At 72.0% G+C, this 54252-nt stretch carries 55 protein-coding genes (1 of these 55 only partly in view); 24 read left to right on the plus strand and 31 right to left on the minus strand.

Going from position 1 to position 54252, the window contains the following annotated elements; all coding sequences use genetic code 11:
• Positions 1–140: 140 nt before the first annotated feature.
• From ACFVGW_RS26595 to afsQ1, 5 genes are all read right to left on the minus strand, one after another.
• A complete protein-coding gene (locus tag ACFVGW_RS26595; RefSeq protein ID WP_352190172.1) occupies positions 141–341 on the minus strand; it encodes a PspC domain-containing protein in 201 nt (66 codons plus the stop codon).
• A 93-nt stretch (positions 342–434) separates the two neighbouring features.
• Positions 435–1016, minus strand: a complete 582-nt coding sequence (locus ACFVGW_RS26600) for a VanZ family protein (protein ID WP_385853713.1) — start codon at positions 1014–1016, stop codon at positions 435–437.
• 58 nt (positions 1017–1074) lie between these two features.
• Entirely contained in the window at positions 1075–1605 is a 531-nt protein-coding gene (locus ACFVGW_RS26605) for a hypothetical protein (protein ID WP_385853714.1), read from the minus strand.
• A 95-nt stretch (positions 1606–1700) separates the two neighbouring features.
• A complete protein-coding gene (locus ACFVGW_RS26610) occupies positions 1701–3173 on the minus strand; it encodes an ATP-binding protein (RefSeq protein ID WP_385853836.1) in 1473 nt (490 codons plus the stop codon).
• A gap of 8 nt (positions 3174–3181) precedes the next feature.
• A complete protein-coding gene (afsQ1, locus tag ACFVGW_RS26615; RefSeq protein ID WP_181019089.1) occupies positions 3182–3859 on the minus strand; it encodes a two-component system response regulator AfsQ1 in 678 nt (225 codons plus the stop codon).
• A 160-nt stretch (positions 3860–4019) separates the two neighbouring features.
• On the opposite strand from afsQ1, the gene ACFVGW_RS26620 reads away from it, so the two are divergent.
• On the plus strand, positions 4020–4745 hold the full coding sequence (locus tag ACFVGW_RS26620) for a SigE family RNA polymerase sigma factor (protein WP_385853715.1): 726 nt from the start codon (positions 4020–4022) through the stop codon (positions 4743–4745).
• A gap of 152 nt (positions 4746–4897) precedes the next feature.
• On the opposite strand, the gene ACFVGW_RS26625 is transcribed toward ACFVGW_RS26620, so the two are convergent.
• Positions 4898–5593, minus strand: a complete 696-nt coding sequence (locus ACFVGW_RS26625; protein ID WP_385853716.1) for a uridine kinase — start codon at positions 5591–5593, stop codon at positions 4898–4900.
• A gap of 54 nt (positions 5594–5647) precedes the next feature.
• On the opposite strand from ACFVGW_RS26625, the gene ACFVGW_RS26630 reads away from it, so the two are divergent.
• Entirely contained in the window at positions 5648–6037 is a 390-nt protein-coding gene (locus tag ACFVGW_RS26630; RefSeq protein WP_385853717.1) for a hypothetical protein, read from the plus strand.
• On the opposite strand, the gene ACFVGW_RS26635 is transcribed toward ACFVGW_RS26630, so the two are convergent.
• Both ACFVGW_RS26635 and ACFVGW_RS26640 read right to left on the minus strand, forming a co-directional pair.
• The gene (locus tag ACFVGW_RS26635) at positions 5967–7517 is read right to left on the minus strand and encodes an MDR family MFS transporter (RefSeq protein WP_385853718.1); all 1551 of its coding nucleotides are present in this window, start codon (positions 7515–7517) and stop codon (positions 5967–5969) included. The genes ACFVGW_RS26630 and ACFVGW_RS26635 overlap by 71 nt on opposite strands.
• Before the next feature lie 3 nt (positions 7518–7520).
• Positions 7521–8108 (minus strand): NADPH-dependent FMN reductase, encoded by a 588-nt coding sequence (locus ACFVGW_RS26640; RefSeq protein WP_385853719.1) that lies wholly within the window; start codon positions 8106–8108, stop codon positions 7521–7523.
• Between the two features lie 111 nt (positions 8109–8219).
• Between ACFVGW_RS26640 and ACFVGW_RS26645 the strand changes: the two genes are divergently transcribed.
• Complete coding sequence (locus ACFVGW_RS26645) at positions 8220–8954, plus strand: TetR/AcrR family transcriptional regulator (RefSeq protein ID WP_385853720.1); 735 nt, start codon at positions 8220–8222, stop codon at positions 8952–8954.
• Between the two features lie 58 nt (positions 8955–9012).
• Here ACFVGW_RS26645 and ACFVGW_RS26650 read toward each other — a convergent pair whose 3' ends face one another.
• Genes ACFVGW_RS26650 through deoC form a run of 3 tightly spaced genes read right to left on the minus strand, consistent with a single transcriptional unit; the run spans position 9013 to position 12288 of the window.
• Complete coding sequence (locus ACFVGW_RS26650) at positions 9013–9897, minus strand: aldehyde dehydrogenase family protein (RefSeq protein WP_352190163.1); 885 nt, start codon at positions 9895–9897, stop codon at positions 9013–9015.
• Positions 9890–11326 carry an aldehyde dehydrogenase family protein gene (locus ACFVGW_RS26655; RefSeq protein ID WP_385853721.1) on the minus strand — a complete coding sequence of 479 codons (1437 nt, stop codon included), beginning with the start codon at positions 11324–11326 and terminating at the stop codon, positions 9890–9892. Before ACFVGW_RS26655 ends, ACFVGW_RS26650 begins: the two co-directional genes overlap by 8 nt.
• Before the next feature lie 5 nt (positions 11327–11331).
• Positions 11332–12288, minus strand: a complete 957-nt coding sequence (gene deoC, locus ACFVGW_RS26660) for a deoxyribose-phosphate aldolase (RefSeq protein ID WP_385853722.1) — start codon at positions 12286–12288, stop codon at positions 11332–11334.
• A 231-nt stretch (positions 12289–12519) separates the two neighbouring features.
• Here deoC and ACFVGW_RS26665 point away from each other — a divergent pair, with 231 nt between their 5' ends.
• The 3 genes from ACFVGW_RS26665 to ACFVGW_RS26675 all read left to right on the plus strand — a co-directional run bounded on the left by ACFVGW_RS26665 (position 12520) and on the right by ACFVGW_RS26675 (position 15048).
• Positions 12520–13632 carry a hypothetical protein gene (locus ACFVGW_RS26665; protein ID WP_385853723.1) on the plus strand — a complete coding sequence of 371 codons (1113 nt, stop codon included), beginning with the start codon at positions 12520–12522 and terminating at the stop codon, positions 13630–13632.
• A 122-nt stretch (positions 13633–13754) separates the two neighbouring features.
• Positions 13755–14381: a class F sortase gene (locus ACFVGW_RS26670; protein ID WP_385853724.1), complete on the plus strand. Its 627-nt coding sequence runs from the start codon at positions 13755–13757 to the stop codon at positions 14379–14381.
• Positions 14382–14415: 34 nt separating this feature from the next.
• Positions 14416–15048: a PH domain-containing protein gene (locus ACFVGW_RS26675; RefSeq protein ID WP_385853725.1), complete on the plus strand. Its 633-nt coding sequence runs from the start codon at positions 14416–14418 to the stop codon at positions 15046–15048.
• Between the two features lie 33 nt (positions 15049–15081).
• Here ACFVGW_RS26675 and ACFVGW_RS26680 read toward each other — a convergent pair whose 3' ends face one another.
• The 4 genes from ACFVGW_RS26680 to ACFVGW_RS26695 all read right to left on the minus strand — a co-directional run bounded on the left by ACFVGW_RS26680 (position 15082) and on the right by ACFVGW_RS26695 (position 19829).
• The gene (locus ACFVGW_RS26680) at positions 15082–16266 is read right to left on the minus strand and encodes a hypothetical protein (protein WP_385853726.1); all 1185 of its coding nucleotides are present in this window, start codon (positions 16264–16266) and stop codon (positions 15082–15084) included.
• Positions 16267–16506: 240 nt separating this feature from the next.
• Positions 16507–18174: a phospho-sugar mutase gene (locus tag ACFVGW_RS26685; RefSeq protein ID WP_385853727.1), complete on the minus strand. Its 1668-nt coding sequence runs from the start codon at positions 18172–18174 to the stop codon at positions 16507–16509.
• Positions 18175–18382: 208 nt separating this feature from the next.
• Positions 18383–19186, minus strand: a complete 804-nt coding sequence (locus ACFVGW_RS26690; protein WP_352190155.1) for a purine-nucleoside phosphorylase — start codon at positions 19184–19186, stop codon at positions 18383–18385.
• Between the two features lie 205 nt (positions 19187–19391).
• Positions 19392–19829: a gamma-glutamylcyclotransferase gene (locus ACFVGW_RS26695; RefSeq protein WP_352190175.1), complete on the minus strand. Its 438-nt coding sequence runs from the start codon at positions 19827–19829 to the stop codon at positions 19392–19394.
• Positions 19830–20036: 207 nt separating this feature from the next.
• Here ACFVGW_RS26695 and ACFVGW_RS26700 point away from each other — a divergent pair, with 207 nt between their 5' ends.
• Together ACFVGW_RS26700 and ACFVGW_RS26705 are read left to right on the plus strand one after the other, a co-directional pair.
• Complete coding sequence (locus tag ACFVGW_RS26700) at positions 20037–21476, plus strand: NAD(P)H-quinone dehydrogenase (protein WP_383228825.1); 1440 nt, start codon at positions 20037–20039, stop codon at positions 21474–21476.
• Between the two features lie 202 nt (positions 21477–21678).
• Complete coding sequence (locus ACFVGW_RS26705) at positions 21679–22596, plus strand: DeoR/GlpR family DNA-binding transcription regulator (protein WP_383228855.1); 918 nt, start codon at positions 21679–21681, stop codon at positions 22594–22596.
• A gap of 58 nt (positions 22597–22654) precedes the next feature.
• Here ACFVGW_RS26705 and ACFVGW_RS26710 read toward each other — a convergent pair whose 3' ends face one another.
• Together ACFVGW_RS26710 and ACFVGW_RS26715 are read right to left on the minus strand one after the other, a co-directional pair.
• Positions 22655–23209 carry a TetR/AcrR family transcriptional regulator gene (locus tag ACFVGW_RS26710; RefSeq protein ID WP_385853728.1) on the minus strand — a complete coding sequence of 185 codons (555 nt, stop codon included), beginning with the start codon at positions 23207–23209 and terminating at the stop codon, positions 22655–22657.
• 97 nt (positions 23210–23306) lie between these two features.
• Positions 23307–25061, minus strand: coding sequence for an acetyl/propionyl/methylcrotonyl-CoA carboxylase subunit alpha (locus ACFVGW_RS26715; RefSeq protein WP_385853729.1), 1755 nt, complete (start codon positions 25059–25061; stop codon positions 23307–23309).
• Positions 25062–25414: 353 nt separating this feature from the next.
• Here ACFVGW_RS26715 and ACFVGW_RS26720 point away from each other — a divergent pair, with 353 nt between their 5' ends.
• Complete coding sequence (locus ACFVGW_RS26720; RefSeq protein ID WP_385853730.1) at positions 25415–25849, plus strand: hypothetical protein; 435 nt, start codon at positions 25415–25417, stop codon at positions 25847–25849.
• Positions 25850–25861: 12 nt separating this feature from the next.
• Here ACFVGW_RS26720 and ACFVGW_RS26725 read toward each other — a convergent pair whose 3' ends face one another.
• From ACFVGW_RS26725 to ACFVGW_RS26735, 3 genes are all read right to left on the minus strand, one after another.
• Positions 25862–26467, minus strand: a complete 606-nt coding sequence (locus ACFVGW_RS26725; protein ID WP_383228828.1) for a nucleoside triphosphate pyrophosphatase — start codon at positions 26465–26467, stop codon at positions 25862–25864.
• Positions 26468–26608: 141 nt separating this feature from the next.
• Positions 26609–26737, minus strand: coding sequence for a morphogenic membrane protein MmpB (gene mmpB, locus ACFVGW_RS26730; protein WP_352190148.1), 129 nt, complete (start codon positions 26735–26737; stop codon positions 26609–26611).
• A gap of 75 nt (positions 26738–26812) precedes the next feature.
• Positions 26813–27448, minus strand: coding sequence for a TetR/AcrR family transcriptional regulator (locus tag ACFVGW_RS26735; protein WP_383228829.1), 636 nt, complete (start codon positions 27446–27448; stop codon positions 26813–26815).
• A gap of 120 nt (positions 27449–27568) precedes the next feature.
• On the opposite strand from ACFVGW_RS26735, the gene ACFVGW_RS26740 reads away from it, so the two are divergent.
• Positions 27569–28885 (plus strand): MFS transporter, encoded by a 1317-nt coding sequence (locus tag ACFVGW_RS26740; RefSeq protein WP_385853837.1) that lies wholly within the window; start codon positions 27569–27571, stop codon positions 28883–28885.
• A 77-nt stretch (positions 28886–28962) separates the two neighbouring features.
• Here ACFVGW_RS26740 and ACFVGW_RS26745 read toward each other — a convergent pair whose 3' ends face one another.
• Both ACFVGW_RS26745 and ACFVGW_RS26750 read right to left on the minus strand, forming a co-directional pair.
• Positions 28963–29175 (minus strand): acyl-CoA carboxylase epsilon subunit, encoded by a 213-nt coding sequence (locus ACFVGW_RS26745; RefSeq protein ID WP_352190145.1) that lies wholly within the window; start codon positions 29173–29175, stop codon positions 28963–28965.
• A 16-nt stretch (positions 29176–29191) separates the two neighbouring features.
• A complete protein-coding gene (locus ACFVGW_RS26750; RefSeq protein ID WP_385853731.1) occupies positions 29192–30793 on the minus strand; it encodes an acyl-CoA carboxylase subunit beta in 1602 nt (533 codons plus the stop codon).
• A gap of 133 nt (positions 30794–30926) precedes the next feature.
• Between ACFVGW_RS26750 and ACFVGW_RS26755 the strand changes: the two genes are divergently transcribed.
• The 7 genes from ACFVGW_RS26755 (at position 30927) to hutH (ending at position 40111) form a co-directional block, all read left to right on the plus strand.
• Positions 30927–31778, plus strand: a complete 852-nt coding sequence (locus ACFVGW_RS26755; RefSeq protein ID WP_383295908.1) for a biotin--[acetyl-CoA-carboxylase] ligase — start codon at positions 30927–30929, stop codon at positions 31776–31778.
• A gap of 202 nt (positions 31779–31980) precedes the next feature.
• The gene (locus ACFVGW_RS26760) at positions 31981–33120 is read left to right on the plus strand and encodes an adenylate/guanylate cyclase domain-containing protein (RefSeq protein ID WP_352190142.1); all 1140 of its coding nucleotides are present in this window, start codon (positions 31981–31983) and stop codon (positions 33118–33120) included.
• A gap of 46 nt (positions 33121–33166) precedes the next feature.
• Positions 33167–33964 (plus strand): enoyl-CoA hydratase/isomerase family protein, encoded by a 798-nt coding sequence (locus ACFVGW_RS26765; protein ID WP_385853732.1) that lies wholly within the window; start codon positions 33167–33169, stop codon positions 33962–33964.
• An 83-nt stretch (positions 33965–34047) separates the two neighbouring features.
• Positions 34048–35163: a diguanylate cyclase domain-containing protein gene (locus tag ACFVGW_RS26770; protein WP_385853733.1), complete on the plus strand. Its 1116-nt coding sequence runs from the start codon at positions 34048–34050 to the stop codon at positions 35161–35163.
• A 369-nt stretch (positions 35164–35532) separates the two neighbouring features.
• Positions 35533–37620 (plus strand): RICIN domain-containing protein, encoded by a 2088-nt coding sequence (locus tag ACFVGW_RS26775; protein WP_385853734.1) that lies wholly within the window; start codon positions 35533–35535, stop codon positions 37618–37620.
• A gap of 173 nt (positions 37621–37793) precedes the next feature.
• Positions 37794–38447, plus strand: a complete 654-nt coding sequence (locus ACFVGW_RS26780; RefSeq protein ID WP_385853735.1) for a hypothetical protein — start codon at positions 37794–37796, stop codon at positions 38445–38447.
• Between the two features lie 122 nt (positions 38448–38569).
• On the plus strand, positions 38570–40111 hold the full coding sequence (gene hutH, locus ACFVGW_RS26785) for a histidine ammonia-lyase (RefSeq protein ID WP_383228856.1): 1542 nt from the start codon (positions 38570–38572) through the stop codon (positions 40109–40111).
• A 75-nt stretch (positions 40112–40186) separates the two neighbouring features.
• Here the strand turns inward: hutH and ACFVGW_RS26790 are convergent, their stop codons facing one another.
• The gene (locus tag ACFVGW_RS26790) at positions 40187–40447 is read right to left on the minus strand and encodes an LAETG motif-containing sortase-dependent surface protein (RefSeq protein ID WP_383228837.1); all 261 of its coding nucleotides are present in this window, start codon (positions 40445–40447) and stop codon (positions 40187–40189) included.
• A gap of 109 nt (positions 40448–40556) precedes the next feature.
• Here ACFVGW_RS26790 and ACFVGW_RS26795 point away from each other — a divergent pair, with 109 nt between their 5' ends.
• On the plus strand, positions 40557–40913 hold the full coding sequence (locus ACFVGW_RS26795) for a hypothetical protein (protein WP_385853736.1): 357 nt from the start codon (positions 40557–40559) through the stop codon (positions 40911–40913).
• 318 nt (positions 40914–41231) lie between these two features.
• Positions 41232–42500 carry an Ig-like domain-containing protein gene (locus ACFVGW_RS26800; RefSeq protein ID WP_385853737.1) on the plus strand — a complete coding sequence of 423 codons (1269 nt, stop codon included), beginning with the start codon at positions 41232–41234 and terminating at the stop codon, positions 42498–42500.
• Between the two features lie 99 nt (positions 42501–42599).
• Here the strand turns inward: ACFVGW_RS26800 and ACFVGW_RS26805 are convergent, their stop codons facing one another.
• A complete protein-coding gene (locus ACFVGW_RS26805; protein ID WP_385853738.1) occupies positions 42600–43460 on the minus strand; it encodes a helix-turn-helix domain-containing protein in 861 nt (286 codons plus the stop codon).
• A 141-nt stretch (positions 43461–43601) separates the two neighbouring features.
• Between ACFVGW_RS26805 and ACFVGW_RS26810 the strand changes: the two genes are divergently transcribed.
• Together ACFVGW_RS26810 and ACFVGW_RS26815 are read left to right on the plus strand one after the other, a co-directional pair.
• Entirely contained in the window at positions 43602–44654 is a 1053-nt protein-coding gene (locus ACFVGW_RS26810; protein WP_385853739.1) for an NAD(P)-dependent alcohol dehydrogenase, read from the plus strand.
• A gap of 122 nt (positions 44655–44776) precedes the next feature.
• On the plus strand, positions 44777–45133 hold the full coding sequence (locus ACFVGW_RS26815; protein ID WP_385853740.1) for a DUF1330 domain-containing protein: 357 nt from the start codon (positions 44777–44779) through the stop codon (positions 45131–45133).
• On the opposite strand, the gene abc-f is transcribed toward ACFVGW_RS26815, so the two are convergent.
• From abc-f to ACFVGW_RS26830, 3 genes are all read right to left on the minus strand, one after another.
• Entirely contained in the window at positions 45116–46789 is a 1674-nt protein-coding gene (gene abc-f, locus ACFVGW_RS26820; RefSeq protein ID WP_385853741.1) for a ribosomal protection-like ABC-F family protein, read from the minus strand. The genes ACFVGW_RS26815 and abc-f overlap by 18 nt on opposite strands.
• 234 nt (positions 46790–47023) lie before the next feature.
• Positions 47024–47686, minus strand: a complete 663-nt coding sequence (gene msrA, locus ACFVGW_RS26825; RefSeq protein WP_383228844.1) for a peptide-methionine (S)-S-oxide reductase MsrA — start codon at positions 47684–47686, stop codon at positions 47024–47026.
• Positions 47687–47813: 127 nt separating this feature from the next.
• On the minus strand, positions 47814–48923 hold the full coding sequence (locus tag ACFVGW_RS26830; RefSeq protein ID WP_383228845.1) for a hypothetical protein: 1110 nt from the start codon (positions 48921–48923) through the stop codon (positions 47814–47816).
• Between the two features lie 73 nt (positions 48924–48996).
• Here ACFVGW_RS26830 and ACFVGW_RS26835 point away from each other — a divergent pair, with 73 nt between their 5' ends.
• Entirely contained in the window at positions 48997–50154 is a 1158-nt protein-coding gene (locus tag ACFVGW_RS26835; RefSeq protein WP_383228846.1) for a cystathionine gamma-synthase, read from the plus strand.
• Positions 50155–50238: 84 nt separating this feature from the next.
• Here the strand turns inward: ACFVGW_RS26835 and ACFVGW_RS26840 are convergent, their stop codons facing one another.
• Genes ACFVGW_RS26840 through ACFVGW_RS26855 form a run of 4 tightly spaced genes read right to left on the minus strand, consistent with a single transcriptional unit; the run spans position 50239 to position 51734 of the window.
• Positions 50239–50430: a DUF1059 domain-containing protein gene (locus ACFVGW_RS26840; RefSeq protein ID WP_352190127.1), complete on the minus strand. Its 192-nt coding sequence runs from the start codon at positions 50428–50430 to the stop codon at positions 50239–50241.
• A gap of 44 nt (positions 50431–50474) precedes the next feature.
• Positions 50475–50726, minus strand: a complete 252-nt coding sequence (locus tag ACFVGW_RS26845) for a hypothetical protein (RefSeq protein WP_383228847.1) — start codon at positions 50724–50726, stop codon at positions 50475–50477.
• Entirely contained in the window at positions 50723–51187 is a 465-nt protein-coding gene (locus ACFVGW_RS26850; protein WP_352190125.1) for a sigma factor-like helix-turn-helix DNA-binding protein, read from the minus strand. The genes ACFVGW_RS26845 and ACFVGW_RS26850 overlap by 4 nt, the downstream gene beginning before the upstream one ends.
• Before the next feature lie 31 nt (positions 51188–51218).
• A complete protein-coding gene (locus ACFVGW_RS26855) occupies positions 51219–51734 on the minus strand; it encodes a MarR family transcriptional regulator (RefSeq protein ID WP_352190124.1) in 516 nt (171 codons plus the stop codon).
• Between the two features lie 147 nt (positions 51735–51881).
• On the opposite strand from ACFVGW_RS26855, the gene ilvA reads away from it, so the two are divergent.
• Together ilvA and ACFVGW_RS26865 are read left to right on the plus strand one after the other, a co-directional pair.
• Positions 51882–53111: a threonine ammonia-lyase gene (gene ilvA, locus ACFVGW_RS26860; RefSeq protein ID WP_383228849.1), complete on the plus strand. Its 1230-nt coding sequence runs from the start codon at positions 51882–51884 to the stop codon at positions 53109–53111.
• Positions 53112–53232: 121 nt separating this feature from the next.
• On the plus strand, positions 53233–54252 hold the 5' portion of the coding sequence (locus ACFVGW_RS26865) for an ATP-binding cassette domain-containing protein (protein WP_383573292.1). 12 nt of this gene lie beyond the right edge of the window; the window shows 1020 of its 1032 coding nt (coding positions 1–1020); the start codon lies at positions 53233–53235; its stop codon lies beyond the right edge, outside the window.

The raw sequence follows: 54252 nt of genomic DNA on the forward strand, positions 1-54252 counted from the left end.
AACACCCCCCACCCCCACACCTCAAAACCAACTGGGGGGGGGGGTTGTTTTTTTTTTATCCCCCCCCGCCGCCCGGGCCCGGGGGGGGGCCCCCCCCCGGCCGGGGGGGGGCGCCCCATCGGCGTCCGTACGGCGTGCCCTTACCAGGCGGTGCTCGCCGGCTTCTCCTGCGGGAGCAGCAGCCAGAGCGCCAGGTACAGCAGGAACTGCGGACCGGGCAGCAGGCACGAGACGAGGAAGATGACCCGCATGGTGGTGGCCGAGGTGCCGAAGCGCCGTGCCAGCGCTGCGCACACTCCGCCGATCATGCGTCCGTCACGGGGGCGGGCAAGTGCGGCCATGGTGGGCTCCTTCGGGAAGCGTCTTCCGGAAGCCGCTCCGTCGGGCTTCCGATGGCTCCATACTCGCCCGGGGCCGGGGGACAAAGCGTCGGTCTACGGTGCGATCCCGACCCTGGGAATCGTCGGGGTAGGCCCCTGAGAACCCTCCTCCCGCAGCAGGGCCGAGCCCCGGCCCGGCCTGGTCCCCGAGGAGGACCGGCGTGCCGCCCCGTCCCTCCCGCGGCGCAGCCGCGCCCGCCCGGCGGGCACCAGCAGCACATGCGTGAGCGCCACCCCCGCCGTGTTCAGGAGCAGCGAGTCCACGTCCACGACCTGACCCGGAACGGCGGTCTGCAGCAGTTCGACGGCGAGCGACACGAGCCCGCCGGCGGCGACCGTGCGGGCCAGGGAGGACCACGGCGACACATGGAGGCGGCCGTCGGCCATCGGGAGCAGGACCCCGAGCGGCGCCAGGAGCAGCAGCCCCTCGCCGATCCGCCGGGCGGCCTCGAGGGGGCCGAGCGCGAGATCCGCCCGGATCCCCGCCAGCGGGGTCAGGTTCGGCGCGGTCACCCAGGCCACGTCACGTGGTCGGAGCGTGACCCAGGCGACGAGCAGCAGATGCGCGAGGAGGAGGACGAACCCCGCCACGCGTACGACCACGGCGGCACTGCCGCCCGAACCTTGACGCTGCACGCCCCCCAAGACGCGTCCCGTCCCGGAATCGGTTCCGCGCCGCGGCGGAACTCCCGCTTCAGGACGCGGAGGGGCTGGGCGGACCCGGCGTCGTCGGGGGCGCGGACTCCGGGCGCTCCTTCAGCCCGGTCGTGCACGCCAGCCGCCGCGGCGGATAGTGACCGGGCCCGCCGAGGACCACGCTCGCCTCGCCCGCGCCCGCCGAGCTGTTCGCGAGCGTGCAGACGATCTGCGACAGCGCGGTCGGATTCAGGTCCTCCGGCTGCCGGCTCAGCCGCAGCGTGCCGGCCGGATCGCCCTTGTACCCGCCGGTGACGAGCAGCGGTCCCTTGACGGCCGTGGAGAACCCCGCCTGCCGCTCGTTCTCCGACGGTTCGGCCAGCAACTGCGCGAGCAGCGCCGACGCGGTGGGGACCCGGTCCCCGTCCGGCTTCTCCCGCGGCAGCGGCGCGCGCCGGTCCACCGGCTCCAGCTGCGACCCGCAGAGCAGGAAGACCCGGACCGGGACCCCCGACGTCTGCGTGGCGATCTCGTCGCCCGTGACGCTGCACGGCACCCGCGAGGGGGCCGGCCCGGCGTCGACGGGCACCGACGTCGTCCTGATCCCACACCCGGAGGCGACCGCGGTCAGCACGACGGCCGCCGCCACCCCTCCCGTACGTACTCCCGCACGGCGAAGCCGGCTCAACTCTCCTCCACCTCGCCCTGCTCGTCGTCCTGCGGAAGCCGCAGGACGAACACCGCTCCGTCGCCGTCGGGCGAGTTCGCGGCCGTGATCGAACCGCCGTGGATCAGCGCGTTCTCCATGGCGATCGACAGTCCGAGACCGCTGCCTTCCGACCGCGGCCGGGACGCGCTCGCCTTGTAGAAACGGTCGAAGACGTGCGGCAGGACCTCCTCGGGGATGCCCGGGCCGTGGTCCCGCACCTCGATGACCAGCTCGCCGTCCTCCGTGCGGATCGCCACCCGCACCGGCGAACCGCCGTGCTTGAGCGCGTTTCCGATCAGGTTCGCCAGGATGACGTCGAGCCGGCGCGGGTCGAGCCGCGCCATGATCCCGCGCTCGGCGTCCAGCTCCACGGCGTCCAGCCAGGCGCGGGCGTCGATGCAGGCGGTGACCTGGTCGGCGACGTCCACGTCGTCGAGGACGAGCCGCGCGGTGCCCGCGTCGAAGCGGGTCACCTCCATCAGGTTCTCCACCAGGTCGTTCAGCCGCCGCGTCTCGCTCACCACGAGCGCCACGGCCGGCGCGATCATCGGGTCGAGCGAGTCCTGTTCGTCCTCCAGGACCTCCGTCACGGCCGTCAGCGCGGTCAGCGGCGTGCGCAGCTCGTGGGACATGTCCGCGACGAAACGCCGACTGGACTCCTCCCGCGCGCTCATGTCCGCGACCTTCTTCTGCAGAGACTCCGCCGCGCTGTTGAACGTCCGCGACAGATCGGCCAGTTCGTCCGTGCCAGAGACCCGCAGCCGGGTGTCGAGCTTGCCCTCGCCGAGCCGACGGGCCGCCTCGCCGAGCCGGTGCACGGGCCGCAGCACGGTCGTGGCCGCGGCCTGCGCGAGGAGCGCGGAGCCGACGAGCGCCAGCGCCGTCGCGATCCCCAGCGACCAGGCGAGCGAGTTCAGATCGGCCCGCTCGGCCTCCAGCGACTTGAACATGTAGCCGGTGGGCCCACCGCCCGCGATCCGCGTCCCGCCGACCAGGTACGGCGTCTTCCCGCGCTGCGTCCGCTGCCAGAACAGGTGGTACGGGCTGGTGTCGTCCTCCCCGACGGGCCGCTCGGTGTCCACCGCGACGCGCAGCGACTCCGGCACGTCGGCCAGGGTGAAGGTGTCCGGGTTCGAGGCCCCGATGATCGGCTTGCCCTTGTCCCGCTCACCGAGCAGCAGCACGCTGTACCCGGCGCTGCCGCTCGCCATCTGCTCGGCGGTACGCCGCAGATCCTCCTCGGTGGGACGCAGCGGCAGGGTCGCGGCCCGGTTCTGCATCTCCTGGCGGAAGTCGTTCAGCGCCCCGTCCTGGGTCCTGGTGAGCACCGCCTCGCGGTTGAGCCAGTACGCGATCCCGGACGCGGACACCGCGGCCGTGAGTGCCACCAGGGCGAAGACGACGACCAGCCGCAGACGCAGGCTGGTGAAGCGCAGCCCGGCGAACATCGTTCTTCTCACGCAGGGACGTCCAGCCGGTAGCCCACGCCGCGCACGGTACGGATCAGGGTCGGCGAGGACGGCACGTCCTCCACCTTGGCGCGCAGCCGCTGCACACAGGCGTCGACCAGACGCGAGTCGCCCAGGTAGTCGTGTTCCCAGACCAGGCGCAGCAACTGCTGGCGCGACAGGGCCTGTCCGGGACGCCGGCTCAGTTCGAGGAGCAGCCGCAGCTCGGTCGGCGTGAGCTGCAGGTCCTCCCCGTTCTTCGTCACCGTCATCGCGGAACGGTCGATGACCAGCGAGCCGAAGGTCGCCGAGTCGGTGGACTCCCGCTCCCCGCGCCGCAGTACGGCCCGGATGCGGGCGTCGAGCACCCGCCCCTGGACCGGCTTGACGACGTAGTCGTCCGCGCCGGACTCCAGACCGACGACCACGTCGATGTCGTCACTCCGCGCGGTGAGCAGGATGATCGGCAGCTGGTCGGTGCGCCGGATGCGCCGGCACACCTCGAAGCCGTCGATTCCGGGCAGCATGACGTCCAGCACGACCAGGTCCGGACGCTGCTCCTTGAGCAGCTTCAGGCCGTCCTCGCCCGTCGCCGCGGTGGCCACTCGGTGGCCCTGGCGTGACAGCGAGAGTTCGAGGGCCGTGCGGATGGCGTCGTCGTCCTCGATCAGCAACAGGAAAGGCACGGGCGCCATTCTGTCGCATGCGGCCACCGGAGTTCGACTGTGTGGCCGGACCGGTGCCTGTGACAGGTCTGTGACAGTCGGCGGACACCCCGATGAAAGTGCCCGGGCAAGCTTCTTGGCACACGGACAGAAACACACTCCAACCGACGGGGGGCGCACGATGAACGCACTGCACAGCACCACCTCAGGCGCAGTTGTCACGCGCCTCCACGATGTCGTCGTGCGGAGCGCGGAGAAGTCCGGCGGTGTGAACGGGCGGGGGTGCGTTCGCAGCGCCGGGCGTCAGCACAAGGCGCCGTACATGGTCGCCGTGGCTGACGGGGGAGCGGCGTACGGGGAGGTCTCGGGGGAGCGGCAGTCGGTGTCGGAGGCGGAGTTCACCGCCTACGTCCAGGAACGCCGCGCCTCCCTGTACGCCACCGCCTACCACCTGACCGGTGACCGGTTCGAGGCCGAGGACCTGCTGCAGAGCGCGCTGTTCTCGACGTACCGGGCCTGGGAGCGGATCAGTGACAAGGCGGCCGTGGGCGGCTATCTGCGCCGCACCATGACGAACCTGCACATCAGCGCGTGGCGCCGGCGGAAGCTGAACGAGTACCCCACCGAGGAGCTGCCGGAGACGGCGGGCGACACGGACGCGATGCGGGGGACCGAGCTGCGCGCGGTGCTGTGGCAGGCGCTGGCCCGACTGCCCGAGCTCCAGCGGACGATGCTGGTGCTGCGCTACTACGAGGGCCGTACGGATCCGGAGATCGCGGAGATCCTGGACATCAGTGTCGGCACGGTGAAGTCGAGCATCTGGCGCTCCCTGCGCCGGCTGCGCGAGGACGAGGTCCTGAGCTTCGGCCGTGACGAGGAGGAGTCCTTCGGCGAGCTGGTGGCCTGAAGGTCGGGGGCAACGGGGGAAAACGGGGGGACGTACGGGGGACGTACGGGGGTACGGGGGAAGCGCGGTCGGACAAGCCGGGGGGTCTTGTTCGACCGCGTCTCTTTTTGTTTCCGGCCCTGGTGAGGCGGGTGGTCGAGCCTGCGGCCGCCTCAGTGCGCCGCGGGGGTCCGGTGGCGGCCCGCAGCGGCGGCGGCGAGGCGTCCCAACGCCTCCTGCTTGGCACAGGGGTGGGCGCCCAGCGCCGTCTGGCGGGCCACGATGGAGCGCTCCGAGCGCATCAGGCGCCAGCCGCGGCGCAGCAGGAACGGGACCGATTTGCGGCCCTCCCTGAGATCGCGCAGGAGGCGGCGGCGGAATGTCGTCGAGGGGCGGCCCCGCAGGCACAGCGCGTCGGCGAGGACCCCGAGGTCCTGGCAGCGCTCCACGATCTCCGCGGCGAAGATCCCCTCCGCCACGAAGAGCGGGGTCCGGCCGATGTCCAGGGCGTCGCGGTCGACGCGCGAGCTGGTGGCGAGGTCGTAGACGGGGATGTCCGTACGGCCCGTGCGGCACAGCTCCACGATCGCCGCGACGGCGGCGTCGGCGTCCCAGGAGTACGGGGAGTCCCAGTCGATGTCGGCGCTGCCCGCGACCAGCGGGAGCGTCGGGTCGTCGCCCTCCTTGTAGAAGTCGTCGAGGCGCAGGACCGGGAGGCCGGCGACGGCGGCGAGGGACGACTTGCCGGAGCCTGAGGGGCCCGCGAGCAGGACGACGCGGGTCGGGATCGGTTGGGAACTCACGGGACACCAGTGTGAAGCATTCCCCCGGGCAGGGGACCCCCGAGGGAGGGGGTTGGTATCCAGCATCACACCTCAACTACGCTCGGTGTCTCTGTCGTTACCCGACGTCGAAGGATTCTCATGGCGCGTCACAAGCAAACCAGGACCCCCGGCCGCGGCGCCCTGCTGAAGGCCGGGCTGGCCGCGACGGCGGCGGGAGCGGCGGTGCTCGGCATGGGCGCGACGGCCCAGGCCGCCGCCCCGCTGCCGCTGCCGGTCGACGCCCTCGCCGGCAGCGACGCCGTCGCGGCCCTCGGGGCCACCGGCCACGCGGTGGGCCCGCTGACGAACCTCCAGCTCGACCCGCTGGCGAACACCGGGGTCGACCCGCTGGACAACGGCATCGGCACCCAGGTCGCCGACTTCAAGCCCGTGGGCACCCACCTGGTGACCGACCACGTCACGAAGGGCGGGGGCCTGGGCGATCTGCCGCTGGTCGGCGAGGTGACGGGGCTGCTGCCGGCGAACTGACGGCCCCCTGGTCGCCCCCTGGCGCCGCCCGCAGGGGAACCTCCCGTACGAACCAGGCCGTGGCGAAGGCGAGCGCGGCCAGCACGGCCGTTCCCAGGAGCACCCCGTGCAGCCCGCTCGTCACCGCCGCCGCGAACCCCTCCCGTACCGGCTCGGGAAGCTCCCGCAGCCGGGCCGGGGTCAGCGAGGTGTCCGCGCCGTCGAGCCGGGCCGTGAAGACCGCGCCGAGCACCGCGACGCCGAGCGAGCCGCCGATGGTGCGGACGAGGGTGACCGTGCCGCTAGCCGCGCCCATGTCGCGGGGCTCCGCGCTGTTCATGGTGATCAGCAGCGTCGACTGCATGACGAAACCCATGCCCGCCCCGATGACGAGGGTGAGCGCCGAGGCGACGGCGATCGGGGTGTCGGCGTCGAGGGTGAGCAGGACGAGCGCGCCGGCCGTCATCAGGGCGCCGCCGAGGACCGGGTAGAGCCGGTAGCGGCCGGTGCGGCCGATGATCCGGCCGGTCGCCAGCTGGACCGCGAGCATCCCGAGCATCAGCGGCAGCAGGAGCATGCCGCTCGCGGTGGAGGACTGGCCGCGGGCAAACTGGAGGTACTGCGGCAGGTAGTTCATGGCCGCGAGCATCCCCGCGCCCACGAGGAGGCTGAGGATCTGGGCGAGGGTGAAGTTGCGGCTGTGGAAGAGGCGGGGCGGGATGACCGGCTCCTCGGCCCTCCGCTCGGTCCGTACGAACAGGGCGAGGGCCGCGGCCGAGACGGCGCCCAGGCCCAGGATCTGGGGCGAGGTCCACGGGTGGGCGGCGCCTCCCCAGTTCGCGAGGAGCGTCAGGGCGAGGATCGTGACGGTGAGCAGCAGCGCGCCCGCCCAGTCGACGCGGGCGCGGATCCGCTCGGTACGCACCGTGATGCCGAACCCCACGATCAGCAGGGCGACGAGGCCGACCGGGACGTTGACGTAGAACGCCCAGCGCCAGTCGAGATGATCGGTGAGGAAGCCGCCGAGGAGCGGGCCGCCGACGAACGCGACGGGCAGCATCGCGGCGCTGATGGACTGCACGCGGGCGCTGTCGCGCGGAGCCACGAGCACCCCGATCAGGGCGAACGCGCCGACCATCAGGCCGCCCGCGCCGATGCCCTGGAGCGCCCGGAAGGCGATGAGCTGGTCCATGGTCCGGGCGAGTCCGGAGAGGACGGAGCCGGCGAGGAAGACGGTGACGGAGGCGAGATAGCTGCCCTTGCGGCCGTACAGATCGCCGATCTTGCCCCAGAGGGGGGTGGCGACGGCGGCGGTCAGGAGGTAGGAGGTGACCACCCAGGAGAGCCGGTCGAGGCCGCCGAGGTCGCCCACGACGGTGGGCAGGGCGGTGCCGATGACGGTGCCGTCGAGGGTGGCGAGGACGATGCCGAGCATGAGCCCGGAGATCCCGAGGTAGGGGATGCGGGCGGGCTCGTCGTGGGTCGTCTGCTGTGCCGTCATGGCTCAGGCCGCGTAGGGCTGCTTGGCACGGGCCTCGCGCAGGGCCTCGGCCCACCAGGCGAGCCGGTCGAGCATCGACGCGGCGGCGGCGTCGGAGGCCGGGTCGACGGCCTTGCCGTCCGCGTCGAAGCACCCCCAGACGCCCTGGAGCCCGACCGCCTCGCGGACGGTGACGGCGTGCAGTTCGGCGAAGACCCCGCGCAGATGCTCGACGGCGCGCAGGCCGGCGGAGAAGCCGCCGTAGGAGACGAAGCCGACGGGCTTGGCCTGCCACTCCCGGCCGTGCCAGTCGATGGCGTTCTTCAGGGACGCCGGGTAGCTGTGGTTGTACTCGGGGGTGACGACGACGAAGGCGTCGGCGGCGGCCAGACGGGGTGAGACGGCGGCGAGGAGCGCGCGGTCCGCCGGGTCGGCGGGGGCCCGGCCGAGTTCCGGGAAGGTCGTCGGCAGCGGGGTCTCGGCGAGGTCGATCAGGTCGACGGTCATGTCGGCGCGGGCGGTGGCGTGGGTGAACAGCCACTTCGCGACGACGGGGCCGAGGCGGCCGTCGCGGGTCGAGCCCTGGACGACGGCGAGACGGAGCGGGTTCATGGATCCCCCAGCGGATGGATGTGTACGACGTATCCCAGCGGTGTACAACGTACACGTCGATGTGTACGTCGTCTACTTCGCATACGCTGTACGCGAGAAGAGGGAGGCCGCATGGCGAAAGAGGACGAGGCGCTCAAGGCGTCGCTGTGGGAACGCCTGGACCGGCCCGCGGCCGCGCCACGGGCCTCCCTGACCCCGCAGCGCATCGCCACGGTCGCGATCGAGGTCGCCGACCGCGAGGGATTCGCCGCCGTCACCATGCGGCGGATCGCGACCGAGCTGGGCGTCGCGCCGATGGCCGCGTACCGGCACGTCTCGGGCAAGGACGACCTGTGGGCGCTGATGGTCGACCAGGTCTCGGGCGAACTGGAGCCGCCGGCGGAGGTGACGGGCTGGCGCGAGACGCTGCGCGCGTACGCCGTGTCGACGCGGGAGACGATGCTGCGGCACCCCTGGCTGGCCCAGCTGCCGGCGCCGCTGTTCGCGCTCACCCCGCAGCGGCTGGCCGCGGCGGAGCGTCAGCTGGTGTCACTGGACGGCCTCGGCCTGGACGTCGACACGATGATGGCCGCGTTCCGGACCGTCGGCGCCTATGTGCAGGGGGCTACCCAGTCGGAGGTCGCCCTGGCCCAGTACATGAGGGAACAGGGCTGGGAGAGCGGTGACGACACCCGGCGCGGGCTCGCGCCGCAGATGTCGTACCTGATGGAGACGGGCCGCTACCCGACGTACCGCGACTACACCCGGGCCGCGGCGCGCAAGGACGACGCGGCGTGGCAGTTCGAGACCGGCCTCGACTGCGTCCTGGACGGGGTGGCCGGGCTCGTGGAACGCGGCCGGGCATGAGAAACGGCCCCCGGGAACACCCGGGGGCCGTTCTCGGCAGGTACCGGTACGGCAGCTGCTAGTACGACGAGCCGCTCGCGCCCAGCGAACCCGTCGGGTGCCAGACGGTCTTCGTCTCCAGGAAGGCCGTCATCCGCTCCGTGCCCGGGGACTCCGCGAAGTCCACCGCCCGCGGGCGCAGGACGCGCTTCAGGTTGTCCGCCGCCGCGACCTCCAGCTCACGGGCCAGGTCCGCGTCCGCGCCCGTCAGGTCGATCGCGTTGACGTCCTGGTGGGCCGCCAGGTGCGGGCCCATCTCCGCCGCCTTGCCGGACAGGATGTTCACGACACCGCCCGGCAGGTCCGAGGTGGCCAGCACCTCGCCGAGCGAGAGCGCCGGCAGCGGCGCCTTCTCCGAGGCGATCACCACGACCGTGTTGCCCGTCGCGATCACCGGGGCGACGACCGAGATCAGTCCGAGGAACGACGAGTCCTGCGGGGCCACGACCGTCACGACGCCCGTCGGCTCCGGGGTCGACAGGTTGAAGTACGGGCCCGCCACCGGGTTCGCCCCGCCCACGACCTGGGCGATCTTGTCGGTCCAGCCCGCGTACCAGACCCAGCGGTCGACGGCCGCGTCGACGACGGCGCCCGCCTTGGACTTCGACAGGCCCTCCGCGTCCGCGACCTCGGCCACGAACTGGTCCCGGCGGCCCTCCAGCATCTCGGCGATGCGGTAGAGGATCTGGCCGCGGTTGTACGCCGTCGCGCCCGACCAGCCGCCGAACGCCTTGCGCGCGGCGACGACCGCGTCACGGGCGTCCTTGCGGGAGGAGAGGGGAGCGTTGGCCAGCCACTTGCCCTTGCTGTCCTGCACTTCGTACACCCGGCCGCTCTCGGAACGCGGGAACTTCCCGCCCACGTACAGCTTGTAGGTCTTGAAGACGGAAAGACGGTCAGACATCGAGGTACGCCTCCAGGCCGTGGCGACCGCCCTCGCGGCCGAAGCCCGACTCCTTGTAGCCGCCGAAGGGCGAGGTCGGGTCGAACTTGTTGAACGTGTTGGCCCAGACGACACCCGCGCGGAGCTTGTTGGCCACGGCCAGGATCCGCGAGCCCTTCTCCGTCCAGATGCCGGCCGACAGGCCGTACTGGCTGTTGTTGGCCTTGGCGACGGCCTCGTCCGGCGTACGGAAGCTCAGCACCGACAGGACCGGGCCGAAGATCTCGTCGCGGGCGATGGTGTGCGCCTGCGTGACGCCCGTGAAGAGCGTCGGGGCGAACCAGTAACCGGCGGCCGGGATCTCGCACGCGGCGGTCCAGCGCTCGGCACCCTCGGCCTCGCCGCGGTCCACCAGGGAGGTGATGCGGGCCAGCTGCTCGGACGAGTTGATGGCACCGATGTCGGTGTTCTTGTCGAGCGGGTCGCCGAGGCGGAGCGTGGAGAGCCTGCGCTTCAGGCTGTCGAGCAGCTCGTCCTGGATCGACTCCTGGACCAGCAGGCGCGAGCCCGCGCAGCAGACCTGGCCCTGGTTGAAGAAGATGCCGTTGACGATGCCCTCGACGGCCTGGTCGATCGGCGCGTCGTCGAAGACGATGTTCGCGCCCTTGCCGCCCAGCTCCAGGGTCACCTTCTTGTGGGTGCCGGCGACGGAGCGGGCGATCGACTTGCCGACCGCGGTCGAGCCGGTGAAGGCGACCTTGTTCACGTCCGGGTGCTCGACGAGTGCGGCACCCGTGTCCCCGTAACCGGGAAGGATGTTGACGACACCCTTCGGCAGTCCGGCCTGGCGGCAGATGTCCGCGAAGAACAGGGCGGAGAGCGGGGTCGTCTCGGCGGGCTTCAGGACGACCGTGTTGCCGGTCGCCAGCGCCGGGGCGATCTTCCACGCCAGCATGAGCAGCGGGAAGTTCCACGGGATGACCTGGCCGGCCACGCCGAGCGGGCGCGGGTTCGCGCCGTAGCCCGCGTGGTCGAGCTTGTCCGCCCAGCCCGCGTAGTAGAAGAAGTGCGCGGCGACCAGCGGGAGGTCCGCGTCGCGCGTCTCCTTGATCGGCTTGCCGTTGTCCAGGGTCTCCAGGACGGCCAGCTCACGGCTGCGCTCCTGGATGATCCGGGCGATCCGGAAGAGGTACTTGGCGCGCTCGGAGCCGGGCAGCGCCGACCACTTCTCGAACGCCTTCCGTGCCGCCTTCACCGCGCGGTCCACGTCCTCGGCGCCCGCCTGGGCGACCTCGGCGAGGACCTCCTCGGTGGAGGGGGAGACGGTCTTGAAGACCTTGCCGTCGGCCGCCTCGACGAACTCGCCGTCGATGAACAGGCCGTAGGAGGGGGCGATGTCGACGACGGACCGGGACTCGGGCGCCGGTGCGTACTCGAATGCAGATGCCATGATGATCAGTCCACCGTCACGTAATCGGGGCCGGAGTAGCGGCCGGTCGCCAGCTTCTGACGCTGCATGAGCAGGTCGTTGAGCAGGCTGGAGGCACCGAAGCGGAACCAGTGGTTGTCCAGCCAGTCCTCGCCGACGGTCTCGTTGACCAGGACCAGGAACTTGATGGCTTCCTTGGTGTTGCGGATGCCGCCGGCCGGCTTCACGCCGATCTGGACGCCGGTCTGCGCGCGGAAGTCGCGCACCGCCTCCAGCATCAGGAGCGTGTTGGCCGGGGTGGCGTTGACCGCGACCTTTCCGGTCGAGGTCTTGATGAAGTCGGCGCCCGCCATCATGCCGAGCCAGGAGGCGCGGCGGATGTTGTCGTACGTCGAGAGCTCGCCGGTCTCGAAGATGACCTTCAGGCGGGCCTCGCCGGAGGCCTCCTTCACGGCCCGGATCTCTTCGAGGACCTTCATGTAGTTCCCGGCGAGGAACGCGCCCCGGTCGATCACCATGTCGATCTCGTCGGCCCCGGCGGCGACGGCGTCGCGGGTGTCCGCCAGCTTCACGTCGAGCGCGGCACGGCCGGCGGGGAAGGCGGTGGCGACGGAGGCGACCTTGACCGCGGAGCCCTTCAGGGCGGCCTTGGCGGTGGCCACCATGTCGGGGTAGACGCAGACCGCGGCGGTCGGCGGGGTCGTACGGTCGGTCGGATCGGGATTGACGGCCTTGGCGGCGAGCGCCCGGACCTTGCCCGGGGTGTCCGCACCTTCGAGCGTCGTCAGGTCGATCATGGAAATGGCCAGGTCAATGGCGTAGGCCTTGGCCGTGGTCTTGATCGAGCGGGTGCCGAGGGACGCGGCGCGCGCCTCCAGGCCGACGGCGTCGACGCCGGGCAGCCCGTGGAGGAAGCGGCGCAGCGCACTGTCGGACGCGGTCACGTCGGCGAAAGCAGATGCTGCGGATGCAGTGGTGGGCATGGTCACCAGTCGAGCATATCTACGCGCGTAGCGGCCTGTACAGCCCCAGGGTTCCGGAAGGGAAATCGTGGCCGCTGTCACAGCGCCGTGACATGGAGCGGACAAGTCCTCGATACAAGATCACTAACGTTCTTTCTGCAGCCAGCCAGAACTCACCGGCCCCAACCGAACGAGATGTCAGCGGCATGCGGCTCTTCCTCACCCGACCTGTACTGATTCACAGGAGTCGTTATGCGCACCGCCCTCCGTACCGCCGTCGTCACCGCCCTCCTCGCGGGCGTCGCCGTCACCCCGGCCCTCACCGCCGGCACGGCCTTCGCCGCCGACGCGAAGCCCGCCACCGGGGCCGAGCCCACCGTGGGCGCCAAGCCCGCCATCGACGACGACGGCACCCTCGTTCGCACCGAAACCCTCACCGACGGCACCATCGCCAAGATCTACAGGTTCAACGCGAACCACCACCGGGCCGAGCTGTTCGTCGACGGCTACAAGGTCGGCGCCTTCGAGACCGCGAACCGCCCGGTGGCCGGCAACAACAACGGTGCCTTCTTCGTCCTCTACGCGGACGGCCGCACCCTCGACTGGACCGGCAACCACCTCTCCGGCGCGGACCTCGGTACGTACGAGCTGGCCGACGGCACCCGCCTCGAGCTGGGCAGGGCGAAGGACGGGCGCTACGGCCTCCAGCTGATCGAGAACGGCAAGGGCCGCGGTTTCACCTACCTCTACGCGGACCGGTCGGTCTGGATGTACGGCAAGGCCGTGGTCGTCCTGGAGAGCGACGGCGGATTCGCCGCCTACATCCCCGGCTCGAAGGTCCAGGCGGCCCCGAAGCCCGTGAAGAACGACACCCCGGCTCCGGAGCCGACGCCCACCCCGACCGAGGAGGAGTCGGAGTGGCTCGGCGACTTCTCGGGCTGGCAGGTCCTGGGGCACGGCTACAAGGGGATCGCGCACCGGAAGGGCGGTGACATCACGGCGAAGATCTTCAAGGGCGACAAGGAGGTCGGCCGGATGTCCGTCGACCAGAAGGGCAAGACCGTCGACAAGAAGGTCTTCGGTGACGAGATCGAGGTGACGCTCTCCTGGAACGGCGAGCTGCGCGCGAACTGGCTCGCCGACCGGCAGCAGGGCGGGACGCCGCAGACCACGAAGCCGTCGCAGACCGGCACGACCACGCAGACCACCGTCGTCCCGCAGGGCGGCGTCGCCGCCGGGGCCGAGACGGAGACCGGCACCGACCACACCGCGCTGCTCGCGGCCGGTGCGGGCGCCGCGTCCCTGGCCGCCGCGGGCCTCGGCTTCGTCGCCTTCCGCCGCCGTACCGCGGGCGCCCGCGGCTGACCGCCGTACCCACGCCCCCTCACACCTGCCACTGACCCGAGCAGGAGCACCACCCCACCCTGGCCGGCCGTCGCACCCACACCCCGTGCGACGGCCGGCCGCACCCCGTTCGGAGCCGCCCCGTGAACCGCCGCCGTACCGCCGCGCCCGCCCTCCTCGTCCTCGCCGCCCTGGCCGCCCTCACGGGCTGCGCCGGCGGCGGGGAGGAGACCGCGGCGCACCCGCCCGCGCGGGTGACCGCGACCAGCACGCCCGCGCCGACGGCGTCCGTCGCACCGCTGCCGCGCTCCGAGCCGGTCCGGGTCCGGGTGCCCGCGGCCGGCGTCGACACCGGGCCCACCGGCCCCGTCCTGCGCCTCGGCCTGCAGAAGGACGGCACGGTCGAGGTCCCGTCCGAGGCGGACGCGGAGCGCATCGGCTGGTACGACAAGGGCGTGACGCCCGGCGAGACCGGCCCCGCCGTTCTGATCGGCCACTTCGACACCGCCCGGGGCCCCGCCGTACTCAAGAACGTCGCCAGGGTCCGCGTCGGCGACGAGATCACCGTCGCCCGCGCCGACGGCACCGAGGCCGTCTTCCGCGTCCGCGAGCTGGAGCAGGTCGGCAAGAAGGCGTTCCCGACGCGGAAGGTCTACGGGGACACGAAGCGGCCCGAGCTGCGGCTGATCACCTGCGGCGGAGAGCTGGTCGACGGCCACCGCCCCGACAACATCATTCTCTACGCCGATCTGGTCACCCGAGCCGCCTGAGCCGGGCCGCGGGGGCTGAGGCAGAATCGGCTCCATGACGAGCCCCCAGCCGCCCGCCGAGCCGGCCTACGCCGACCGTGTCTTCCGTTCGACCCTCGGGATCGCGGGCGGTGTCCTGCTGCTCGGTCTCACGGTCTGGTTCTGCGTCGACGCGATGGTCAGGGGCGCGGGGCGCACCCCGTGGCTGGCGCTCGCGAGCCTGCTGCTCGTCGTGCCGCTCGTCGTCGCGTTCACGATCCGCCCCGCCGTGTACGCCAACGAGGACCGGCTCCGGATCCGCAACCCCTTCCGGTACATCACGCTGCCCTGGGCCTCCGTCGCGGACGTCCGGGCCGGGTACTCCAGCGAGGCGTTCACCCAGGACGGCGGCAGGTACCAGCTCTGGGCCGTGCCCGTCTCGCTCCGGCAGCGCAAGCGTGCCGCCCGGCAGCAGGCGCGGGCCGCGCACGACGGTCCGCAGGGCCGCGGGGCGGCCGGCGCGCACGGGGGCGACGCGGGGCGGCTGGCGCCGGCCGACCGGACGATCGCCGACCTGCGGGAGCTCGCCGAGCGGTGTGCCGGCCGTCCGGAGGCGCAGGGGGAGCCGCGCGTGCGCTGGGCGTACGAGATCATCGCGCCGGCGGTGGCGGGGCTGGTCCTGCTCGTCATCCTGCTCGCCATCGGCTGAACCCCGGGTTCCGGGGCCCGTACGCACGCGAATTCACGGCGCGCCCGCCCACACCAGCAGCATGTACGCGCCGAGCCACGCCGAGGAGAGCGCCGCCGCGCCGAGCATCAGGGCGGCGACGTGGCGGCGGGCGCGGCCGACCGCCAGGGCGAGCGGGAGCAGCAGCGGGAAGCCGGGCAGCAGGAACCGGGCGCGGGGGAAGTACACGCCCCCGCTGCCCAGGACCACGAGGAGCAGCACCCCGGTGAAGACCAGCAGCGGCAGCGGCTGCCGGTCCGCGACGCAGAGCGGGAACAGCACGGCGGCGGCGATCAGCACCAGCGAGACCACGACGAGGAAGAGCTGCGGGTCCTGGGCGTAGACGAACTGCCTGCGCAGCTGACGCAGCGTGAACGAACCGCCGTCCCAGGTGTTGCTCCAGGACCTCTGCACCGCGAAGTAGCCGTCCCAGCGCCCGAGGCGGAGCCCCACCCAGCCGACGTAGCCCAGCCAGCCCAGGGGGGCGACGAGGGTGGCGACGAGCGCGGGCCGGCTCCCGCGCCGCGCCGCGAGCAGGGCGGCCACCGTCACCGCCGCGCCGACCGCGACCCCCGTCGGCCGGGTCAGCCCCGCCGCGACGGAGAACCCCGCCGCCCAGGCCCAGCGCCCGCCCAGGGCCGCGTACAGAGCCCAGGCCGCCAGCGCCGTGAAGAGCGACTCCGTGTACCCCATCCACTGGACGACGGCGACCGGCAGCGCGCCCCACAGGACCGCGAGGACCGTGCCCACCCGGCGTCCGTACAGCCGGTCGCCGACCGCGAAGATCCCCCAGGCGGCGGCCACCGAGCAGAGCACCGCGAGGACCAGGCCGACGGAGGCGCGCGAGCCGGGGACGACCGCCGCGACCGCCCTGATCAGGGCCGGGTAGAGCGGGAAGAAGGCCATCGTGCGGTGGCCCGGGGGCTCCCCCGGCCCCGGGTCGTAGCCGTGGTCCGCGATCGCGAGGTACCAGCGCGAGTCCCAGGACGTCGCCAGCGCCGGCCAGATCCCGTGCCCCCGCATGTGCGCCCAGCGGCCCAGGACGAGCAGGCCCAGGAGCCGTACGGCCAGATAGCCGAGGAGTGCGGGAGCGGCGTGCCGCAGAGTGCCGCGCACCCGCTCCGGCAGACCCTCGCCAGGCGCGGCCGGAGGCTTCCGGGAGGCGGGGACGGTCGGTCGGACGGACAGGACCGGGGGCACGGGGGCGGCTCCAGGGAGGCTCGGCGGGACACCGGGTCACCCTGGCCGGAGCCACCTGATCGCGGGACGCGCGTTGGGCCGACCGCCGTACCGATTTCACCCGTACGGGAGGGCCGGGAGGGGGAACGCGGCGAGGCCCGTACGGAAGCGTTTCCGTACGGGCCTCCCTCGGTGCGCCCCAGGCCTGGGGCCGTCGGCGACCTCGGGCCGCCGACTGGGCCGTTGGCGACCTGTTTGCCGTTACAGGCCGGCCGCCTGCGACAGGTCGCGCTTGATCGAGGCGAGGATCTCGGCGCCCGTCGCGCGCGCCGTCGCCAGCTCGCTCGCGTCGGCGACCGGGACCACGACCTCCAGGTAGCACTTGAGCTTGGGCTCGGTGCCGGACGGGCGGACGATCACCCGGGCCTTGTAGTCGCCCTCCAGGTAGTACCGCAGGCCGTCCGTCGGGGGCAGCGACTCCGTGCCCTTCGTCAGGTCCTCGGCCGTCGTGACCGTCAGACCCGCGAGGTGGACGGGCGGCCGCGAGCGCAGCGCGCTCATCGCGTTCGCGATGATGCTCAGGTCCTCGACCCGCACCGACAGCTGGTCCGTGGCGTGCAGCCCGTGGGCCACCGCCAGGTCGTCCAGCAGATCGGTCAGCGTGCGGTCCTGCTCCTTGAGCTCCGAGGCCAGCTCGGCGACGAGCAGCGCCGCCGTGATGCCGTCCTTGTCACGGACGCCCTCGGGGTCGACGCAGTAGCCCAGCGCCTCCTCGTAGCCGTACCGCAGACCCTCCACGCGAGCGATCCACTTGAAGCCGGTCAGCGTCTCCTCGTAGCCGACGCCCGCCGCCTCGGCGATCCGGCCGAGCAGCGAGGACGACACGATCGACTCCGCGAAGACGCTCTTCTTCCCGTTGCGGGAGACGCCCTTGTGGACCAGGTGCGCCGCGAGCAGCGCGCCGACCTCGTCGCCGCGCAGCATCCGCCAGCCGCCCTGGACCGTCGGGTCCGGCACGGCCACGGCGCAGCGGTCGGCGTCCGGGTCGTTGGCGATCACGATGTCGGGGTCCACGGCGCGGGCCGCCTCGAAGGCGAGGTCCATCGCGCCCGGCTCCTCCGGGTTGGGGAAGGCGACCGTCGGGAAGGCCGGGTCCGGCTCGGCCTGTTCGGCGACGAGCGCGGGCGGCGGGAAGCCGGCGCGGGCGAAGGCCGCCGTGAGGACGTCCTTGCCGACGCCGTGCATGGCGGTGTAGACGGTGCGGACGCCCCGCGGGGAGCCCGGGGTCAGGACGGCGTCGGTACGGGCCAGGTAGGCCTCCAGGACCTCGTCCCCGAGGGTCTCCCAGCCGTCGGTCGCACGGGGGACGTCGTCGAGCGAGCGCACCGCGTCGATCTCGGCGGCGATCTCGGCGTCGGCGGGCGGCACGATCTGCGAGCCGTCACCGAGGTAGACCTTGTAGCCGTTGTCACGCGGCGGGTTGTGGCTCGCGGTGACCTCGACACCGGCCACGGCGCCCAGATGCCTTATGGCGTACGCGAGGACGGGCGTCGGCAGCGGGCGGGGGAGGAGGGCCGCACGCAGACCGGCACCGGTCATCACGGCGGCGGTGTCGCGCGCGAAGTCGGCCGACTTGTAGCGGGCGTCGTAGCCGATGACGACGAGCCCCCCGGTGTGGCCCTTGGCCTTCAGGTACGCGGCGAGACCGGCGGCGGCCCTGATGACGACCGCGCGGTTCATCCGCATCGGACCGGCGCCCAGCTCGCCGCGGAGGCCCGCGGTGCCGAACTGGAGCGTGCCGCCGAACCGGGCGGCGAGCTCGTCGGTCCCACCGGCCTCGATGAGCTTGGCCAGCTCGTCGCGGGTCTCCGGGTCGGGGTCCTCCGCGAGCCATGCCTGGGCTCGGGCGAGGAGGTCGTCCTGCGTCACGGTGTGCCTTTCGGGGGTACGGGAGGGAGGGGGCGGGGTGGGACTTCGGGCGCGGGGCGGGCCGCTGCGCGGAGCCTTTCCCCGCCCCGCCCCTTCCCGAACGGGGGGCGAGCCCCCGGCCCCCGGCCACGGGAAGCGGCGGGGCGGGAAGGCGCCCCGCGCAGCGGCACCCGCCCCCGCGCTCGCGTCCGCCCCCGCCCCGGCGTCGTCAGATGCGGTCGAGGACCCGCGTCAGGAGCTCGCCCATGCGGGCGGCCGAGTCACGGCCCGCCTGGAGGACCTCTTCGTGGTTCAGCGGCTCACCCGAGAGGCCCGCCGCCAGATTGGTGACGAGGGAGATGCCCAGGACCTCGGCGCCCGCCTCGCGGGCCGCGATGGCCTCCAGGACGGTGGACATGCCGACCAGGTCGCCGCCCATGACGCGGACCATGTTGATCTCGGCCGGGGTCTCGTAGTGCGGCCCGGGGAACTGGACGTAGACGCCCTCTTCGAGGGTCTCGTCGACCTCCTTGCACAGGGCGCGCAGCCGCGGCGAGTACAGGTCGGTGAGGTCCACGAAGTTCGCGCCGACGATCGGGGAGGCGGCCGTCAGGTTGATGTGGTCGCTGATCAGCACCGGCTGGCCGGGGCGCATGCCCTCGCGCAGACCGCCGCAGCCGTTGGTCAGGACGACGGTCTTGCAGCCGGCGGCGACGGCGGTGCGCACCCCGTGGGCGACGGAGGCGACGCCCCGGCCCTCGTAGAAGTGGGTGCGGCCCAGGAAGACCAGGACGTGCTTGGCGCCGATCTTGTACGAGCGGACCTTGCCGCCGTGTCCCTCGACGGCCGGCGGCGGGAAGCCGGGCAGCTCGGTCACGGGGAACTCGGCCTCCGGAGCGCCGAGCGCGTCGACGGCCGGTGCCCAGCCGGAGCCCATGACGAGCGCCACGTCGTGGTTCTCGATTCCGGTCAGCTCGCGAAGTCGCGTGGCTGCGGCCTCGGCGGCCTCGTACGGGGTGGCAGTTGCGTTCACTGACTCTCTCGCCTCGGGGAGGGGGGTCCGAGGGGAGCCCCGGACGGGATTTCGTACCCGCAGAAGCGTAGCCCGAGAATTCCTACGCGCGTAGATGACAGTGCGGACGGACATGCGATCGTTGTCTTGTCGTTTCCGACAAACGGCGGCCGGGTCCGGGGCCTCCCCGGCCTTCCGGCCGGGCCCGGGGCGCGCCGGCGACGTGTCAGCACGGCCGCTTGCGCAGCTCCATCACGTAGTCGTGGGGGGCGCCCGCGGACTCCGCGGCGTCGGCGACCTCGCCCAGGTAGCGGGCCGAGGGCAGCCCGCCCTCGTAGGCGTTCAGGACGTAGACCCAGGCGGACTCGTCACCGTCCAGGGTGTGCACGCGCACCCGCATCCGCCGGTAGATGTCGAGGCCGACGCCCTCCCAGCGGTCCATCGACTCCTCGTCCATCGGGGCGATGTCGTACAGCGCGACGAAGACCTGGGACCGCGGGGCCTCGACGATCGTGGCCAGCGCCCCCTCCCAGCCCATCTGCTCGCCGCCGAAGGTGAGCCGCCAGCCGTTCAGCCAGCCGGTGCCGCGCAGCGGGGAGTGCGGGGCGCGGCGGGTCATGAGCCGCGCGTCGAGGTTGCCGGCGTACGCGGCGTAGAGCGACATGGGGTCGAGGGTACGGGAGGGGAGCGGGTGTCCGTGGAAGCCGGTGACCGGGGCAGCGGCGGCGACCGTACGGAGGCCCCGGGGAGAGACCACCGCCGGCGTACGGGACAATGGGGTACGCACTTGAAGCGTGCGGGACAATGGCGTACGCACTGCAGCCCAGCGGGGGACCCCCCGGCAGAACGAGAGCGCGAGGCGTAGATCCCAGTGACCCGGATCGTGATCATCGGCGGCGGACCCGGCGGATACGAGGCTGCCCTGGTGGGCGCCCAACTCGGCGCGGAGGTGACGGTCGTCGACTGCGACGGCCTGGGCGGCGCGTCCGTCCTGACCGACTGCGTCCCCTCCAAGACGCTCATCGCGACGGCCGAGGTGATGACCACCTTCGACTCCTCCTACGAGGAGCTGGGCATCATCGTCGCCGACGACACCCCCCACGTGGAGCAGGCCGCCCGCGTCGTGGGCGTCGACCTCGGCAAGGTCAACCGCCGGGTGAAGCGCCTCGCGCTCGCCCAGTCCCACGACATCACCGCCTCCGTCACCCGGGCCGGCGCCCGGGTGCTGCGCGGACGCGGCCGGCTCTCCGGCCGCCAGGCGACGGACGGCTCGCGCCAGGTGATCGTCACCGCCGCCGACGGTTCCGAGGAGACGCTGACCGCCGACGCCGTGCTGATCGCGACCGGCGGCCACCCGCGCGAGGTGCCGGACGCCCAGCCCGACGGCGAGCGGATCCTCAACTGGACCCAGGTCTACGACCTCAAGGAGCTCCCCGAGGAGCTCATCGTGGTCGGCTCCGGTGTCACCGGCGCCGAGTTCGCCGGCGCCTACCAGGCGCTGGGCTCGCGGGTCACCCTGGTCTCCTCCCGCGACCGCGTGCTGCCCGGCGAGGACCCGGACGCCGCCGCCGTCCTGGAGGACGTCTTCCGCCGCCGCGGCATGAACGTCATGGCCCGCTCGCGCGCCGAGTCCGCCAAGCGCGTCGGCGACCGGGTCGAGGTCACCCTGTCCGACGGCCGGGTCATCTCGGGCACCCACTGCCTGATGGCCGTCGGCGCCATCCCGAACTCGGCCGGAATGGGTCTGGAGGAGGCGGGGGTCCGGCTGAAGGACTCCGGGCACATCTGGACCGACAAGGTCTCCCGCACCTCGGCCCCCGGTGTCTACGCGGCCGGTGACGTCACCGGCGTGTTCGCCCTCGCCTCGGTGGCGGCCATGCAGGGCCGGATCGCGATGTACCACTTCCTCGGCGACGCGGTGACCCCGCTGAACCTGAAGACGGTCTCGTCGAACGTCTTCACCGACCCGGAGATCGCCACCGTCGGTTACACGCAGGCAGACGTGGACGCGGGCAAGATCGACGCCCGGGTCGTGAAGCTGCCGCTGCTGCGCAACCCGCGCGCGAAGATGCAGGGAATCCGGGACGGCTTCGTCAAGATCTTCTGCCGTCCGGGCACTGGGATCGTGGTCGGCGGCTGTGTCGTCGCCCCCCGGGCGAGCGAGCTGATCCATCCCATCTCGATCGCGGTCGACAACAATCTGACGGTCGAACAGATCGCAAACGCTTTCACGGTGTACCCCTCCCTGTCGGGCTCGATCGCGGAAGTGGCACGGCAGTTGCACACCCGAAAGGCGACGGGCGAGGGCTGATCAGCCCTCCCGCCTGGGGCGATCTGGACAACCCCCGGCAAGGCGGGGCACGGAGCGATCAACGGCGGGGCCTCCCATACCACTTGGAGGCCCCGTCTGTGCGCATCTTCTGCAATTCGGCGCATAGTGCTGAAAAGTTCCGGCCGGTCACGTTACTGTCGGTTTCGTGTTCGCTGCAGAACGTCGTCAGTTGATCCTTGAAATGGTGCGCGCCAACGGAGCCGTGTCGCTCCGGGAGCTCGCCCGCGTCGTCCAGACCTCAGAAGTGACCGTACGGCGAGACGTGCGGGCGCTTGAGGCAGAAGGACTCCTCGACCGCCGGCACGGCGGTGCGGTGCTGCCGGGCGGATTCACGCGAGAGTCCGGCTTCCCGCAGAAATCCCATCTCGCGACCGCCGAGAAGACGGCCATCGCCGATGTCGCCGCGAGCCTCGTCGAAGAGGGCGAGGCCATCGTCGTCGGCGCCGGGACCACCACGCAGGAGCTGGCGCGCCGGCTCGCCCGCGTGCCCGGCCTCACGGTGGTCACCAACTCCCTGCTCGTCGCCCAGGCGCTGGCCCATGCCAACCGGGTCGAGGTCGTCATGACCGGCGGCACGCTGCGCGGCTCCAACTACGCGCTGGTGGGCAGCGGGGCCGAGCAGTCCCTCCAGGGGCTGCGGGTCTCCCGGGCCTTCCTCTCCGGCAGCGGTCTGACGGCCGAGCGCGGTCTGTCCACGTCCAACATGCTCTCCGCGAGCGTGGACCGGGCGCTGGTGCAGGCGGCCGCGGAGGTCGTGGTCCTGGCCGATCACACCAAGCTCGGCACCGACACCATGTTCCAGACGGTGCCGACGGACGTGATCACCCGGCTGGTCACCGACGAGCCCCCGGCGCACGACGACCGGGCCGCGACGGAGCTCCAGGCGCTGGCCGACCAGGGCGTCCAGATCGCCGTGGCGGGCACCGGTGTGGGCGGTGACGCGGTCCCCCCGCCCGGACGCCCCCGCCGCGACGTCCCCCTCCCGGGGCAGCGGGGTCGCCACCCGGGCGCTCAACTCCGCAGCGCAGGCGGAGCGTTGACGAGTGAGGTGCTGGCTCCCGAGCGCGCGGCGCGGGTGGCCGACATGCGCAGGCGCTGAGACGCGATCCGGTGGCCCCTCCCCCAGGGGGCCCGGGTGGGAGGCCCGTCCTCCCGGTTCAGCGCTTCAGGCCCCGCAGGGTCAGGGCGAGCAGGCGGTCGGCCAACTCCTCGTCCTCCGGGGACTCCTCGGCGGCCAGGGCGATCGCGTTGGTGAGCTGCATCAGATCGCCGATCGACACGTCGTCCCGTACCGTGCCGGCCTCCTGGGCCCGTGACAGCAGGGTCTCGCCCGCCGCGCGCAGCGGTACGCCGCACTGTGCGAGCGCCGAACGTGCGTCCCGCGAGCCCGACATGGCCGTCATCAGCGCCCGCGAGAGTCCGCGGTACTCACCCGCATGAGCGATCAGGGAGCGCAGCCACTCCACGAGCGCCGGGCACGGCTCCTCCGCCTCCGCCAGCTCCCGGCCCCGCTGGAGCAGCGCCGTCAGGGCTTCCTGGAACACGGAGTTGATCAGCGCCTCGCGGGTGGGGAAGTGCCGGTAGAGCGTCCCGATGCCGAGGCCCGCACGACGGGCGACGTCCTCCAGCGAGGCGTCCGTGCCGTGTTCGGCGAAGACGGCGCGGGCCTCGGTCAGCAGCCGCTCGTGGTTGCGGCGTGCGTCGGCACGCATGGTCCTCCCTCCGGATACGGGCGAAGGGCCCGCAGGCGGTGTGCCTGCGAGCCCTCCGTACCGTACCTGTGTCCAGGATCTGCCACCGGTGCGGTGATCAGTCCTTGATCTCGCAGATCGCCGCGCCGGACGTCACCGAGGCGCCGACCTCGGCCGACAGGCCCTTGATCGTGCCGGAGCGGTGCGCGTTGAGCGGCTGCTCCATCTTCATGGCCTCCAGGACGACGATCAGATCGCCCTCCTTGACCTCCTGGCCCTCCTCGACCGCCACCTTCACGATCGTTCCCTGCATCGGGGAGGCGAGGGTGTCGCCGGAGGCCGTCGGGCCGGACTTCTTCGCGGCGCGGCGCTTCGGCTTGGCGCCTGCGGCCAGACCCGTACGGGCCAGGGACATGCCGAGCGAGGACGGGAGGGAGACCTCCAGGCGCTTGCCGCCGACCTCGACGACGATGGTCTCGCGGCCGGACTCGTCCTCGTCGGCCTCGGCACCGGCCGGGGCGAAGGGCTTGATCTGGTTGTCGAACTCGGTCTCGATCCACCGGGTGTGGACCCGGAACGGGTCCGCGGTGAACGCCGGGTCGACCACGACGGCCTGGTGGAACGGGATGGCGGTGGCCATGCCGTCGACCTTGAACTCCGCGAGCGCGCGGGCGGCGCGCTGGAGCGCCTGCTCGCGGGTCGCGCCGGTGACGATCAGCTTGGCCAGGAGCGAGTCCCAGGCGGGGCCGATGACCGAGCCGGACTCGACGCCGGCGTCCAGGCGGACACCGGGGCCGGTCGGCGGGTTGAACGTGGTGACCGTGCCGGGCGCGGGGAGGAAGTTGCGGCCCGGGTCCTCGCCGTTGATGCGGAACTCGAACGAGTGACCCCTTATGGCCGGGTCGTCGTAGCCCAGCTCCTCGCCGTCGGCGATGCGGAACATCTCGCGCACGAGGTCGATGCCGGTGACCTCTTCGGTGACCGGGTGCTCGACCTGGAGGCGGGTGTTGACCTCCAGGAAGGAGATCGTGCCGTCGAGGCCGACGAGGAACTCGACCGTACCGGCGCCGACGTAGCCGGCCTCCTTCAGGATCGCCTTCGACGCGCTGTAGAGCTGCGCGTTCTGCTCCTCGGAGAGGAACGGCGCCGGGGCCTCCTCCACCAGCTTCTGGTGGCGGCGCTGCAGCGAGCAGTCACGGGTGGAGACGACGACCACGTTGCCGTGGGAGTCGGCCAGGCACTGGGTCTCGACGTGGCGGGGCTTGTCGAGGTAGCGCTCGACGAAGCACTCGCCACGGCCGAACGCGGCGACGGCCTCGCGGACGGCGGAGTCGTACAGCTCCGGCACCTCTTCGAGGGTGCGGGCGACCTTCAGACCGCGGCCGCCACCACCGAAGGCGGCCTTGATCGCGATCGGCAGGCCGTGCTCCTCGGCGAAGGCGACGACCTCGTCGGCGCCAGAGACCGGGTCCGGGGTGCCGGCGACCAGGGGCGCACCGGCGCGCTGCGCGATGTGGCGGGCGGCGACCTTGTCGCCGAGGTCGCGGATCGCCTGCGGCGGCGGGCCGATCCAGGTCAGGCCGGCGTCGAGGACGGCCTGGGCGAAGTCGGCGTTCTCGGAGAGGAAGCCGTACCCGGGGTGGATGGCGTCCGCGCCGGAGTCCTTCGCGGCCTGGAGCACCTTGGCCATGTCCAGATAGCTGGCGGCCGGGGTGTCACCGCCCAGGGCGAACGCCTCGTCGGCCGCGCGGACGTGCAGCGCGTCCCGGTCCGGCTCGGCGTAGACGGCTACGCTCGCGATCCCCGCATCCCGGCACGCCCGGGCGACGCGGACAGCGATTTCGCCACGGTTGGCGATGAGCACCTTGCGCACGATGGCTCCCTCCTTGAAAACAAGCTGAGTTTAGGGACTGCCGACACGTCTTTTCGACCCGTCCCCAGTGGTGAGCTTGCCCACACGGAGCGTGATACGAGGCGTTCGGGCTCGTGAAATCCCTTGTCGCACCACGGTACGCAGGGTTCCTCTACGGCACAGTAGCTCGCCTGTGTGGCACAGGTCTCTGTTCAAGCGATCAGTCGCTGATACGGATTCTTTGTGGAGTCCCTACGAATGGCTCAATGATTCTTTGCGGCGGCTTCGTCCGTCGCCGGCCCTTGTCCACGGGTTTACCCGGCAGTAGCCTTTGCGCAGTCGTACGTACTGTCGGTAACAGCCGTATACAGGGGGTGGCCGGAGTGGCCCGCAGACCGATAGCGCTCGTGACGGCGGGGGTGCTGTTCCTGGAGGCACCGGCCATCGTCGCGCTCAACGCCGTCATGGCACGGTTCGTCGAAGCGCAGTCGATGTCCCTGGACGGCCTCGACCCGGACGCGATGGTCACCGGCACCTGGGTGCTCGGGATCGTCTCGGGCGTGTTGCTCGCCCTCTGCGCCACCGTCGCGCTGCTCGCCGGCGTCCGCGACAAGCGCCCCGGGCGCGCCGGCCGGGCCCTGCTCATCGGCTGCGCCGTGGTGCACGGGCTGCTCGGCGCGGTGACGGTCGGTCTGATCGGGTGGGGTGCCTTCGCGTTCATGACCGTCGTGCTCGGACTGGTCGTGCTGACCCTGGTGGCGTACGGGAAGGGTGCCGACGCCCCCGAGGGGGAGCCGGCACCCGCGTAGCGCCCTCGGCGCTCAGTGCCAGAGGTCGGTGATGGAGACCCCGAGCTTGCCGAGCAGCTTGCGCAGCAGGGGCAGGGAGAGGCCGATCACATTGCCCGGGTCGCCGTCGATGCCGTCGATGAACGGCGCCGAGCGGCCGTCGAGGGTGAACGCGCCGGCCACGTGCAGCGGTTCGCCGCTCGCCACGTACGCGGCGACCTCGGCGTCGGTGGGCTCGCCGAAGCGGACCACGGTGGAGGCGGTCGCCGACTCGTAGCGCTTGGCGGCCGTGTCGTACACGCAGTGACCCGTCTGGAGGATGCCCACGCGGCCCCGCATGGCCTTCCAGCGGGCGGTGGCCTCCTCGGCGTCGGCGGGCTTGCCGAGGGCCTTGCCGTCGAGCTCCAGGACCGAGTCGCAGCCGATGACGAGCGCGCCGAAGACCTCGGGGCGGGCGGCCACGTGGGCGGCCTTGGCCTCGGCGAGCGCGAGGGCGAGTTCGGCGGGGGTCGGGGCGTGCACCTTGTCCTCGTCGACGCCGCTCACGATGACCTCGGGGGCGAGTCCGGCCTGCCGCAGCAGTCCTAGCCGGGCGGGGGAGGCGGAGGCGAGCACGACACGGCGGCGATCAGCAGTCATGGGCGAAGCGTAGCCAGTACGGACGCCCCAGGGCGCCCCGTCGGCCCCGGCATCCGTCGGGCTTTCCGGCGTCCGTCGGCCCTCCCGGCGCTCGTCGCCCCTCCCGGCGTCCGTCGGCCCCGTACGGCCCGTGACCGGTCGTCAGTGGACGTTGACCACGAACATCGCCACCACCATCGCCAGGGCCAGCAGGATCGACGCGCGACGCAGCATCGCCTGCATGTCGCGCATCTCCTTCGGCGGCTCGTTCTCCGGGTCGGACCACAGCATGCCTCCGATCCTGCTCGCGCGAGGGCCGGGCCGCCTGAGTACCCGTACTCAGGCGAACCCGTGCCGACGAACTAGTCACGTGGTGGTGAACACCCCCGCGTCCGCCGCCGTCAGCGCCGCGCGGACCGCCCGCTCGGCGTCGTCGGGGCCCAGCGGCTCGCGGCTGATCATGAAGCGGTAGTAGAGCGGGGCCGAGACCGCGCGCAGCAGCTCCAGCGGGTCCGTCTCCGGCGGGACCTCGCCGCGCGACGCGCCCCGCTTGACCACCGGGGCCCACTCCTCCAGCCGGGCCCGGTAGAAGCCGTGCAGCGCCTCGGCGCACTCCTCGTCGCAGGCGGCGGCCGCGATGACCGCGCGGAAGACGCCGCCCATCCGGGGGTCGGTGAGGGTCCTGGTGACGAGTGCGGCGTTGGCCCGCAGGTCCCCGGCCAGGCTTCCGGTGTCGGAGGCCGGCAGGGACTGCTCCGCCATGTCGCGCAGCAGGTCGGCGACGAGGCCGACGGGGGAGCCCCAGCGCCGGTAGACGGTCGTCTTGCCGACGCCGGCGCTCGCGGCGACGTGGTCCATGTTCAGCCCGTGGAAGCCCGTGGCGGCCAGGGCGTCCTCGGTCGCTTCGAGGACGGCCCGGCGCACCTTCGCGGTACGGCCCCCGGGACGCACGGTGCCGGGCACGGCCGGCTGGCTCTCGCTCAAACGGGTCTCCTGTTCCATTAACGCCTTCGAGTCTGCTACGGTTCGGGACATCCTAACGGAACCAGAAGCCCATTAAGGGGTCCGCTCGTGGTTGCCACCGATGTCCGGCCTCAGGCCGACACCCCGCCCGTCGCCCGTATGGACGGACGGATGCGGCTCGTCCTCCTCGTCCTCCTCGTCGCCCAGTTCATGCTGGCCGTCGACTTCTCGATCCTGAACGTCGCCCTGCCCGTCATGGGCGAAGGACTCGGCTTCTCCCTGGCCGGGCTCCAGTGGATCGCCACCGCCTTCGCCCTCGCCGCGGCCGGATTCACCCTTCTCTTCGGGCGCGTCGCGGACCTCGTCGGCCGCCGCCGCCTCTTCCTCGCGGGGATGGTGCTCCTCGGGCTCTCCTCCCTCGCCGGCGGCCTCGCCACCGACCCGGCCGTCCTGATGGCCGCGCGCGTCGCCCAGGGCCTCGCCACCGCCGCCGTCACCCCCGCCGGGCTCTCCCTGCTCACCGCCTCGTTCCCGGAGGGTCCCCTGCGGGCCAAGGCGCTCGGGCTCAACGGCGCGCTGATGTCGGCCGGCTTCACCACCGGGGCGATCCTCGGCGGCGTCCTGACCGATCTGCTCTCCTGGCGCTGGGCGTTCTTCATCAACGTGCCCGTCGCCCTCGCCGTCCTCCTCGTCGCCCCCGCCGTGCTCAAGGAGAGCCGTCCCGAGGTCCGTCCCCGCCTCGACGTCCCGGGCGCGATCACGGTCACCGGCGGTCTGCTCGCCCTCGTCTACGGCCTCACGACCGAGCCCCTGGCGCTCCCCGTCGGCGTCGCCCTCCTCGTCGCCTTCTGGTTCGTGGAGCGGCGCGCCGCCTCGCCCCTCGTCCCCGTACGGATCCTCACCCGCCGCACCGTCGTCTGGGGCAACCTCGCCGGGCTCGTCGCCTTCGTCACCGAGACCTCGCTGGTCTTCCTGATGACGCTCTACCTCCAGGACGTCCTCGGCTTCTCGCCGCTCGCCGCCGGTCTGTCGTTCGGTGTGCTCGGCGCGGGCACGGTCCTCGGCGGAGTGCTCGCCTCGCGCTTCATCGGCCGGTACGGATCCCGCGCCGCGCTCGTCGCCGGCGGGCTCCTCCAGGCGGCCGCCACGGTCTCCCTCTACGCCCTCGGCGACGACCGGGGCTGGCTCTGGCTGCTGCTCGCGGCCACGTTCGCGGGCGGTGTCGGCAACATGCTCGCCATCGTGGGCTTCATGGTCACCGCCACCTCGGGGCTGCCCGACTCCGAGCAGGGCATGGCCACCGGCCTCGCCACCATGACCCAGCAGATCGGCATCACCATGGGCACGCCGATCATGAGCGCCGTCGTGCTCACCTCCACCACGGTCCTCGACGGCATCGGCCTCGCGGTCCTCGTCAACGCCGCGATCGTGCTCGCGGGCGCGGTCCTCGCCGGACTCTTCCTGCGCCGATCGTGACCTTCCCGACGCGCCGCGGGTACGCGAAAGGCCGGACCCCCCGCACAAGGGGTCCGGCCTTCGGCGTACAGGTCTCGCTACGCGGGCCAGTAGGACCGCGCCCAGGAGCGCGGTCCGGGCCGGGGGCGTACCGAACGGGCGATACGGGCCGGGTCCGACCAGCCCTCCGGGGCCACCGGGCCGCCGCCGTCCGCGGACGCCGCCGCGGTCGCCGCGGCCCGGGCCTGGACCACCGCCAGTGCGGCGGCCAGCTCCTCCGGGGTCGGGTTACCTCGTACGACCTTGATCATGTCGACTCCCAGAGGCCTAGAGGGGGATGTTGCCGTGCTTCTTCGGGGGCAGGGATTCCCGCTTGGTACGGAGCTGACGCAGCGCCTTCACGATCTGCGGGCGGGTGTCCGACGGCATGATGACCCCGTCGATGTAGCCGCGCTCGGCCGCCGTGTACGGGTTGAGCAGCGTGTCCTCGTACTCCTGGATCAGCCGCGCCCGCTCGGCCGCTGCCTCGTCTGCGTCCTTTGCCGCCTCGATGGTCCTGCGGTGCAGGATGTTCACCGCGCCCTGCGCGCCCATGACCGCGATCTGTGCGGTGGGCCATGCCAGGTTCAGGTCGGCGCCCAGGTGCTTGGAGCCCATGACGTCGTACGCGCCGCCGAAGGCCTTGCGGGTGATGACGGTGATCAGCGGGACCGTCGCCTCGGCGTACGCGTAGATCAGCTTGGCGCCCCGGCGGATGATGCCGCCGTACTCCTGGTCGACACCGGGCAGGAAGCCCGGCACGTCGACGAAGGTGAGGACCGGGATGTTGAAGGCGTCGCAGGTGCGGACGAAGCGCGCCGCCTTCTCGCTCGCGTCGATGTCCAGGCAGCCGGCGAACTGCATCGGCTGGTTGGCGACGATGCCGACCGGGAAGCCCTCGACGCGGCCGAAGCCGGTCAGGATGTTCGGCGCGAACAGGGCCTGGGTCTCCAGGAACTCGCCGTCGTCGACGATGTGTTCGATGACGGTGTGCATGTCGTACGGCTGGTTGGCGGAGTCCGGGATCAGGACGTCCAGCTCGCGGTCCTCGTCCGAGGGCTCCGTGTCGGCGACCTCCGGGAAGGCCGGCGGCTCCGACAGGTTGTTCGAAGGGAGGTACGACAGCAGGGACTTGACGTACTCGATCGCGTCCTTCTCGTCGCCCGCCATGTGGTGCGCGACACCGGAGGTGGTGTTGTGCGTGCGGGCGCCGCCCAGCTCCTCGAAGCCGACGTCCTCGCCGGTGACCGTCTTGATGACGTCGGGTCCGGTGATGAACATGTGCGAGGTCTGGTCGACCATGACGGTGAAGTCGGTGATCGCGGGGGAGTAGACCGCGCCGCCCGCGCACGGGCCGACGACCAGGCTGATCTGCGGGATCACACCGGAGGCATGGGTGTTGCGGCGGAAGATCTCGCCGTACATGCCGAGGGCCATGACGCCCTCCTGGATCCGCGCGCCGCCCGAGTCGTTGATCCCGACCACCGGGCAGCCGATCTTCAGCGCGAAGTCCATCACCTTCATGATCTTCTGGCCGAAGACCTCGCCGAGCGCGCCGCCGAAGACCGTGAAGTCCTGCGAGAACACGGCTACCGGGCGCCCGTCGACGGTGCCGTAGCCGGTGACCACGCCGTCGCCGTAGGGCCGGGTCTTCTCCAGGCCGAAGTTGGTCGACCGGTGCCGGGCCAGCTCGTCGAGCTCGACGAACGAGCCCTCGTCGAGCAGGAGCGCGATCCGCTCGCGCGCGGTCAGCTTGCCCTTCGCGTGCTGCTTCTCCACCGCCCGTTCGGAGCCGGCGTGGGTCGCCTCGTCAATACGGCGCTGCAGATCCGCGATCTTGCCCGCGGTCGTGTGAATGTCGATTTCTTGCGGCTCTACCGACTCGGACATCGGGATGCGGCTCCCTGCCTGGTCACGGGGGTTCGTTGGGTACGAATGGGCTACTGCCCGGCTACTGATCCGTAGGGTATCGACGCCGATACGGTTCGGCACTGCGGTCTTTGCCACACCTAGTCTGGCTTGCATGACGTCCTCCGATGCCTCAGGAGCGCGGTGGTCCGACCTGGACCGGCCCCCGCTCAACGCCGCCGCCCTGCGCCGCGCGCTCGTCCACTCCGACGGTCTGTGGACCTCGCTCGACCTCGTCACCACGACCGGCTCCACCAACACCGACCTGGCCGCGCGCGCGGACGAGCTGCCCGAGGGCGCGGTGCTCGTCGCCGAGGAGCAGACCTCGGGACGTGGCCGCCTCGACCGGGACTGGGTGTCGCCGCCCCGGGCCGGGCTCTTCTTCTCCGTCCTGTTCAAGCCGGACGTGCCGGTGCACCGCTGGGGCTGGCTCCCGCTGCTCGCCGGCGTCGCCGCGTCGACCGGGCTCGCGAAGGCCGCCGGCGTCGACCTTTCCCTCAAGTGGCCGAACGACCTGCTGGTTTCGGTCGGGGGCGAGGAACGGAAGACCGGCGGGATCCTCGCCGAGCGGGCGGGCGAGGACGGCATCGTCGTCGGCGTCGGCGTCAACGTGACGCTCAAGGAGGAGGAGCTGCCGGTGCCCGGCGCGGGCTCTCTGCTCCTGGCGGACGCGATCTCGACGGACCGGGACACGCTGCTGCGGGCCGTCCTGCGGTCGCTGGAGCACTGGTACGGCGAGTGGGTGCGGGCGGACGGCGACCCCGAGGCGTCCGGGCTCCAGGCGGCGTACACGACGGGCTGCTCGACCCTGGGCCGCCACGTCAGGGCCGACCTCCCGGGCGAGCGGATGCTGGAGGGCGAGGCGGTGGCCCTGGACGGCGACGGGCGCCTGGTCGTGGAGACGGAGGGCGGCGGCACGGAGGCGGTCGCGGCGGGCGACATCGTCCACGTGCGGGCGACCTCCTGACGCGAGGCCGCGGCACCCCGAGGCCCCGGGTCGTGGGCATCTGTTCCGCCGGGTCCGGGAGGACCCCGGGCCCGGCGGGGCGAATGCCCACGCCGGATGTACGCCGAGGGCGTGAGCTGGCACACACCTGTCGTATCGTGGAGCGCGATCCATGGCGACAGATCGGCAGGGCAGTGGGCAGGGAACGGGCAGGAGGCGGCCGGTGACCGTCGACGACGCGCACAACGGCGGCGAGGCCGAGCCACCGGCGTACCCCACCCCGCACCACCATGTCGACCATACGGCGGAGCCGACCGACGATCCGCTCGCGATCCGCCTCGAACAGCTCATCCTCGGCGCGGACCGCCGCTACACCCCCTTCCAGGCCGCCCGCACCGCCGGCGTCTCCATGGAGCTGGCCTCCCGCTTCTGGCGCGCCATGGGCTTCGCCGACATCGGTCAGGCCAAGGCGCTCACCGAGGCCGACGTCCTCGCCCTGCGCCGCCTCGCCGGTCTCGTCGAGGCCGGACTGCTCAGCGAGCCGATGGCCGTCCAGGTCGCCCGGTCCACCGGACAGACCACCGCCCGGCTCGCCGAGTGGCAGATCGACTCGTTCCTGGAGGGCCTCACCGAGCCGCCCGAGCCCGGAATGACCCGTACCGAGGTCACGTACCCCCTGGTCGAGCTGCTCCTGCCCGAGCTGGAGGAGTTCCTGATCTACGTCTGGCGCCGCCAGCTCGCCGCCGCCACCGGCCGCGTCGTGCAGGCCGCGGACGACGAGGAGATGGTCGACCGCCGGCTCGCCGTCGGCTTCGCCGACCTCGTCGGGTTCACCCGGCTGACCCGCCGCCTGGAGGAGGAGGAGCTCGGCGAGCTCGTCGAGGCCTTCGAGACCACCTGCGCCGACCTCGTCGCCGCCCACGGCGGCCGCCTGATCAAGACCCTCGGTGACGAGGTGCTCTACGCCGCCGACGACGCCGGCACCGCCGCCGAGATCGCGCTGCGGCTGATCGAGACGCTCAGTCACGACGAGACGATGCCCGCCCTGCGCGTCGGCATCGCCTTCGGCACGGTGACGACCCGGATGGGCGACGTCTTCGGTACGACGGTGAACCTGGCGAGCCGGCTCACCTCGATAGCGCCCAAGGACACCGTCCTGGTCGACGGGGCGCTCGCCGAGGAGCTGACCAGGACCGGCGACGCGCCCGTCTCCGAGACGCAGGCCGCCGAGGAGACCGCCCGTGCCGAGAAGGAGGGCGAGCAGCCTCCGACGTACCGCTTCGCGCTCCAGCCGATGTGGCAGCGGCCCGTGCGCGGTCTCGGCGTCGTGGAGCCCTGGCACCTGACCCGTCGCCCCACCTAGGATCCGGTCACAGTCGTTAACAGGCGTTAACCGGGAGGGTGCGGTCATGTCCGAGCAGTCCGAGCAGCGTTTTGGTGAGTTCGTCGCGGTCCGGAGGCACGAGCACGTCGCCGAGCTGGTCCTCGACCGGCCCAAGGCGATGAACGCGGTCTCCCTGGAGATGGCGCGCTCGATCAGCGCTGCCTGCGCGGCGCTCGGCGCGGACGACACGGTACGGGTGACGGTGCTGACGTCCTCCAACGACAAGGCCTTCTGCGTCGGCGCCGACCTCAAGGAGCGGAACTCCTTCACGGACGCCGACATGGTCCGTCAGCGACCCGTCTCGCGCGGCGCCTACGGGGGCGTGCTCGACCTGCCGATGCCGACCGTCGCCGCGGTCCACGGTTTCGCGCTGGGCGGCGGCTACGAGCTGGCGCTCGCCTGCGACGTGATCGTGGCCGACGCGACGGCCGTCGTCGGGCTCCCGGAGGTGTCGGTGGGCGTGATCCCGGGCGGTGGCGGTACGCAGCTGCTCCCGCGCCGGGTGGGCGCGGCGCGGGCGGCCGAGCTGATCTTCACGGCGCGGCGGGTGGAGGCGGCGGAGGCGCGCGAGCTGGGCCTCGTCGACCTGCTGGCGGAGGACGCCCGTACGGCGGCGCTGGAGCTCGGCGGCCGGATGGCGGCGAACTCCCCGGTCGGCCTGCGCGCCTCCAAGCGCGCGCTCCGGCTCGGCCAGGGTCTGGACCTGAAGGCCGGCATGGAGGTCGAGGACGCGGCGTGGCGGGCGGTGGCCTTCTCGGGGGACCGGGCCGAGGGTGTGGCGGCGTTCAACGAGAAGCGGAAGCCGCAGTGGCCGGGCGTCTGAGAATCTCTCGGATTCCGCCCGGATTGTCACTTTCCGTGATGCTCCACACGTAAAAACGGACGAAACGTCCCTAAGCTGGAGGAATGGGAGAGGACGTTCGGCTGCGGGCCGTAGTGGCGCTGGCGCAGGCGATGGCGGCGGCGCACACCCCGCGCGAGTTCTGGCGGGCCGCGGCGCTGGGCGCCCGCGACGCGCTCGGCGGGAGCTTCGCCGCCCTGTCGGTCTGGGAGCGTGACCACGGCCGGCTGAAGGTGCTGGTGAACGCCGGAGAGCGGGCGGTGGGGGAGGAGGAGTTCCCCGACGCGGAGACGTATCCCGTGCACCAGTTCCCCGAGATCACCGAGTTCCTGCACGCGCGGTGGGCGGGCGGTGGTGAGCCGGACGCCTGGGTGGAGACCGCGGGCGACCGCCTCCCGACCGGCCGTGTCACCGGACTGCGCAGGCGCGGGCGCGGCTGCTGCGTGGTCGCGCCGGTCGTGCTGCACGGACGGGCCTGGGGTGAGCTGTACGTGGCCCGCCCGGCCGGGGTGCCGGTCTTCGGCCGTGACGACGCCGACTTCGCGGCGGTGCTCGCGGCGGTGGTCGCGGCGGGCATCGCCCAGTCGGAGCGCCTGGAAGAGGTGCGGAAGCTGGCCTTCACCGACCCGCTGACCGGCCTCGCCAACCGTCGCGCGGTCGACACCCGGCTCGACGAGGCGGTCGAGCGCTACCGGACGGACGGCTCCGTGGTGAGCCTGGTGGTCTGCGACCTGAACGGCCTGAAGCGCGTCAACGACACCCACGGGCACGCGGTCGGCGACCGGCTCCTGGAGCGGTTCGGGTCGGTGCTCTCCCGGTGCGGGGCGATGCTCCCCGGCGCCCTCTCGGCGCGCCTCGGCGGCGACGAGTTCTGTCTGCTCTCGGTCGGCCCGACGTCGGACGAGGTGGTGGCCGTCGCGGACGAACTCTGCGTCCGCGCGGGCGAACTGGAGCTGGGCGAGGGTGTCGCCTGCGGGGTCGCCTCCACGGGCGACCCCATCGGGCCGGTCAAGTCCGCCCGCCGCCTCTTCCGGCTGGCCGACGCGGCCCAGTACCAGGCCAAGGCGGCCCGCTCGGTGAAGCCGGTGGTGGCGGGCCGCGACGGCACGGTCATCCGCCTCGCCGACGCCCCTCCCGGGGCGCGCGACCGCAGGCGCTTCCGCGACGCGCCGCCCGTGTAGCCCCGCCGAAGCGCCTCTCGTGCCGGGGCAGTTGTGTGCCGGCTCCCCGCGCGAGCGAAGAATTCCTCACGGTTCGTGACGGGGGGAATTCGGCAGGTAGTAAGTAGGTGAATCTTTTACTGATTCGCTGTCAATAAGCCAACTCCGTATATCTCGATTCAATAACGAGATGACCGAAAAGGCCTGGACCAACCGAGACCTACGCGCGTAACTCCCTTCGTTCATGCGGTAATTGACTGTTCATCAAATCGAATGCCGAGGTAACGGTCAGGTATCTCGGCGACCATTCCCGTTTGCCCGAATTCTCCGCGCCGGCGGTCTGGCAGGCTTCCGCGCACCCACTCCTCCGACCAAGGATTTGAGGTGCGCATGACTAGACATCGCAAGAAGCGCGAACGCCGGCGCAGACCAAGGGGGTTGGCGCTCGCCACCGCCGCCCTGGCAGCGGCGGCGGTGATCGCGGGAGGCATCGCCTACTCCGGCATGGGGGACGGTGCCCAGGCGGGAACGCCCGGGCAGGCAGGAACACCGGCGCGGGCCGGATCCCTGACGGACGCCCTCGCGCCGGCCGCCGTCCCCGCCAGGGACGAGGAGCCGGAGCCCATCGCCGACAAGCCCGTCAACGACGCCGCTCGCGGCATGGTCTACGACGGTCTCCAGGCGGCTGCCAAGGGTGACCGCTGCACAGGCACCTACCGCACCGAGGCGGGGCTGTGCACCCACGGGCCCGACGCCCCGCCCAAGGGCGTGAACATCAAGGCGGACGTGGCTCCCGCCGTCACCACCAAGGCCCCCGCGGTCGACCCGGCGAAGCCCGCACCGGGGAACGCAGCGCCCGCGGAGGGCGGCGGGCGCCCCCAGGACGTGGTTGCCGCCGATGCGGGCAGCGCCACATCCGGGGCCGCCGCCGCTCCGAAGCCGGCGGCCTCGTCCGGCGGCCAGGCCGTCGCCGCGGGCCCTTCGGGTCAGACCGTCCAGTGCGAGGGCGACGGCAGCACCGGCAACCGGGTGCAGGTCGTGTACGTGCACGGCCCCGACCGCGACCGGTACGCCGAGTACGTCGCCTCGTTCCGCAAATGGGCCGCCGACGCCGACCTCATCTACTCGGCCAGCGCCAAGGAGACCGGCGGTGTACGGCACATCCGCTACGTGACGGCGGCGGACTGCACGCCGACCGTGCTCAACATCGAGCTCCCGTCGTCCGCGCTCTCCGAGTTCAGCGCGACCAACAGGGCGCTCGCCGGCAAGGGCCTCGACCGGCGCGACCGCAAGTACATGATCTTCGCGGACAGCAACGTCTACTGCGGCATAGGCACGTTCGCCGGTGACGAACGACCGGGCCAGAACAACCAGAGCAACTTCGGCCCCTCCTACGGACGGACCGACGCCGGCTGCTGGGGCGGTCACACCGCGGCGCACGAACTGGGCCACAACCTCGGCGCGGTCAACAACAGTGCCCCCAACACCAGTCGCGGCGCGCACTGCACGGACGAGTACGACGTCATGTGCTACACGGACTCCCCGTACTACCCCAAGATGCGGTACGTGTGCTCCAACCAGGCGGCCGAGAACATCCTGGACTGCAATCACGACGACTACTTCCACACGAACCCCAAGGCCGGCAGCTACCTGGCCACGCACTGGAACATCGCCGACAACCAGTTCCTGATGCGCGCGGGGGGCGGTACCTCTCCCGACCCGGGCCCCAGCCCGACGCCCACACCGACTCCGACCCCGACGCCGACTCCGACGCCGACGAAACCCACCGGTGGGCCCGCGGTGACGGTCAGCCAGGTACAGTCCACGGCCGCGGTCGTCAGCTGGCCCAAGGTCGACGGTGCCGCCTGGTACCAGGTCCTGCTGAACGGCAGTCACCTGACCTGGGTCCAGTCGCAGTCGCTGCGCATCTACAACCTCCGGCCCGGCACCGAGTACAAGGTCGCCGTCTCGGTGCGCGACCTGTCCGGCCGTGACAGCGGGGCGGGACGGGCGACCTCCCTCCGTACGGCCGACGCGGGTGGCAGCACGACCACCCCCGGCGCCCGCTACACGCTCGGCAACGCGGGCACGGGCATGGCCGCCGAGGTGTGGGGCGGACGCTCCGCCGACGGCACGGTGCTCGTCGGTGCCCGGGCCAACGGCTACGCCCAGCAGCAGTGGCTGTTCGACGACGCCGGCGCCGGGCTCGTCCGGCTCCGCTCCGCGGTCTCAGGAAAGTGCCTGCAGACGGGAGGCGCTCCCGCAGCGGGCATGTGGGTCGCCCAGCAGCCCTGCGGCGGCGCCTCCACGCAGAAGTGGAAGCTGTCCAGCCGCGGCGGAGCGATCGCCGTGACCGACCCGAGCGGCACCTACGCCCTGACGGTGAGCAACCGTGCGTACTACGGGAGCTGGCTGCTCGACCTCCAGCTCACGGACGGCCGTGCCGTCCAGGCGTGGACGGTCCAGAAGGTCTCCTGACCCCGGCCGTCGGACCGGGGCTGCAAGCCCCGGTCACCTGATCCCGCGTCGGTGGACGGCCGCAAGCGTGCCGGCCGTCCACCGGCGTACCCGTTCTCCGCGGTGCGTTCACACCGCACCGTCACACCGCACCGCGTCCTCACCGCATCCCACGTACCAGGAGCACCCCAACGATGCGTACACGCCACGCTTTCCGTGGATTCACGGGCCTCGGCTTCCTGCTCGTGCTCTTCGCCCAGGCCCTGGCCATGCCCGGGGTCGCCCGATCCCACGGGGACACCGTCAAGGTGGTGGTGACCGGCCAGCGGGACGGTCACGTCACGACCGAGATCACCTGGGAGAACGACGGGGACGCCGTCGACGAGGCGGTCGCCGCCACGGTGAACGCGACCAGCCCCGACGGATCCCGCTCCATGGGCCCCTGGACACTCGTCCGCGACCCCGGCACGCGCACCGGCTGGAGCACTGCCGAGACCCTCACACCCGGTACCTGGAAGGTCACCGTCGACGTGGGGTTCCCCTCGCTCGGTCACGGTGAGGGGGAGATCGCCGTTCCGGTGGTCGACCCGGTGCCGCCCGGCGCCCCCGCCCCCACCACGTCCGGGGCCGCCCCGGTCCCCTCCGCGCCGGCACCGTCCGCCGCCGCACCTTCGTCCGCGACGCTCCCGGCGGCTCCGTCCTCGTCTCCGTCCTCGGCCTCCTCGAACGCGGCCGGTGACGGTGGTGACCGTACGGTCTGGTGGTCCACGGCCGGGATGGCCGGGATCGCGCTCGCCGGCGCCGCGGCCGGTCTGTGGCTGCGGCGGGCCCGCGCCGGCAGGCGCTGAGGGAGGATCCCCGCAGGACCGCGGGGTACCCCGTCCACCATGCTCCGCCCGGCGGCGGCACACCGCCGGGCCGTCCGCTAGTGACATGGAGGTCTTCAGTCCGTAGGGTGCTGAATATGGATATGCACTCAGTCGTCCTTGGCACGTCCGGAACCACCTTCCAGGACGTCATCGACGTCGCCCGCCACGGCGCCCGTATCGAGCTGTCCCCCGAGGCCGTGCAGGCGCTTGCCGACTCCCGTGCCGTCGTCGACGCGCTCGCCGCCAAGCCCGAGCCCGTGTACGGCGTCTCGACCGGGTTCGGGGCCCTCGCCACCCGGCACATCAGCCCCGAGCTGCGGGCGCAGCTCCAGCGCAACATCGTCCGCTCGCACGCCGCCGGCATGGGGCCGCGCGTCGAGCGGGAGGTCGTGCGGGCGCTCATGTTCCTCCGGCTCAAGACCGTCGCCTCCGGCCACACCGGCGTCCGCCCGGAGGTCGCCCAGACCATGGCCGACGTCCTCAACGCGGGCATCACGCCGGTCGTCCACGAGTACGGCTCCCTCGGCTGCTCCGGCGACCTCGCTCCGCTCTCGCACTGCGCCCTGGCCCTCATGGGCGAGGGTGACGCCGAGGGCCCCGACGGCACCGTGAAGCCCGCGGGCGAGCTGCTGGCCGCCGCCGGGATCCAGCCCGTCGAGCTGCGCGAGAAGGAGGGCCTCGCCCTTCTCAACGGCACCGACGGCATGCTCGGCATGCTGATCATGGCCCTCGCCGACCTCGACACGCTCTACAAGTCCGCGGACATCACCGCTGCCCTCTCCCTCGAAGCGCTGCTCGGCACCGAGAAGGTCCTCGAACCCGAGCTGCACGCGATCCGCCCCCACCCGGGCCAGGGCGCCTCCGCCGCCAACATGCTCGCCGTGCTCAAGGGTTCCGGGCTCACCGGCCACTTCCAGGAGGAGGAGGCCCCGCGCGTCCAGGACGCGTACTCCGTGCGCTGCGCCCCGCAGGTCGCCGGCGCCGGCCGCGACACCATGGCCCACGCCCGTACCGTCGCCGAGCGCGAGCTCGCCTCCGCCGTCGACAACCCCGTGATCCTCGCCGACGGCCAGGTCCGCTCCAACGGCAACTTCCACGGCGCCCCCGTGGCGTACGTCCTCGACTTCCTCGCCATCGCCGCCGCCGACCTCGGCTCCATCGCCGAGCGCCGCACCGACCGGCTCCTCGACAAGAACCGGTCCCACGGCCTGCCGCCGTTCCTCGCCGACGACGCCGGCGTCGACTCGGGCCTGATGATCGCCCAGTACACCCAGGCCGCCCTGGTCAGCGAGATGAAGCGGCTGGCCGTCCCGGCCTCGGCCGACTCCATCCCGTCCTCCGCCATGCAGGAGGACCACGTCTCCATGGGCTGGTCCGCCGCCCGCAAGCTGCGCACGGCGATCGGCAACCTCAACCGGATCATCGCCGTCGAGCTCTACGCCGCCACCCGCGGCATCGAGCTGCGCCGCGGTCTCACCCCCGCCCCCGCCTCGCAGGCCGCCATCGAGGCCCTGCGCGCCGCGGGGGTCGAGGGCCCGGGCCCGGACCGCTTCCTCGCCCCGGACCTGGCGGCGGCCGACACCTTCGTACGCGAGGGGAAGCTCGTCGCCGCCGTGGAGCCGGTCACCGGCCCGCTGGCCTGACGGACCCGCCCCCGGACACGACGTGGGCGGCCACCCCGGGCAGGGGGCGGCCGCCCACGTCGTTCTTCACGCGTCTCAGTACGCCCGGCCGCCGCGTCTCATCGCCAGCGCCACGAACCCGGCCCCCACCGCGAGGAAACCCGTCCCGCCGATCACGTACGGCGTCGTGTCCGGGCCGCCCGTCTCCGCGAGCCGAGTCCCGCTCGCCGCGCGCTCCTGCTCGGAGGAGACGACGCGACCCTCGTCGGTCGCGTTCGCGGACGGGACGAACCACAGGGCGAAGAGCAGCGCCCCGGCCGCCGTGGCGGTCAGCAGCGGACGTCGAGCGACGGACACAGAGATTCGATCCTCCTTGCGGAAACCGCGAATTGGTCGGTGCGCCGATGCTAATGAACACAGCGGGTCGCAGGAAAGTCGGGAGCCCGGGCGGCCTACTCTCCGACGTATGAGCACTTCCGAGACATCGCGCTATGTACGGCTTCGAGTGGAAGTCGTCCTGGAGATCGCCGAGGCCGAGAAGCTGACGGGCGCGGCCGTCGGCCGGATCGAGACCGACGAGTTCATGCCCGAGGACGAGCGGGTGCACGCCCGCTCCGCCGTCCAGGAGGACAGCGCCGAGGCGCTGGCGTACCTCATCGAGCCCTTCGACCTCGTCAGGGACGTCCCCGGCATCGACCTGGTCCAGGCCTCCTGGACCAGCGAGGAGATCGACTACGACCCCGATTCCCAGGAGTGGGACCTCGACGAGGAAGACGGGGACGAGGAAGACGGGGACGAGGAAGACGACGACGTATCGGCCTAGCAGCGCGGGACGCCCTGCTCGGAGCCCCGGGGAGACGTTGTGAGACGTCGCACACCCCGGGGCTTTCCCATGGGGAGTCCGCGCGCGCATCCCGGGTACGCGTCCCCACGCGGGTCCGGGCGGGGCTCCGTGTGCGGGACTCGTATGCGGGGCTGCCTGCGGGGCTCGCGTGCGGGGTTCGTGTGCGCGGGCAGTGTGCGGAACCGGACGGACCGTTTGCGCGTGTTGATCAGTGGTGTTCCCCACAAAGCCCCCGCTTCCGGAACCGGGCGGGGTGTCATGGATGTTCAGGCAAGTGTTGGCAGGGATTCGGCGACGATGGAGAAGCGAGTGATGACGGACAGCAAGCGCCGCAAGGGCCTGGCGGCGGCTGCCGCGGTGCTCGGTGGCGTATTGGTGCTCTCGGCGTGCAGCGACGGGGACAAGGGCGGCGCGGCCGACAGCTCCAAGTCGCCGCAGTCACAGGCTCAGGTCGACGAGGCCGCGGCCCAGAAGACGTCGAAGGCCCAGATATCCATCGCGCCCAAGAACGGCGCCGACAACGCGTCGATCAACAAGGACGCCAAGGTCACCGTCACCGAGGGCACGCTGACCGAGGTCACGATGACCACCCAGGACGGCAAGACCGTCAAGGGTGAGATGTCGGCCGACAAGACGAGCTGGCAGCCCACCGAGCAGCTCGAGCGCGCCACCCTCTACAAGATCGCCGCGACCGCCAAGGACGCGGACGGTCTGGAGGCGCACGAGAACTCCTCCTTCACCACCGTCTCCCAGGCCAACAGCTTCATCGGCAACTTCACGCCCGAGGACGGCTCCACCGTCGGCGTCGGCATGCCGGTCTCGATCAACTTCAACAAGGCCATCACCGACAAGGCCGCCGTCCAGAGCGGCGTCAAGGTGTCGTCCAGCAGCGGCCAGGAGGTCGTCGGGCACTGGTTCAACTCCCAGCGCCTGGACTTCCGCCCCGAGAACTACTGGACCGAGGGCTCGACCGTCACGCTGAAGCTGGACCTCGACGGCGTCGAGGGCGCCCAGGGTGTCTACGGCGTCCAGCAGAAGACCGTCACCTTCAAGATCGGCCGCAACCAGGTCTCCACCGTCGACGTCGCCACCAAGACCATGACGGTCACGCAGGACGGCAAGACGGTCAAGACCATCCCGGTCTCCGCCGGCTCCCCGGAGAACCCGACCTACAACGGTCAGATGGTGATCTCCGAGAAGTTCAAGGAGACCCGGATGAACGGCGCCACCGTCGGCTTCACGGACGACGACGGCAAGGGCGAGTACGACATCAAGGACGTCCCGCACGCCATGCGCCTGTCCACCTCGGGCACGTTCATCCACGGCAACTACTGGGGCCCGGACTCGATCTTCGGCTCGGCCAACACCAGCCACGGCTGCGTGGGCCTGAACGACGTCAAGGGCGCGGGCGACCCGAAGCAGCAGGCCGCCTGGCTCTACGACCACTCGATCGTCGGTGACGTCGTGGTCGTCAAGAACTCCAAGGACAAGACGATCGCTCCCGACAACGGCCTCAACGGCTGGAACATGAGCTGGTCGGCGTGGAAGGCCGGCTCGGCGGTCTGATCCGCTCCGGTACCGACGACAGCGGCGGCCCCCTCCGAGTACGGAGGGGGCCGCCGCTGTCATGCGGGCCGTGCGGGGCGCCGCTCCTGTGCGGGGCCCCTAGTGGACGACCTCCTCCACGCCCCACTGCGCCAGCAGCCGCAGCGCGTCCGCCGAGGCCGTCCCCGGCTCCGCCTGGTACGTCACGAGCACCAGGTCCGGGTCCGTCCCCGAGACCTTCAGCGACTCGTACTGCAACGTCATCTCGCCCACCAGCGGGTGCCGCATCTTCTTGCTGCCGTGTCCCTTGTCAGCGACCGTGTGCGCGGCCCACAGCGAGCGGAACTCCTCGCTCTTCACGGACAGTTCGCCGACCAGCGCGAGCAGCGCGGGATCGTCCGGGTAGCAGCCCGCGTACAGCCGCAGCACGCTCACCACCTCGGTCGCCTTGCACTCCCAGTCCAGGTACAGATCACGCGCGTTGGACCCGAGGAAGACCAGCCGGGCCATGTTGCGCTCCTCCGGCTCCATCGCGACGAAGTCGCCGAGCAGCGCCCGCGCCATCCGGTTCCAGGCGAGGATGTCGAGGCGGCGGCCGACGAGGAGGGCCGGGACGGACTCCATCGAGTCCAGCAGATGCTGCAGACCGGGCCGCACATGCTGGGGCCGGACGATCGCCGCGCGGTGCTGCTTCTTCTTCGCCGTCGGCTTGGCCAGATGCGTCAGATGCGCCCGCTCGGAGTCGTTCAGCCGCAGCGCCCGCGCGATCGAGTCCAGGACCTCCATGGACACGTTGCGCCCGTTGCCCTGTTCGAGCCGGGTGTAGTAGGCGACGGAGACACCCGCCAGCTGCGCGAGTTCCTCCCGGCGCAGCCCCGGTACGCGACGGTGGCGCCCGAACTCCGGCAGGCCCACGTCCTCCGGCTTCAGCCGGGCCCGGCGCGAGCGCAGGAATTCACTGAGTTCGGCACTGAGGTCCATGCGGCCATCCATGCGTCCCGATTATCCCAGGTCGTACGACCGGACGGACAGGTGTTCCTGACCCTGCCAGTGGTAGGCACGCTGGACGTAGGCAGAGCAGGGGTCTGGGTGGGAGGCGGCAGCTCCGGCAGGCTGGACGCCATGACCACGAACGTCACCCTCGTCCCCGCCTACGCCGCCCCCGCCGCCCACGCCCCGCTGGAGCGCACCACCGTGCCGCGCCGCCCGGTCGGCGAGCACGACGTCCTCATCGAGATCAAGTACGCCGGTATCTGCCACTCCGACATCCACCAGGCCCGTGACGGCTGGGGCGAGGGCATCTACCCGATGGTGCCCGGCCACGAGATCGCCGGCGTCGTCGCCGAGGTCGGCCCCGGCGTGACCCGGTACAAGGTCGGCGACCGCGTCGGCGTCGGCTGCTTCGTCGACTCCTGCCGGGAGTGCGCGAACTGCCTCGACGGCCTGGAGCAGTACTGCACGGGCGGCTCCACGGGCACGTACAACGCCCTCGACAAGAACGGCGAGCCCACGTACGGCGGCTACTCCACCCACGTCGTCGTCGACGAGAACTACACCCTGCGCATCCCCGAGGGCATCGCCCTCGACGAGGCCGCGCCGCTGCTCTGCGCCGGCATCACCCTCTACTCGCCGCTCGCCCACTGGAACGCCGGCCCCGGCAAGAAGGTCGCGATCGTCGGCCTCGGCGGCCTCGGTCACATGGGCGTCAAGATCGCCCACGCGCTCGGCGCCGAGGTGACCGTGCTCAGCCAGTCGCTGAGGAAGCGGGAGGACGGTCTCAAGCTGGGCGCCGACCACTACTACGCCACCAGCGACCCGCAGACCTTCACCGAGCTCGCCGGCTCCTTCGACCTGATCATCTCCACCGTCTCGGCCCCGATCGACTTCGCCGCCTACCTCGGGCTGCTGCGGACGGGCGGCGCACTGGTGAACGTCGGCGCCCCCGAGGAGCCGATCTCGCTCAACCTGTTCCCGCTGATGATGGGCCGCAAGACGCTCGCCGGCTCGGCGATCGGCGGCATCGCCGAGACGCAGGAGATGCTCGACTTCTGCGCGGAGCACGGCCTGGGCGCGGAGATCGAGCTGATCCGCGCCGACCAGATCAACGAGGCGTACGAGCGGGTGCTCGCGAGCGACGTGCGGTACCGCTTCGTGATCGACACGTCGACGATCTGAGGGCCTGAGGTCTTGAGGTCTTGAGCGCTCAAGGGCCTGCGCGCCCTTCGGCCGGCCAGGGTGCCGGGGCATGACGTCCGGGGTAATCGACCCCGTACGGCATGTCCCGGCACGCTTGCGTCATGACCGCATACGCCCTCGCGAACCTCCGCCCGCAGACCGCCCCGCACGAGGAGGTCCTCGTCTACATCGAGCGCATCCAGTCCACGCTCGACCCCTACGGCGGCCACTTCCTCGTGCACGGCGCCCCCGAACGGGAGGTGAGGGAGGGGGAGTGGCCCGGCGCCCTCGTCATGATCGCCTTCCCGTCGATGGAGGCCGCCCGCGACTGGTACGACTCCGCCGCCTACCAGGAGATCCTCCCGCTGCGTACCCGCCACATCCCGGGCGACATCCTGCTCATCGACGGCGTCCCGCCGGGCTACGACCCGGCGTCGACCGCCGCCGCGATGCGCGCCGCGTCAGCCGGTACGGCCTGAGCGGAGCTCCAGCAGCGTGCCGCCGAAGCCCGAGCGGAAGCGTGGGTCGTGGGAGACCGCGACCACCGCGCCCTCGAAGGCGGCGAGGGCCGCCTCCAGCTCCTCCACCAGGGAGAGCGCGACATGGTTGGTCGGCTCGTCCAGGACCAGCAGGTCGGCCGGCCGGACCACGAGCCGGGCCAGCTCAAGCCGGCGCTGCTGCCCCACGGAGAGCCGGGCCACCGGAACGGCCAGGTCCTCCTCCCGGAAGAGACCGAGGGCGAGTAGCTCCTCCGCGTGGTCCTCGGGCGGACCGGGGCGGCCCGCCGCGTACGCCGTGAGTAGCGGTTTCAGGGACGGTACGGCGGGCAGCTCCTGGGCCAGGTAGCCGACCCGGCCCGCCCGGACGACCGTGCCGCTGTCGGGCCGCAGATCCCCGGCGAGAACCCGCAACAGGGTCGACTTTCCGGCTCCGTTGGGCCCGGAGACGAGCAGCCGGTCGCCGGGCGCGATCCGCAGCGCCTCGATCCGCAGCCGCTCGCCGACCACGACGTCGTCGAGCTCGGCCAGCACGCCGTCGTGCCGCCCGAGCCCGCCGCCCGATCCTGCCGCACCGTCCGCAGGGGCCGTGGCGGGGGCGCCGGCGGTCGTGAGCCGGGCCGTGAACCGCAGTGGCTCCGGCGGGGCCGGCACCGGCGCCCTCCGGAGCTGTTCGAGCCGTACACGGGCGGCCCTGACCTGCCCGGACAGCTTGTTCTCGTGCGAGCGGCGGTGCTTGCCGAACCCCTGCCGCGGGTCCTTCCCGGCCCCCGCGAGCCGCTGCCCGGCCGCGGCCACCAGCTCCTCCGTACGGGCCAGTTCCTCGCGCCACTCCTCGTGCTCCTGGGCCCAGCGGCGGCGTGCGGCGGCCTTCGCCGCGCGGTAGCCGTTCCAGCCGTCGCCGTACCGCGTCACCGCCCGGGTGTCGCGGTCGACCTCCAGGATCGTGGTCGCCATCCCCTCCAGGAAGCCACGGTCGTGAGTGACCGCCACGACCGTGCCGCGGTGGGTGCGCAGCCGTTCCTCCAGCCAGTCGGCGGCTGCCCGGTCGAGATGGTTCGTCGGTTCGTCGAGGAGCAGCAGCTCGGCGCCCGACGCGAGGACGCAGGCGAGGGCGAGCCGTGACTGCTCCCCGCCGGAGAGCGTGCCGACGCGGCGTTCGTACGGGACGTGGCCGAGGCCGAGCCCGTGCAGCGCGGCGTCGACGCGGGCGTCGGCCTCGTACCCGCCCCGCTCCTCGTACCGGGCGGCCAGCTCGCCGTACGCGAGGAGCTCCTCGGGGGTCGCGGAGCCGAGCCGCTCCTCGGCCGACCGCATCTCCCGTTCCATGGCGCGGAGTTCGGCGAGCGCCGCGTCGGCGGCGTCCCGCACGGTGTGCCCGGGGCCGAGGCCGAAGGTCTCGGCGAGCGTCTGCGCGAGCCGCGCGACGCCGCCGGGGAAGCGGACGGTCACCTCACCGTCGTCGGGGGCCTCCGCACCGGAGAGCAGCCGGAGGAGGGTGGACTTGCCGGAGCCGTTCTCACCGATGACGGCGGCCTTCTCGCCGGGGCGGACGGTGAGCGTGAGCTGTTCGAGGACGGAGCGGTCCCCGTAGGAGACGGAGACGTCTTTCAAGGTCAACTGGGCGCGGTCGCGCATGGGATCTTTCCCTGATGGCTGGGGTGCGTTCGGGCCGGGGAAGGGACAACGGGACCACCACCGCCGCGCCCCAGGGGCGTCGGATCAGCGGGTCGGACCGTGTCCGCGGCCGGAATCAGAGAAAGAAGTAGAACGCACCCATGCGGCCGAGTGTAACGAGGCCGCCCGCCCGGGTCGCGGGGATTTCCGGGCGGGCGGTCCGCGTGCGTGGGGCCGGGGGCCCGCACGAAGGGCTCAGCCGTCGGCCTTCGCGACGCCGATCGGGCAGGAGACTCCCGTGCCGCCGATGCCGCAGTAGCCGGCCGGGTTCTTGTCCAGGTACTGCTGGTGGTAGCCCTCGGCCGGGTAGAAGGCGCGGCCGTCGGCCGGGAGGATCTCCGTCGTGATCGTGCCGTAGCCGGAGCCGGTCAGGACCTTCTGGTACGCCGCGCGGGAGGTGTCGGCGGCGGCGGCCTGGGTGTCGGAGTGGGTGTAGACGGCGGAGCGGTACTGGGTGCCGACGTCGTTGCCCTGCCGGAAGCCCTGGGTCGGGTCGTGGGACTCCCAGAAGAGCTTGAGCAGCTGCTCGTACGAGACCTTCGCCGGGTCGAAGACGACCCGGACGACCTCGGTGTGGCCCGTGAGGCCCGAGCAGACCTCCTCGTAGACGGGGTGCGGCGTGATGCCGCCCTGGTAGCCGACCAGGGTCGTGAAGACGCCCTCGGTCTGCCAGAACTTGCGCTCGGCGCCCCAGAAACAGCCCAGGGCGAAGTCGGCCACCTCAAGACCCTCGGGGTACGGGCCGAGCAGCGGCGTGCCCAGCACGGTGTGGCGCTCGGGAACCGCGAACTCGGACTCGGACCGCCCCTTGAGCGCCTGCTCGGACGTGGGGAGGACGGGGGTGCGTGACAGGAACATGCGGCATCTCCTCGACGGTGGGCGTTACGCACAACGTTCGGACCCCGGGAGGGATTCCCCCGGGGTCCGGCGGCATCCGGCCACTCCTCGGCGCGCTTCCCCGTACGTCTCCTTACGTCCCCGTGCGTCAGTGCGGCAGGGTCGCCGGGCTTCCGCCGTTGGCCTCGTAGCCCGCGACCGCCAGGTTCCGGTACACCGTGTACTCCGCCGCCGGGTCGCCGGTCAGCGTCCACGGCAGGGCGCCCACGTGGCCGTCCACGTGGACCAGTTGGTGCATGGCCTCCTGCCAGCGCTCACCGCGGACCAGGAAGAGGACCAGCAGGTGCCGGACGTGCGCCAGCATCGGGTCGTCGGCGCGCGCCGAGTGGACGGCGTACAGCGCGCCCTCCATCGCCTTGCGCACCACCTCGGTCCGGAAGAAGTCCTGGACGAGGACGATCTCCGGCAGGTGCTCGTAGACCGCGAACAGCGGCAGCGCGGCGAGCAGCGAACCCTGCGGGGCGCGGGCGGCGGCCGCCGTCGCGAACCGGTCGGCGTCCTCGCGCGAGCCGTGCCACTTCTCGCACCAGTAGTGGAGCGCGGCCAGGTGCGCGCCCATGTGCTGCGGCGCGCGGTCGATGATCTTCGCCCAGACCTGGTCGAACTCCTCGTGGCTGTAACCGAGCCCCCGCGCGACCGCGAGCTGCGCGATGTACGGCACGGGGTCCCCGGGGGCGAGCAGCGCCGCCTCCTCGCTCACCTTCTTCGCCTCTTCGAGGATGATCCGGAAGTCGTCGCTGCCGGCCGAGGACGAACGCCACGCCTGCTGCACCAGGAACTCGGCGTGCACGGCGGCCCCGCCCGGGTCCTTCGGCGAGTCGGCCCGCCAGGCGCGCAGCCAGGCGCCGCCGACCCCGGGCTTCTGCTGGAGCTCCAGCGAGGCCGCGCCCGCGAACGCCTGGACGCGCTGCCAGCGCACCTCGCCCTCCTTCTCCGTGCCGGCGAGGAGCTGCGAGGCCGCCCGCCAGTCCTGGGTCGCCTGGACCACGTCGAGGACGTCGAGCAGGTCCCGGTCCGGCCCCGGCATCCGTACGTCCTGCTCCTCCTGGCGCAGGAAGCCGTACGCCTCGGGGTCGGCGGCGTCCGGCGATCCGGGCGCGACCTGACGGATGCCGACGCCGGACCGGCGGCGCCTCACGTACGGGGCCACGACCGCGATCAGCAGAGCCAGCGCCATCAGGAACCAGAGAATCTCCATGTGTCCATTGTCCAGGACACTCCCTGAGACATGAGGCGGCGGTCCCCGGCACTCGGGACTACGCTCCTGACCCATGAGCGATGAGCACATCCACCAGAGCTTCGAGACCCGCGCGATCCACGCGGGCAACACCGCCGACCCGCTGACCGGCGCGGTCGTCCCGCCGATCTACCAGGTCTCCACCTACAAGCAGGACGGCGTGGGCGGGCTGCGCGGCGGTTACGAGTACAGCCGGAGCGCCAACCCCACGCGCACCGCGCTCGAGGAGAACCTCGCGGCGCTCGAGGGCGGCCGCCGCGGACTGGCCTTCGCCTCCGGTCTGGCCGCCGAGGACTGCCTGCTGCGGACGCTGCTCGCCCCCGGCGACCACGTGGTGATCCCCAACGACGCCTACGGCGGTACCTTCCGGCTCTTCGCCAAGGTCGTCCAGCGCTGGGGCGTGGACTTCTCCGTGGCCGACACCTCCGACGTCGACGCGGTGCGCGCCGCGGTCAACGACCGTACGAAGGTGATCTGGGTCGAGACCCCGTCGAACCCGCTGCTCGGCATCACCGACATCGCGGCGGTCGCGGCCGTGGCCAGGTCGGCGGGCGCGAAGCTCGTCGTCGACAACACCTTCGCCTCGCCCTACCTGCAGCAGCCGCTGTCGCTCGGCGCGGACGTCGTCGTGCACTCGCTGACGAAGTACATGGGCGGCCACTCGGACGTCGTGGGCGGCGCCCTGGTGACGGCCGACGAGGCGCTCGGCGAGGAGCTGGCGTACCACCAGAACGCCATGGGCGCGGTGGCCGGCCCCTTCGACTCGTGGATCGTGCTGCGCGGCATCAAGACGCTCGCCGTCCGCATGGACCGGCACAGCGAGAACGCGGGCAAGATCGTGGAGATGCTGACGCAGCACCCGAAGGTCACCCAGGTCCTCTACCCGGGCCTGCCGGAGCACCCGGGCCACGAGATCGCCGCCAAGCAGATGAAGGCCTTCGGCGGAATGATCTCCTTCCGGGTCCAGGGCGGCGAGGAGGCGGCGGTCGAGGTCTGCAACCGCGCGAAGCTCTTCACCCTCGGTGAGTCCCTCGGCGGCGTGGAGTCGCTGATCGAGCACCCGGGCCGGATGACCCACGCCAGCGTCGCGGGCTCGGCCCTGGAGGTCCCGGCGGACCTGGTCCGCCTCTCCGTGGGCATCGAGAACGTGGACGACCTGCTGGCGGACCTGCGCCAGGCGCTGGGCCGGTAGCCACCGCCTCCGGGAACGACAGGCTGCCGGGCGCCCCTGAGTCAGGGGCGCCCGGCTCGTCTTCCCGTCTTCGTGTCCCGTCCGTCAGGCCGGGACCTTCTCGTCCTCCAGCGATTCCCGGACCATCGTGCGCAGCTCGGGGGTGTCCTCGTGCCCGTGCACGGAGACCGCGTGCTCCGAGGCGGCCTTGACGACCTCCTCCTCCTCACCGCTGATGGTGAGGGTGCATCCCATCACGCTGGGGGTGTTGCGGCAGTCGGCGACTTTCCTGGTCATGGGTCCTCCTCGACTCGCCCGCTTCTTCCAGGCTAAGTCCGTCGTCACCAGCCTTCGAGCGGTGGCGTCGTCTCCGCGGGCGGCACGCTCCAGGGCTCTGCCACCGTCGCCCAGACCGCGAACGCGAGCACGGCCACGACGAGCAGCAGCCACAGGGCCCGGCGGACGGCCCGGTCGCGGTGGAGCAGCCGGGCGCCGCGCGTCACGGCCCGCGCGACCAGTTCGGCGGGGACCTGCGGGTGACGGGATTCCAGCATCCGCCGCACCTCGTCCTCCTTGTCCTCGTACCGGCTCATGAGGCGAGGCTCCCGCCGCGCCGGTCCCGCAGCGCGGACACGGACCGGGCGCAGACGGCCCGTACGCGCTCCTCGGCCAGTCCGAGCAGGGCCGCGGTCTGCTCCTCGGCCACCCCCTCGTACAGCCGCAGCACCACGACGAGACGTTCCTGCGGCGTGAGCGCGGAGAGGAGGCCGCCCCGCCCGCGGTGGTACCGCCAGGCGGTGCGCGCGAAGCGGGTGGCGAGGTCGGCGCGGGTGCGGTCGTACGGATCCTCGCCGCGCAGGCGGTCCCAGTGGGCGTAGGTGTGGGCGAGGGAGGCGGTCAACAGCGCCTGGGCGCGCGGGTTGGCGTCCCGCGTCTCCGCGGTCAGCAGCGTCGCGGCATGCAGCAGCCGTCCCGCCGCCCCCGCCGTGAACGCCTCGAACTGCCGGGCGCGGAAGCGGTTCTCGCCCGACCGGCCGTCCTGTCGATCTCGCACGTCCTCATATGAGGACAGCGGACGGCCGGGGTCAAGAGGTCGCGCCGGACTCCGTGTCGGTGGCGGGCGGCAGGCCGGACTGCCGGGCGGAGAGCGCGGAGTTGAAGCGGGTGAGCAACGTGCAGAACGACTCGCGCTCCGCCGGCGTCCACCCTTCCGTCACCTGTGCCATCAGCTCGCGGCGCGAGGCGCGGACCTCCTCCAGGCGGGCCAGGCCGCGCGGGGAGAGCTGGAGCACGACCGCGCGCCCGTCCTCGGGGTGCGAGGTGCGCTTGACCAGGCCGGTGTCGACGAGCGGGGCGACCTGGCGGGTGACGGTCGAGGAGTCGATTCCCATGCCCGCCGCGAGCGCCTTGACGCCCATCGGACCTTCCTGGTCGAGCCGGTTCAGGAGCAGGTACGCCGCCCGGTCCATCGAGTTGCGGAGCTGTCCGGTGCCGCCGAGGCGGGTCTGTTCGGCCCGGCGCGCGAAGACGGCCACCTGGTGCTGGAGGGCATCGAGGAGACCGGGGTCAAGCTCAGTCGTCATGTCCTGAGATGTGGGCATGGCTGTGGGGGCTCTCTCGTGCGGTGGTCGGTTGGTGGGGGACAGAGTACGCGGACCCGCGTGGGTCCGTACCTGCGCTGCGCAAACCGGCTGCGACGACCTCTCCCCGGGCGGCCACCAGCCCCTTGAGCTGCGAGACTTGCTGTCATGAGCTTCCGTCGGCCAGACCCCTTGCATCCACTGATCCTCGACGACGTGCGCGGGGCGCAGAAGATGCTGTCGGGGGTGGCCCGGATGACCGCGATGGAGGGGAGCCGGCATCTGTCCTCGCTGGTGGGAGCCCCGGTCCACCTCAAGTGCGAGAACCTTCAACGAACCGGTTCGTTCAAGCTGCGCGGAGCGTACGTACGGATCGCGGGGCTCCGTCCCGAGCAGCGCGCGGCCGGGGTGGTCGCCGCGTCGGCGGGCAACCACGCGCAGGGCGTGGCCCTCGCCTCCGCGCTCCTCGGGGTGCACTCCACGGTCTTCATGCCGGTCGGCGCCCCGCTGCCGAAGGTCGCGGCGACCCGCGAGTACGGCGCCGAGGTCCGGCTGCACGGCCAGGTCGTGGACGAGACGCTGGCGGCGGCGGAGGAGTACGCGGCGGAGACCGGCGCGGTCTTCATCCACCCCTTCGACCACCCGGACATCATCGCGGGGCAGGGCACCGTCGGCCTGGAGATCCTGGAGCAGTGCCCGGAGGTCCGCACGATCCTGGTGGGCGTCGGCGGGGGAGGGCTCGTGGCCGGTGTCGGGCTCGCGGTGAAGTCCGTACGCCCCGACGTGAAGGTGATCGGCGTGCAGGCGGAGGGTGCGGCCGCCTATCCGCCGTCGCTGGCCGCGGGGCATCCGGTGGCGATCGGCTCGCCGGTGACGATGGCGGACGGGATCAAGGTCGGGCGGCCGGGCGATGTCCCGTTCGCGATCGTGCGTGAGTACGTGGACGAGATCCGTACGGTCTCCGAGGACGCGCTCTCCTCGGCGCTGCTGCTCTGTCTGGAGCGGGCGAAGCTGGTCGTCGAACCGGCCGGCGCGAGCCCGGTCGCCGCGCTGCTGAGCGAGCCGAAGGCGTTCCAGGGGCCGGTGGTGGCGGTCCTGTCGGGCGGGAACGTCGATCCGGTGCTGATGCAGCGGGTCCTGCGGCACGGCATGGCGGCGGGGGGCCGCTATCTGAGCCTGCGGCTGCGGGTGACGGACCGGCCGGGCGCGCTGGCGACGCTGCTCGCGGTGCTGACGGTGGTGGACGCCAACGTCCTCGACGTGAGCCATGTGCGCACCGATCCGAGGCTGGGGCTGACGGAGGCGGAGGTGGAGCTGCACCTGGAGACGAAGGGTCCCGAGCACTGCCGGGAAGTCGAGGCGGCGCTGCGGGACGCGGGGTACGTGGTGATGGCGTAATCCCCTTGTGGGTCGCGATGTATCGCGTTAGCGTGTGGTCCGGGTCACATATTCGGTGGGCGGCGGTCGCCGTCCAAACCTAAACTTGGGCGGAAACGCCCAAATCCCTGGGAGAACCCACATGCCAGGCGCGATCTACGCCGAGGGTCTGGTGAAGACCTTCGGTGACGTACGAGCTCTGGACGGCGTGGACCTCGACGTACCCGAGGGCACGGTCCTGGGCCTGCTCGGCCCCAACGGCGCGGGGAAGACGACCGCCGTGCGCGTGCTGACGACACTCCTCCAGCCGGACAGCGGAAAGGCGCTCGTCGCGGGAATCGACGTACTGAAGCACCCCAACGAGGTCCGGCGCTCGATCGGGCTCTCCGGCCAGTTCGCCGCCGTCGACGAGTACCTGACCGGCCGCGAGAACCTCCAGATGGTCGGGCAGCTCTACCAGTTGAACGCCAAGCGGGCGAAGGCGCGAGCGGACGAGCTGCTGGAGCGCTTCAACCTCGCCGACGCTGCCGACCGCACCGCCAAGACGTACTCCGGCGGCATGCGCCGCCGTCTCGACCTGGCCGCCGCGCTCGTCGTCTCCCCGCCCGTCATGTTCATGGACGAGCCGACGACCGGGCTCGACCCGCGGAACCGGCAGGCGCTCTGGGAGGTCATCCAGGAGCTCGTCGCGGGCGGCACGACCCTCCTCCTGACCACGCAGTACCTGGAGGAGGCCGACCACCTGGCCCATGACATCTGCGTCATCGACCACGGCAAGGTCATCGCCCGCGGCACCTCGGACCAGCTCAAGGCCCAGACCGGCGGCGAGCGCGTCGAGGTCGTCGTCCACGAGCCGGAGATGATCGCCCCGGCCCGTGACGTCCTCGCCCGCTACGGCCTGGCGGGCATCGGCCACGGCGAGGTCTCCGTCGAGAACCACACCCGCAAGCTCACCGTCCCGGTCACCGGCGGAGCCAAGCTGCTGGCCGAGGTCATCCGCGACCTGGACACCGTCGGCGTCGAGATCGACGACATCGGACTGCGCCGCCCCACCCTCGACGACGTCTTCATCTCGCTGACCGGCCACGCGGCCGAACGGGAGGAAGAGGAGTCCGGGGGCCCGGCGCAGGACGCGAAGGGCCGCGGCCGCGACCGGAAGGAG

The organism is Streptomyces sp. NPDC127129, assembly GCF_042671585.1.
In the GTDB taxonomy this organism is placed as follows: Bacteria; Actinomycetota; Actinomycetes; order Streptomycetales; family Streptomycetaceae; genus Streptomyces.

Excerpts from the sequence above, each read along its gene's own strand:
- ACFVGW_RS26595 (WP_352190172.1), bottom strand. The coding sequence starts at position 341 with ATGGCCGCACTTGCCCGCCCCCGTGACGGACGCATGATCGGCGGAGTG.
- ACFVGW_RS26610 (WP_385853836.1), bottom strand. The coding sequence starts at position 3,173 with ATGTTCGCCGGGCTGCGCTTCACCAGCCTGCGTCTGCGGCTGGTCGTC.
- ACFVGW_RS26620 (WP_385853715.1), top strand. The coding sequence starts at position 4,020 with ATGAACGCACTGCACAGCACCACCTCAGGCGCAGTTGTCACGCGCCTC.
- ACFVGW_RS26625 (WP_385853716.1), bottom strand. The coding sequence starts at position 5,593 with ATGCTGGATACCAACCCCCTCCCTCGGGGGTCCCCTGCCCGGGGGAAT.
- ACFVGW_RS26630 (WP_385853717.1), top strand. The coding sequence starts at position 5,648 with ATGGCGCGTCACAAGCAAACCAGGACCCCCGGCCGCGGCGCCCTGCTG.
- ACFVGW_RS26635 (WP_385853718.1), bottom strand. The coding sequence starts at position 7,517 with ATGACGGCACAGCAGACGACCCACGACGAGCCCGCCCGCATCCCCTAC.
- ACFVGW_RS26640 (WP_385853719.1), bottom strand. The coding sequence starts at position 8,108 with ATGAACCCGCTCCGTCTCGCCGTCGTCCAGGGCTCGACCCGCGACGGC.
- ACFVGW_RS26645 (WP_385853720.1), top strand. The coding sequence starts at position 8,220 with ATGGCGAAAGAGGACGAGGCGCTCAAGGCGTCGCTGTGGGAACGCCTG.
- ACFVGW_RS26650 (WP_352190163.1), bottom strand. The coding sequence starts at position 9,897 with ATGTCTGACCGTCTTTCCGTCTTCAAGACCTACAAGCTGTACGTGGGC.
- ACFVGW_RS26655 (WP_385853721.1), bottom strand. The coding sequence starts at position 11,326 with ATGGCATCTGCATTCGAGTACGCACCGGCGCCCGAGTCCCGGTCCGTC.
- deoC (WP_385853722.1), bottom strand. The coding sequence starts at position 12,288 with ATGCCCACCACTGCATCCGCAGCATCTGCTTTCGCCGACGTGACCGCG.
- ACFVGW_RS26665 (WP_385853723.1), top strand. The coding sequence starts at position 12,520 with ATGCGCACCGCCCTCCGTACCGCCGTCGTCACCGCCCTCCTCGCGGGC.
- ACFVGW_RS26675 (WP_385853725.1), top strand. The coding sequence starts at position 14,416 with ATGACGAGCCCCCAGCCGCCCGCCGAGCCGGCCTACGCCGACCGTGTC.
- ACFVGW_RS26695 (WP_352190175.1), bottom strand. The coding sequence starts at position 19,829 with ATGTCGCTCTACGCCGCGTACGCCGGCAACCTCGACGCGCGGCTCATG.
- ACFVGW_RS26705 (WP_383228855.1), top strand. The coding sequence starts at position 21,679 with ATGGTGCGCGCCAACGGAGCCGTGTCGCTCCGGGAGCTCGCCCGCGTC.
- ACFVGW_RS26710 (WP_385853728.1), bottom strand. The coding sequence starts at position 23,209 with ATGCGTGCCGACGCACGCCGCAACCACGAGCGGCTGCTGACCGAGGCC.
- ACFVGW_RS26725 (WP_383228828.1), bottom strand. The coding sequence starts at position 26,467 with ATGACTGCTGATCGCCGCCGTGTCGTGCTCGCCTCCGCCTCCCCCGCC.
- mmpB (WP_352190148.1), bottom strand. The coding sequence starts at position 26,737 with ATGCTGTGGTCCGACCCGGAGAACGAGCCGCCGAAGGAGATGCGCGAC.
- ACFVGW_RS26735 (WP_383228829.1), bottom strand. The coding sequence starts at position 27,448 with ATGGAACAGGAGACCCGTTTGAGCGAGAGCCAGCCGGCCGTGCCCGGC.
- ACFVGW_RS26740 (WP_385853837.1), top strand. The coding sequence starts at position 27,569 with ATGGACGGACGGATGCGGCTCGTCCTCCTCGTCCTCCTCGTCGCCCAG.
- ACFVGW_RS26745 (WP_352190145.1), bottom strand. The coding sequence starts at position 29,175 with ATGATCAAGGTCGTACGAGGTAACCCGACCCCGGAGGAGCTGGCCGCC.
- ACFVGW_RS26750 (WP_385853731.1), bottom strand. The coding sequence starts at position 30,793 with ATGTCCGAGTCGGTAGAGCCGCAAGAAATCGACATTCACACGACCGCG.
- ACFVGW_RS26755 (WP_383295908.1), top strand. The coding sequence starts at position 30,927 with ATGACGTCCTCCGATGCCTCAGGAGCGCGGTGGTCCGACCTGGACCGG.
- ACFVGW_RS26765 (WP_385853732.1), top strand. The coding sequence starts at position 33,167 with ATGTCCGAGCAGTCCGAGCAGCGTTTTGGTGAGTTCGTCGCGGTCCGG.
- ACFVGW_RS26770 (WP_385853733.1), top strand. The coding sequence starts at position 34,048 with ATGGGAGAGGACGTTCGGCTGCGGGCCGTAGTGGCGCTGGCGCAGGCG.
- ACFVGW_RS26775 (WP_385853734.1), top strand. The coding sequence starts at position 35,533 with ATGACTAGACATCGCAAGAAGCGCGAACGCCGGCGCAGACCAAGGGGG.
- ACFVGW_RS26780 (WP_385853735.1), top strand. The coding sequence starts at position 37,794 with ATGCGTACACGCCACGCTTTCCGTGGATTCACGGGCCTCGGCTTCCTG.
- hutH (WP_383228856.1), top strand. The coding sequence starts at position 38,570 with ATGCACTCAGTCGTCCTTGGCACGTCCGGAACCACCTTCCAGGACGTC.
- ACFVGW_RS26795 (WP_385853736.1), top strand. The coding sequence starts at position 40,557 with ATGAGCACTTCCGAGACATCGCGCTATGTACGGCTTCGAGTGGAAGTC.
- ACFVGW_RS26800 (WP_385853737.1), top strand. The coding sequence starts at position 41,232 with ATGGAGAAGCGAGTGATGACGGACAGCAAGCGCCGCAAGGGCCTGGCG.
- ACFVGW_RS26805 (WP_385853738.1), bottom strand. The coding sequence starts at position 43,460 with ATGGACCTCAGTGCCGAACTCAGTGAATTCCTGCGCTCGCGCCGGGCC.
- ACFVGW_RS26810 (WP_385853739.1), top strand. The coding sequence starts at position 43,602 with ATGACCACGAACGTCACCCTCGTCCCCGCCTACGCCGCCCCCGCCGCC.
- ACFVGW_RS26815 (WP_385853740.1), top strand. The coding sequence starts at position 44,777 with ATGACCGCATACGCCCTCGCGAACCTCCGCCCGCAGACCGCCCCGCAC.
- abc-f (WP_385853741.1), bottom strand. The coding sequence starts at position 46,789 with ATGCGCGACCGCGCCCAGTTGACCTTGAAAGACGTCTCCGTCTCCTAC.
- msrA (WP_383228844.1), bottom strand. The coding sequence starts at position 47,686 with ATGTTCCTGTCACGCACCCCCGTCCTCCCCACGTCCGAGCAGGCGCTC.
- ACFVGW_RS26830 (WP_383228845.1), bottom strand. The coding sequence starts at position 48,923 with ATGGAGATTCTCTGGTTCCTGATGGCGCTGGCTCTGCTGATCGCGGTC.
- ACFVGW_RS26835 (WP_383228846.1), top strand. The coding sequence starts at position 48,997 with ATGAGCGATGAGCACATCCACCAGAGCTTCGAGACCCGCGCGATCCAC.
- ACFVGW_RS26840 (WP_352190127.1), bottom strand. The coding sequence starts at position 50,430 with ATGACCAGGAAAGTCGCCGACTGCCGCAACACCCCCAGCGTGATGGGA.
- ACFVGW_RS26845 (WP_383228847.1), bottom strand. The coding sequence starts at position 50,726 with ATGAGCCGGTACGAGGACAAGGAGGACGAGGTGCGGCGGATGCTGGAA.
- ACFVGW_RS26855 (WP_352190124.1), bottom strand. The coding sequence starts at position 51,734 with ATGCCCACATCTCAGGACATGACGACTGAGCTTGACCCCGGTCTCCTC.
- ilvA (WP_383228849.1), top strand. The coding sequence starts at position 51,882 with ATGAGCTTCCGTCGGCCAGACCCCTTGCATCCACTGATCCTCGACGAC.